The 54724-nt window shown below is 72.4% G+C and carries 54 protein-coding genes and 1 pseudogene (2 of these 55 running past the window's edge); 32 read left to right on the top strand and 23 right to left on the bottom strand.

What is annotated here, in order from left to right; translation table 11 throughout:
* A protein-coding gene (locus MFF13_RS14305) for a hypothetical protein (protein ID WP_238272413.1) crosses the window boundary here: on the top strand, nt 1-769 show its 3' portion. Its footprint begins 119 nt before the window's first position; only the last 769 of its 888 coding nucleotides appear in the window; its start codon lies beyond the left edge, outside the window; the stop codon is at nt 767-769.
* Between the two features lie 108 nt (nt 770-877).
* Here the strand turns inward: MFF13_RS14305 and MFF13_RS14310 are convergent, their stop codons facing one another.
* From MFF13_RS14310 to MFF13_RS14335, 6 genes are all read right to left on the bottom strand, one after another.
* A complete protein-coding gene (locus MFF13_RS14310; protein WP_238272414.1) occupies nt 878-2608 on the bottom strand; it encodes an HWE histidine kinase domain-containing protein in 1731 nt (576 codons plus the stop codon).
* Nucleotides 2609-2843: 235 nt separating this feature from the next.
* Complete coding sequence (trmB, locus tag MFF13_RS14315) at nt 2844-3560, bottom strand: tRNA (guanine(46)-N(7))-methyltransferase TrmB (RefSeq protein ID WP_147832273.1); 717 nt, start codon at nt 3558-3560, stop codon at nt 2844-2846.
* 83 nt (nt 3561-3643) lie between these two features.
* On the bottom strand, nt 3644-4822 hold the full coding sequence (metK, locus tag MFF13_RS14320; protein ID WP_147754273.1) for a methionine adenosyltransferase: 1179 nt from the start codon (nt 4820-4822) through the stop codon (nt 3644-3646).
* Between the two features lie 184 nt (nt 4823-5006).
* On the bottom strand, nt 5007-5411 hold the full coding sequence (locus MFF13_RS14325) for a helix-turn-helix domain-containing protein (protein WP_147765226.1): 405 nt from the start codon (nt 5409-5411) through the stop codon (nt 5007-5009).
* 235 nt (nt 5412-5646) lie between these two features.
* Nucleotides 5647-8013, bottom strand: coding sequence for a Tex family protein (locus MFF13_RS14330; RefSeq protein ID WP_147832271.1), 2367 nt, complete (start codon nt 8011-8013; stop codon nt 5647-5649).
* 113 nt (nt 8014-8126) lie between these two features.
* Nucleotides 8127-8657 carry a TspO/MBR family protein gene (locus MFF13_RS14335; RefSeq protein ID WP_238272415.1) on the bottom strand — a complete coding sequence of 177 codons (531 nt, stop codon included), beginning with the start codon at nt 8655-8657 and terminating at the stop codon, nt 8127-8129.
* Nucleotides 8658-9027: 370 nt separating this feature from the next.
* Here MFF13_RS14335 and MFF13_RS14340 point away from each other — a divergent pair, with 370 nt between their 5' ends.
* From MFF13_RS14340 to MFF13_RS14350, 3 genes are all read left to right on the top strand, one after another.
* On the top strand, nt 9028-10224 hold the full coding sequence (locus tag MFF13_RS14340; RefSeq protein ID WP_147765165.1) for a trans-sulfuration enzyme family protein: 1197 nt from the start codon (nt 9028-9030) through the stop codon (nt 10222-10224).
* 108 nt (nt 10225-10332) lie between these two features.
* On the top strand, nt 10333-10827 hold the full coding sequence (locus tag MFF13_RS14345) for a hypothetical protein (RefSeq protein WP_147754071.1): 495 nt from the start codon (nt 10333-10335) through the stop codon (nt 10825-10827).
* Nucleotides 10828-10835: 8 nt separating this feature from the next.
* Nucleotides 10836-11525, top strand: a complete 690-nt coding sequence (locus MFF13_RS14350; RefSeq protein ID WP_147765166.1) for a haloacid dehalogenase type II — start codon at nt 10836-10838, stop codon at nt 11523-11525.
* Nucleotides 11526-11561: 36 nt separating this feature from the next.
* Here the strand turns inward: MFF13_RS14350 and MFF13_RS14355 are convergent, their stop codons facing one another.
* From MFF13_RS14355 to MFF13_RS14370, 4 genes are all read right to left on the bottom strand, one after another.
* Nucleotides 11562-13319, bottom strand: a complete 1758-nt coding sequence (locus tag MFF13_RS14355; RefSeq protein WP_238272416.1) for a carbamoyltransferase family protein — start codon at nt 13317-13319, stop codon at nt 11562-11564.
* 44 nt (nt 13320-13363) lie between these two features.
* Complete coding sequence (locus MFF13_RS14360) at nt 13364-13567, bottom strand: hypothetical protein (RefSeq protein WP_147754068.1); 204 nt, start codon at nt 13565-13567, stop codon at nt 13364-13366.
* Between the two features lie 187 nt (nt 13568-13754).
* On the bottom strand, nt 13755-13988 hold the full coding sequence (locus MFF13_RS14365) for a hypothetical protein (protein ID WP_147765168.1): 234 nt from the start codon (nt 13986-13988) through the stop codon (nt 13755-13757).
* Between the two features lie 469 nt (nt 13989-14457).
* Nucleotides 14458-14961, bottom strand: coding sequence for a helix-turn-helix domain-containing protein (locus tag MFF13_RS14370; RefSeq protein WP_187273796.1), 504 nt, complete (start codon nt 14959-14961; stop codon nt 14458-14460).
* 218 nt (nt 14962-15179) lie between these two features.
* Here MFF13_RS14370 and MFF13_RS14375 point away from each other — a divergent pair, with 218 nt between their 5' ends.
* Nucleotides 15180-15377, top strand: a complete 198-nt coding sequence (locus tag MFF13_RS14375) for a hypothetical protein (RefSeq protein WP_238272417.1) — start codon at nt 15180-15182, stop codon at nt 15375-15377.
* A 303-nt stretch (nt 15378-15680) separates the two neighbouring features.
* On the opposite strand, the gene MFF13_RS14380 is transcribed toward MFF13_RS14375, so the two are convergent.
* Nucleotides 15681-16565: a TIGR01459 family HAD-type hydrolase gene (locus MFF13_RS14380; protein WP_147754064.1), complete on the bottom strand. Its 885-nt coding sequence runs from the start codon at nt 16563-16565 to the stop codon at nt 15681-15683.
* 113 nt (nt 16566-16678) lie between these two features.
* Between MFF13_RS14380 and MFF13_RS14385 the strand changes: the two genes are divergently transcribed.
* Together MFF13_RS14385 and MFF13_RS26665 are read left to right on the top strand one after the other, a co-directional pair.
* On the top strand, nt 16679-16942 hold the full coding sequence (locus MFF13_RS14385; RefSeq protein WP_147754063.1) for a UPF0175 family protein: 264 nt from the start codon (nt 16679-16681) through the stop codon (nt 16940-16942).
* Nucleotides 16943-17007: 65 nt separating this feature from the next.
* Nucleotides 17008-17214, top strand: a pseudogene (locus MFF13_RS26665) (DUF3368 domain-containing protein); the annotation flags it as partial.
* 217 nt (nt 17215-17431) lie between these two features.
* Here the strand turns inward: MFF13_RS26665 and MFF13_RS14395 are convergent.
* Nucleotides 17432-18922 carry an EAL domain-containing protein gene (locus MFF13_RS14395; protein ID WP_238272419.1) on the bottom strand — a complete coding sequence of 497 codons (1491 nt, stop codon included), beginning with the start codon at nt 18920-18922 and terminating at the stop codon, nt 17432-17434.
* 208 nt (nt 18923-19130) lie between these two features.
* On the opposite strand from MFF13_RS14395, the gene MFF13_RS14400 reads away from it, so the two are divergent.
* Entirely contained in the window at nt 19131-19349 is a 219-nt protein-coding gene (locus MFF13_RS14400; protein ID WP_147754650.1) for a heavy-metal-associated domain-containing protein, read from the top strand.
* Between the two features lie 250 nt (nt 19350-19599).
* Nucleotides 19600-21273 carry a formate--tetrahydrofolate ligase gene (locus MFF13_RS14405; RefSeq protein ID WP_147832386.1) on the top strand — a complete coding sequence of 558 codons (1674 nt, stop codon included), beginning with the start codon at nt 19600-19602 and terminating at the stop codon, nt 21271-21273.
* A gap of 52 nt (nt 21274-21325) precedes the next feature.
* Here MFF13_RS14405 and MFF13_RS14410 read toward each other — a convergent pair whose 3' ends face one another.
* Both MFF13_RS14410 and MFF13_RS14415 read right to left on the bottom strand, forming a co-directional pair.
* Nucleotides 21326-22096, bottom strand: coding sequence for a restriction endonuclease (locus tag MFF13_RS14410; protein WP_147832385.1), 771 nt, complete (start codon nt 22094-22096; stop codon nt 21326-21328).
* Between the two features lie 246 nt (nt 22097-22342).
* Nucleotides 22343-22846, bottom strand: a complete 504-nt coding sequence (locus MFF13_RS14415) for a Ros/MucR family transcriptional regulator (RefSeq protein WP_283205825.1) — start codon at nt 22844-22846, stop codon at nt 22343-22345.
* A gap of 590 nt (nt 22847-23436) precedes the next feature.
* On the opposite strand from MFF13_RS14415, the gene MFF13_RS14420 reads away from it, so the two are divergent.
* The 4 genes from MFF13_RS14420 (at nt 23437) to MFF13_RS14435 (ending at nt 28390) form a co-directional block, all read left to right on the top strand.
* Entirely contained in the window at nt 23437-26070 is a 2634-nt protein-coding gene (locus MFF13_RS14420; protein WP_147830962.1) for a bifunctional acetate--CoA ligase family protein/GNAT family N-acetyltransferase, read from the top strand.
* A 58-nt stretch (nt 26071-26128) separates the two neighbouring features.
* Complete coding sequence (locus tag MFF13_RS14425; RefSeq protein WP_147830984.1) at nt 26129-27043, top strand: LysR substrate-binding domain-containing protein; 915 nt, start codon at nt 26129-26131, stop codon at nt 27041-27043.
* A gap of 153 nt (nt 27044-27196) precedes the next feature.
* Nucleotides 27197-27952 (top strand): SDR family NAD(P)-dependent oxidoreductase, encoded by a 756-nt coding sequence (locus MFF13_RS14430; protein WP_147830963.1) that lies wholly within the window; start codon nt 27197-27199, stop codon nt 27950-27952.
* Between the two features lie 39 nt (nt 27953-27991).
* The gene (locus tag MFF13_RS14435) at nt 27992-28390 is read left to right on the top strand and encodes a (R)-mandelonitrile lyase (protein ID WP_147830964.1); all 399 of its coding nucleotides are present in this window, start codon (nt 27992-27994) and stop codon (nt 28388-28390) included.
* Nucleotides 28391-28475: 85 nt separating this feature from the next.
* Here the strand turns inward: MFF13_RS14435 and MFF13_RS14440 are convergent, their stop codons facing one another.
* The 3 genes from MFF13_RS14440 to MFF13_RS14450 all read right to left on the bottom strand — a co-directional run bounded on the left by MFF13_RS14440 (nt 28476) and on the right by MFF13_RS14450 (nt 31065).
* Nucleotides 28476-29009, bottom strand: coding sequence for a Dps family protein (locus MFF13_RS14440; RefSeq protein ID WP_147761606.1), 534 nt, complete (start codon nt 29007-29009; stop codon nt 28476-28478).
* A 176-nt stretch (nt 29010-29185) separates the two neighbouring features.
* Nucleotides 29186-30724 carry a L,D-transpeptidase family protein gene (locus MFF13_RS14445; RefSeq protein WP_238272440.1) on the bottom strand — a complete coding sequence of 513 codons (1539 nt, stop codon included), beginning with the start codon at nt 30722-30724 and terminating at the stop codon, nt 29186-29188.
* Between the two features lie 101 nt (nt 30725-30825).
* The gene (locus MFF13_RS14450; protein WP_147753201.1) at nt 30826-31065 is read right to left on the bottom strand and encodes a DUF6894 family protein; all 240 of its coding nucleotides are present in this window, start codon (nt 31063-31065) and stop codon (nt 30826-30828) included.
* A gap of 381 nt (nt 31066-31446) precedes the next feature.
* On the opposite strand from MFF13_RS14450, the gene MFF13_RS14455 reads away from it, so the two are divergent.
* Both MFF13_RS14455 and MFF13_RS14460 read left to right on the top strand, forming a co-directional pair.
* Nucleotides 31447-32526, top strand: coding sequence for an acyltransferase family protein (locus tag MFF13_RS14455; RefSeq protein ID WP_238272420.1), 1080 nt, complete (start codon nt 31447-31449; stop codon nt 32524-32526).
* Between the two features lie 62 nt (nt 32527-32588).
* Nucleotides 32589-32894, top strand: coding sequence for a hypothetical protein (locus tag MFF13_RS14460; RefSeq protein WP_147753202.1), 306 nt, complete (start codon nt 32589-32591; stop codon nt 32892-32894).
* 28 nt (nt 32895-32922) lie between these two features.
* Here the strand turns inward: MFF13_RS14460 and MFF13_RS14465 are convergent, their stop codons facing one another.
* On the bottom strand, nt 32923-33480 hold the full coding sequence (locus MFF13_RS14465) for a DUF4337 domain-containing protein (protein WP_147830966.1): 558 nt from the start codon (nt 33478-33480) through the stop codon (nt 32923-32925).
* A gap of 158 nt (nt 33481-33638) precedes the next feature.
* Between MFF13_RS14465 and MFF13_RS14470 the strand changes: the two genes are divergently transcribed.
* On the top strand, nt 33639-34196 hold the full coding sequence (locus tag MFF13_RS14470) for a DUF2059 domain-containing protein (RefSeq protein WP_147830967.1): 558 nt from the start codon (nt 33639-33641) through the stop codon (nt 34194-34196).
* Between the two features lie 67 nt (nt 34197-34263).
* On the opposite strand, the gene hemA is transcribed toward MFF13_RS14470, so the two are convergent.
* The gene (gene hemA, locus MFF13_RS14475; RefSeq protein WP_147830968.1) at nt 34264-35562 is read right to left on the bottom strand and encodes a 5-aminolevulinate synthase; all 1299 of its coding nucleotides are present in this window, start codon (nt 35560-35562) and stop codon (nt 34264-34266) included.
* 334 nt (nt 35563-35896) lie between these two features.
* On the opposite strand from hemA, the gene MFF13_RS14480 reads away from it, so the two are divergent.
* From MFF13_RS14480 to MFF13_RS14490, 3 genes are all read left to right on the top strand, one after another.
* Nucleotides 35897-36079, top strand: a complete 183-nt coding sequence (locus tag MFF13_RS14480; protein ID WP_147830969.1) for a hypothetical protein — start codon at nt 35897-35899, stop codon at nt 36077-36079.
* A 254-nt stretch (nt 36080-36333) separates the two neighbouring features.
* The gene (gene murA, locus MFF13_RS14485; protein ID WP_147830970.1) at nt 36334-37623 is read left to right on the top strand and encodes a UDP-N-acetylglucosamine 1-carboxyvinyltransferase; all 1290 of its coding nucleotides are present in this window, start codon (nt 36334-36336) and stop codon (nt 37621-37623) included.
* Nucleotides 37624-37906: 283 nt separating this feature from the next.
* Nucleotides 37907-40063: a methyl-accepting chemotaxis protein gene (locus MFF13_RS14490; protein WP_147830971.1), complete on the top strand. Its 2157-nt coding sequence runs from the start codon at nt 37907-37909 to the stop codon at nt 40061-40063.
* Between the two features lie 218 nt (nt 40064-40281).
* On the opposite strand, the gene MFF13_RS14495 is transcribed toward MFF13_RS14490, so the two are convergent.
* Nucleotides 40282-40620: a hypothetical protein gene (locus MFF13_RS14495; protein ID WP_147753209.1), complete on the bottom strand. Its 339-nt coding sequence runs from the start codon at nt 40618-40620 to the stop codon at nt 40282-40284.
* A gap of 283 nt (nt 40621-40903) precedes the next feature.
* On the opposite strand from MFF13_RS14495, the gene MFF13_RS14500 reads away from it, so the two are divergent.
* From MFF13_RS14500 to MFF13_RS14515, 4 genes are all read left to right on the top strand, one after another.
* Complete coding sequence (locus tag MFF13_RS14500) at nt 40904-41338, top strand: DUF2948 family protein (protein WP_147830991.1); 435 nt, start codon at nt 40904-40906, stop codon at nt 41336-41338.
* 38 nt (nt 41339-41376) lie between these two features.
* Complete coding sequence (gene hisD, locus MFF13_RS14505; protein ID WP_147830972.1) at nt 41377-42672, top strand: histidinol dehydrogenase; 1296 nt, start codon at nt 41377-41379, stop codon at nt 42670-42672.
* A gap of 13 nt (nt 42673-42685) precedes the next feature.
* Nucleotides 42686-43201: a UPF0262 family protein gene (locus tag MFF13_RS14510; RefSeq protein WP_147761706.1), complete on the top strand. Its 516-nt coding sequence runs from the start codon at nt 42686-42688 to the stop codon at nt 43199-43201.
* A gap of 152 nt (nt 43202-43353) precedes the next feature.
* Complete coding sequence (locus tag MFF13_RS14515) at nt 43354-43839, top strand: arsenate-mycothiol transferase ArsC (RefSeq protein WP_147753211.1); 486 nt, start codon at nt 43354-43356, stop codon at nt 43837-43839.
* A gap of 67 nt (nt 43840-43906) precedes the next feature.
* Here the strand turns inward: MFF13_RS14515 and MFF13_RS14520 are convergent, their stop codons facing one another.
* On the bottom strand, nt 43907-44770 hold the full coding sequence (locus MFF13_RS14520; protein WP_147830973.1) for a C40 family peptidase: 864 nt from the start codon (nt 44768-44770) through the stop codon (nt 43907-43909).
* Between the two features lie 268 nt (nt 44771-45038).
* Here MFF13_RS14520 and MFF13_RS14525 point away from each other — a divergent pair, with 268 nt between their 5' ends.
* Complete coding sequence (locus MFF13_RS14525; RefSeq protein WP_147761616.1) at nt 45039-45392, top strand: hypothetical protein; 354 nt, start codon at nt 45039-45041, stop codon at nt 45390-45392.
* A 31-nt stretch (nt 45393-45423) separates the two neighbouring features.
* Here MFF13_RS14525 and MFF13_RS14530 read toward each other — a convergent pair whose 3' ends face one another.
* Nucleotides 45424-46122 (bottom strand): SDR family oxidoreductase, encoded by a 699-nt coding sequence (locus MFF13_RS14530; RefSeq protein ID WP_147830974.1) that lies wholly within the window; start codon nt 46120-46122, stop codon nt 45424-45426.
* A gap of 250 nt (nt 46123-46372) precedes the next feature.
* On the opposite strand from MFF13_RS14530, the gene MFF13_RS14535 reads away from it, so the two are divergent.
* On the top strand, nt 46373-46936 hold the full coding sequence (locus tag MFF13_RS14535) for a DUF1993 domain-containing protein (RefSeq protein WP_147830975.1): 564 nt from the start codon (nt 46373-46375) through the stop codon (nt 46934-46936).
* Nucleotides 46937-46944: 8 nt separating this feature from the next.
* Here the strand turns inward: MFF13_RS14535 and MFF13_RS14540 are convergent, their stop codons facing one another.
* On the bottom strand, nt 46945-47658 hold the full coding sequence (locus MFF13_RS14540; protein WP_147830976.1) for an MgtC/SapB family protein: 714 nt from the start codon (nt 47656-47658) through the stop codon (nt 46945-46947).
* A gap of 225 nt (nt 47659-47883) precedes the next feature.
* Here MFF13_RS14540 and MFF13_RS14545 point away from each other — a divergent pair, with 225 nt between their 5' ends.
* The 7 genes from MFF13_RS14545 to MFF13_RS14575 form a co-directional block, all read left to right on the top strand.
* Nucleotides 47884-48882 carry an AAA family ATPase gene (locus MFF13_RS14545; protein WP_147753217.1) on the top strand — a complete coding sequence of 333 codons (999 nt, stop codon included), beginning with the start codon at nt 47884-47886 and terminating at the stop codon, nt 48880-48882.
* Between the two features lie 16 nt (nt 48883-48898).
* Entirely contained in the window at nt 48899-49831 is a 933-nt protein-coding gene (locus MFF13_RS14550) for a DUF58 domain-containing protein (protein ID WP_147830977.1), read from the top strand.
* Between the two features lie 69 nt (nt 49832-49900).
* On the top strand, nt 49901-50368 hold the full coding sequence (locus MFF13_RS14555) for a DUF4381 family protein (protein ID WP_147830978.1): 468 nt from the start codon (nt 49901-49903) through the stop codon (nt 50366-50368).
* On the top strand, nt 50365-51384 hold the full coding sequence (locus tag MFF13_RS14560) for a VWA domain-containing protein (RefSeq protein WP_147830979.1): 1020 nt from the start codon (nt 50365-50367) through the stop codon (nt 51382-51384). Before MFF13_RS14555 ends, MFF13_RS14560 begins: the two co-directional genes overlap by 4 nt.
* Before the next feature lie 286 nt (nt 51385-51670).
* Nucleotides 51671-52600 (top strand): VWA domain-containing protein, encoded by a 930-nt coding sequence (locus MFF13_RS14565; protein WP_147830980.1) that lies wholly within the window; start codon nt 51671-51673, stop codon nt 52598-52600.
* Nucleotides 52600-53520, top strand: a complete 921-nt coding sequence (locus MFF13_RS14570) for a tetratricopeptide repeat protein (RefSeq protein ID WP_147830982.1) — start codon at nt 52600-52602, stop codon at nt 53518-53520. Before MFF13_RS14565 ends, MFF13_RS14570 begins: the two co-directional genes overlap by 1 nt.
* An 83-nt stretch (nt 53521-53603) precedes the next feature.
* Nucleotides 53604-54724, top strand: partial view of a hypothetical protein gene (locus tag MFF13_RS14575; RefSeq protein ID WP_373322540.1) — the 5' portion only. 259 nt of this gene lie beyond the right edge of the window; the window shows 1121 of its 1380 coding nt (coding positions 1-1121); its start codon is at nt 53604-53606; its stop codon lies off the right edge, out of view.

Here is a 54724-nt window from a genome sequence, read left to right on the forward strand (position 1 = left end):
CACCGTCGCCTCGGCCGGGGCGGTGCTCTCCGGGCTCGCGGTGGTGGCCATGGGCCTGCGCCGGGTCGCCCACGCCTTCGACGCCCGCCGCATCGTCGACGCCGTCGGCACGATCCAGGACGGGGTGCGCCTGCCGCCGGCGGCGCCCGCGCCCCTCGTCGACCCGTTTCCGGCGGCGCCCGCCACGGCCGACCCGGCGCCGGGCCGCCCGACGCTGCCGAGCGTCGTGGACCCCGCCGTCGGCGCCGGCCTCCTCGGCGGCCAGACCCGCGCCGACCCGGCCTTCGCGGAAGCCTACGCCGAGCCGGCCATCCCCGAGCCCGTGCCGGCCGCGGCGCACGAAACTCATGAGCAAGAGACGCTTGAGCATGAGGTCGTCGAGCATGGCCCGATCGCGCATCCGCCAGCCGACGCGCAGGCGGAGCCGGAACTGCCGCTCCCCGGCCTGACCCCGCCGGAGCCCGAGGCAGCCCCGCCTGCGCCGCCGCCTCCGCCCGCCTCGCCCCCCGAGCCGGAGGACGACCTGTTCGCCCCGGCCGAGCCGGCCCTGCGCCCGAGCCTCGACGCCGAGCCCGCAAAGGCGGCCCCGGAGCCTGCGGCCCGCGAGGTGGTCGGCCGCTATGCGTCGGGCGGCAACACCTACGTGATGTACGCCGACGGCGCGATCGAAGCCGACACCCCGCAGGGCCGCTTCACCTTCGCCTCCCTCGACGAGCTGAAGGCCTTCGTCGAAGCCGGCGGCGAAGGCGGCAACCGCGGCGCGGCCTGAGGTAGGTCGCGGGCCACCCTCCCCCGCAGAGGAGGGAGGAAAGGGTGGCGACTGCGCCTACGCGACGCGTGAACCCGTAGTTCCGGCCGCAAGAGGGCGTCGAGCGGCTCAGCCCGGCGGGTCGAGACCGGGGTTGCGGACGGGGAGGGGGGCCAGCATCGTCAGGGCGAAGCCGTCCTGGGCGTAGAGGGTCTCGACCTCGGCTTGGACCTGCGTGGTGAGCACCCGCTGCAGCAGGCGCGAGCCGAAACCCTGGCGGCGGGGCGGCTCCACCGGCGGGCCGCCGCTTTCGCGCCAGGCGAAATGCAGCATCCCGGCGGAGCCGCCCGACAGGATGGTCCAGGCGACCGAGATCCGCCCGCGGCGGTTGGAAAGTGCGCCGTACTTCGCCGCGTTGGTGGTGAGCTCGTGGATCGCCATGCCGATCGGCACCGCGATCTCAGAGGGCAGCGCCGTGTCCGGCCCGTCCAGCGTGATGCGGCCGTCCAAGGCGCCGTCCCCCTCGCCGGCCTCGCCCTCCCGCGTCTGCGCCTCGGCGTAGGGGCGCAGCTCGCTGAGCAGCAGCGTGCGCAGGTCCGCGGTCTGCCAGGTCGCCTCGGTAAGTACCGAATGGGTGTGGGCGAGCGACTTGATGCGGCCGACGAAGGCTTCATAGAAGCTGTCGATGCTCGACGCCGTCCGCGCGGTCGAGCCGACGATCGCCTGCACCGTGGCCAGGGTGTTCTTCACCCGGTGGTGCAGCTCGCGGATCAGCAGCGCCTGGCGCTCCTCGGCGAGCCGCTGGTCGGTGACGTCGGCGACGAGGCCGATCAACCGCCGCGGCAGCCGGTTCGGGGCGTCGCGCTCGAAGCGGCCGGCGAGGTCGATGGTGCGCCACGCGCCGTCGCTGCGGCGGCGGATGCGGCCGGTGGTGTGCAGGATCGCGTCGTCGCGCAGGGCCTGCGAGATCGCCAGCCGCACGCTCGCCCGGTCGTCCGGGTGCAGCGTGTCGCGCAAGAACTCGGATTTGCCGATGGTGCCGTCCTCGGGCGCGTGCCCGAAGATCTCGAACATCCGCTCGTTCTCCCAGATCGCGTGGTCCTCGAGCATGTGCCACTCGAAGATCCCAAGCCTGGCGACCGTGGTGGCGACCCGCAGGCGCTGGTCGCGGGCGACCAGGCCGTCGCGCGCCTCGACCCGCGTGGTCACGTCCTGCACCACGCCGACCATGCCGGTGCGGCGCCCGTCGGCGGCGTGGACCGGGCGGCCGCGCACGGCGAGGACGACCTCGCGCCCATCCGCCTCCCGCGTCAGGCGGGTCTCGAAGCGGTAGGCGCCGTCGCGCGCCATCGCGTCCCGGACCACGGCCTGGAGGCGTTCGGGCTCGCCGGCGGAGAGGCCGGCGCGCAGGATGTCCCAGGTCGCGGAGTCGCCGGGGGGATGGCCGAGGATCTGCGCGGCACGGCGCGACAGCACGAGGCGCCCGGTGGCCTGCTCCCAGCGCCATTCGCCGAGACCCGCGGCGGCGAGGTCCTGGCGGTTCTCCTCGGAGCGCGCCGCCTCGTCGGCGTCGACGGCCTCGACCACGAGAACCGTGCCGCCGGCGCCGGAGCGGCGCACCCGCACCTCCACCGAGCCGCCGCCGGCATGGAGCCAGGGATGGATGCCATCGGCGATCCGGCCGCCGCCGACGAGGTCGGAGGCCGGCTTTCCCGACAGCGCACCAGGGGCGTGGCCGAGCAGGGCGCAGAGTGCGGGGTTGGCCTCAAGGATCTGCGCGCCATCCTCGGACAGCACGGCGAGCCCGATGGCCGCCGCCTCGAAGGCTGCGTGGCGCGGGTCGGCCGCCGGGCCGTGCAAGCCGCCTACCGGGCCGTGCAAGCCGCCTACTGGGCCGTGATCGTCCCTGTCGGTCACACCGTCCCCTCGAACGCGCGGTCGCGCCGTCTCGAAAAGCGTCGCCCCGGTGGGCACGCCCGTTGGGCGCCCCGGCTGGGCGAGAGCAAGATGGGGCCGGCGCCCAGCCGGGGCAAGCCGTCGGGCGCCCTCTGCGGCTTCGACAACAGCTTAGTTTGCCCGCCGCCCCGATTTTACCTTACGCGATGCGCTCGAATTCCAGGTAGGTCGGGCGGCGCCCGGCCACGATCGCCTTGGCCTCGTAGCGGGTACCGGGCCAGCCGGAATAGGGCTGCGTCCAGTCGGCGGCCTTGCGCGCCGTCCAGCGCAACGCGGGGCAGCGGGCGGTGCGCACCAGGGTCCAGCCGACGTAGTCGTCGATGTCGCTGGCGAAGCGGAACAGGCCGCCGGGACGCAGCACGCGGGCGATCTCGGCGAGCGATTCGTCCGAGACGAACCGGCGCTTGCGCTGGCGTCGCTTGGGCCAGGGATCGGGATAGAGCAGGTAGACCCGCGCGAGGCAGGCATCCGGCAGGGCCGCGAGCAGCGGCGACACGTCCTCGTCGCGGATGCGGACGTTGCGCAAGCCGCGCTCGTCGACGGCGCGCAGCAGCTTCGCGACGCCGTTGACGAAGGGCTCGGCGCCGACGATGCCGATGTCGGAATGGGCTTCGGCCTGAGCCGCCAGGTGCTCGCCTCCGCCGAACCCGATCTCGAGCCAGACCTCGGACGGACCGTCTGCGATGCCGGGAAACAGCGTCGCCGGATCGAGGCGGCCCTCGGCGGGCGGCGCGACGCGCAGGCGCGGCAGCAGCTCGGCAAGGCGCTGCTCCTGCAGCCCGCGCAGGCGCTTACCCTTGCGGCGGCCGAAGAAGGCCCGCTCGGGGGCGTCGGCCGGGGGGCTGGTTTCGGTCACGGCCGGGCTCGGGTGTTCGAAGAAGACGCGACGCGCTTTCCCTCCCCCGCAGAGGGGGAGGGAAGACCCGCGCGGTGGAAGCCTTACGCCAGGGCCGACTTCAGCTTCTCGGCGAGGTCCGTGCGCTCCCAGGAGAAGCCGCCGTCGGCATCCGGCGCGCGGCCGAAATGGCCGTAGGCCGAGGTGCGGGCGTAGATCGGCTTGTTCAGGCCGAGCGCGAGGCGGATGCCGCGGGGCGAGAGGTCGAGGGCGTCCATCAGCACGCCCTCCAGCTTGGCCTCGTCGACCTTGCCGGTGCCGTGCAGGTCCACGTAGATCGAGAGCGGCTTGGCCACGCCGATGGCGTAGGCGAGCTGGATCGTGGCGCGCGAGGCGAGGCCCGCCGCGACGACGTTCTTGGCGAGATACCGCGCCGCGTAGGCCGCCGAGCGATCGACCTTGGTCGGGTCCTTGCCCGAGAACGCGCCGCCGCCGTGAGGCGCCGCGCCGCCGTAGGTGTCGACGATGATCTTGCGGCCGGTGAGGCCGGCATCGCCGTCCGGGCCGCCAATGACGAACTTGCCGGTCGGGTTCACGTGCCAGACCGTGCCCTCGTTGATCCAACCCTCGGGCAAAGCCGCGCGGATGTAGGGCTCGACGATGGCGCGCACGTCGGCCGAATCGAGCGACTCGTCTAGGTGCTGGGTCGAGAGCACGATCTGCGTCGCCTCGACAGGGCGGCCGTTGGCGTAGCGCACCGTGACCTGGCTCTTGGCGTCGGGCCCGAGCTTGGCCGCATCCCCCTGCTTCGCCTTGCGGGCGTCAGCGAGGTCCTTGAGGATCTTGTGGGCGTAGAAGATCGGGGCCGGCATCAACTCCGGGGTCTCGTCGGCGGCGTAGCCGAACATGATCCCCTGGTCGCCCGCGCCCTCGTCCTTGTTGCCGGCCGCGTCCACGCCCTGGGCGATGTCGGCCGACTGGGCGTGCAGGTAGATCTGCACCTCGTTGTTCTTCCAGTGGAACCCGGCCTGCTCGTAGCCGATGTCCTTCACCGCCTCGCGGGAGAGTTCTTCCAGGTCCTTGAAGGTCACCGAGTCGGGGCCGCGGACCTCGCCGGCGATCACGACGCGGTTGGTCGTGGTCAGCGTCTCGACGCCGAGGCGGGCTTCGGGCATCGCGGCGATATAGGCATCCACCACGGTGTCGGAGATCCGGTCGCTCACCTTATCGGGGTGGCCCTCGGAGACGGACTCGCTGGTGAAGAGGAAGTCTGAACGCGGCATTGTCGGGGCACCCCGGTTGGCGGGTGCGCCTTCCTGAAATCGCGGCGCTTGACCCGGTCGTGAGGGCCGGGGTTCTGGCACCGGCTTCCCCCAGGGTCAAGGTGGAATGCCGATCGGATCCGCTATACCGCACGAAGCGGACGCTAGATCGGTACAGTGGTGCGCCGAAGCGGGATCGACGGCGTCAGCCGCTCAGCTTGCGCTCGAGGGCCTGGACCGCGGCGGCGAAGTCGCGGCGCGTGTCGGCCGAGCAGTTCTCGGCGACGTGGCGGGCGACCATCTCGGCCACGCTCTGCCAGCCGCCCTCGAGCGGGCGCTGCGGCGCGTCGGCGAAGCCCTCGACGGCGTGGTCCTCGTCGCGGGGCATGCCGCTGAAGAAGTGGTCGAGGGGCACGCCGGTCATGCGCGAGAAGATGTCGAGATGGATCGCGCTGATGCGATTGGTACCCTTCTCGTACTTCTGCAGCTGGGCCGCCGACATGCCGAAGCTCTGGGCGACGCGGCGCTGGGTCAGCGACGCCTTGCGCCGCTGCTCCGCGATGCGCTGCCCGACATAAACGTCCCGTTGATCCGTCTTCTGTCCAGCCATCACTCGTCTCGCGTGCGCGCCCCCAAGGGCCCGGAACATCGGTCGTCCACGACCTCGCCGTGCCTAAGCTTAACCGCCCCCGCAGGTCTTGTCACCTTCGTAACCGGTTGGATATTCAAAGGTATCCCCCGCGGCCCGGTCTTCGGCCGCCCGCGTCAGCAAGCCTGGACCGTACTGGTAAAAATTTCGTTGCCGTAGCAACGGTTTCGCTCGAGCAGGCGTGTGCACGGCGCCGTCAGCCATTGCCCCGCGGCCGCCCGCTCGTCGCCCGGCGCAGGGCCTCGGCAAGCGCGCCGCCCGGCTCGTCCGCCGGCGCTGCGGGCCGCGGCGCGGATTCGCGCGCCGGCCTACCTTGCTCTCGGCGCCCCTGATCCTGGCGCCCCTGCTCCTGGCGCGCCGGTTCCTGTCGCGCCGGTTCCTGTCGCGTCTGCCGCTGGCCGTCGTCCGAGCGCATGCTGAGGGCGATGCGCTTGCGGGCCGGGTCGACCTCCACGACGCGGACCTGCACCACGTCGCCGGGCTTCACCACCTCGCGCGGGTCCTTCACGAAGCGGTCGGCCAGCACGGAGATGTGAACCAGCCCGTCCTGATGCACGCCGACGTCGACGAAGGCGCCGAACGCGGCGACGTTGGTGACGACGCCTTCGAGCCGCATCCCGGGCTTCAGGTCCGAGATCTTTTCGACGCCGTCCTGGAAGGTCGCGGTGCGGAAGGCCGGACGCGGGTCGCGGCCGGGCTTCTCCAGCTCGGCGATGATGTCGGCGACGGTCGGCAGGCCGAAGGTCGCGTCCACGAACTTCTGCGGGTTCAGCGCCTTGAGCGCCGCGCCGTTGCCGATCAGCGCGTTGATCGGCTGGCCGGTGGCGGCCAAAATCTTCTTGACCACCGGGTAGGCCTCCGGGTGCACGCCCGAGGCGTCGAGCGGGTCGCTGCCGTCGCGAATGCGCAGGAACCCGGCGGCGAGCTCGTAGGCCTTGGGGCCGAGGCCCGCGACCTTGCGCAACGCGGCGCGCGAGCGGAACGGGCCGTTCGCGTCGCGATGCACGACGATGTTGGCGGCCACCCGCTCCGACAGCCCGGAAACGCGGGCGAGTAGCGGCGCGGAGGCCACGTTCACGTCGACGCCGACGCCGTTGACGCAATCCTCCACCACCGCATCGAGCGAGCGCGACAGCTTCCCTTCCGCGAGGTCGTGCTGGTACTGCCCGACGCCGATCGCCTTCGGCTCGATCTTCACCAGCTCGGCCAGCGGGTCCTGCAGCCGCCGCGCGATCGAGACCGCGCCGCGCAGGGTCACGTCAAGGTCCGGCAGCTCGGCGGAGGCGTAGGCCGAGGCCGAGTAGACCGAGGCGCCGGCCTCAGAGACCATCACCTTGGTCAGCTTCAGCTCCGGGTGCCGGGCCAGGAGCTCGGCCGCCAGCTTGTCGGTCTCGCGCGAGGCGGTGCCGTTGCCGATGGCGATCAGCTCGACCGCGTGGGCGCGGCAGAGCTTGGCCAGCGTCGCCAGCGCACCGGTCCAGTCGCGCCGCGGCTCGTGCGGGAAGACCGCGTCGGTGGCGACGACCTTGCCGGTGGCGTCGACCACCGCGACCTTCACGCCGCTGCGGAAGCCCGGATCGAGCCCAAGCGTCGGCCGCGCCCCGGCGGGCGCCGCGAGCAGCAGGTCGCGCAGGTTGCCGGCGAAGACCTGCACGGCGCCGGCCTCGGCCACCGCCCAGAGCCGGGCGCGGAGATCCGTGTCGATCGCCGGCTTCAGCTTCGTCCGCCAGGTCTTCCGCACCGTCTCGGCGAGGTAGCGGTCGCCGGGCCGCCCGCGATCCCCGATGCCGAAGGTCTTGGCGATCCGGGCCTCCTGCCAGGCCGGCTGGCCCGGGGGCGGCGTCTCGGCATCCGTGAGGTCGAGGTCGAGCACCTCCTCCTTCTCGCCGCGGAACAGCGCCAGGATGCGGTGCGAGGGCAGGCGGGTCAGCGGCTCCTCGAAGGAAAAGTAGTCGGCAAACTTCTGGCCGGCCTCGGCTTTGCCCTTGCGGACCGAGGCGTGCATCCGCCCGCGCCGCCAGCCATCCTCGCGCAAGCTACCGACGAGTTCGGCGTCCTCGCCGAAGCGCTCGATCAGGATCGCGCGTGCGCCCTCCAGCGTGGCGTCGGCATCGGGGAACCCGTCCTTGCCGGCAAACGCCTTCGCGGTCTGAACGGGGTCCCGCTCCGGCTGCGCAAGCAGGGCCTCGGCGAGCGGACCGAGCCCGGCCTCGCGAGCGATCTGAGCCTTGGTCCGGCGCTTGACCTTGAACGGCGCGTAGAGGTCTTCCAGCCGCGCCTTGGTCTCGGCCGTGGCGATCTTCTGCGCGAGCGCGGCATCGAGCTTGCCGAGGCCCTGGATCGCATCGCGGATGGCGCCGCGGCGCTCTTCCAGGTCGCGCAGGTAGGCCAAGCGCTCCTCCAGGGTGCGCAGCTGCGCGTCGTCGAGCCCGCCGGTCGCCTCCTTGCGGTAGCGGGCGACGAACGGCACCGTGGCGCCCCCGTCGAGCAGGTCCACCGCCGCCCGCACCTGCGCCTCGGCGACGCCGAGCTCGGTGGCGATGCGATGCGTGATGCCGATCATCCGGTCCGTGTCCTCGATGGCTGCGGGGCGCGGTGTCTAACCCGGATGGGGGAGGGGAGCCAGACGGGGGCGGGATCAGCGTGTTTTCCGGGAGCCCCCGCAGCGAGTCCCGGTCAGTTCAGCCGCCAGATCGCCGCGTTGAGCAGGCTCGCGAAGGCGACCCACGCGGCGTAGGGCACCAGCAGCCACGCCGCGATCCGGTCGACGCGCCAGCTCAGCTTGATCGTCCACAGCACCATCACGAGGAGGGCTAGCACCACCACGAGACCGGCTCCGAGGGCGTAACGCGTGAAGAACACCGGCGTCCAGGCGGCGTTGAGCGCGAGCTGCACGCCGAACGCCACGAGCGCCAGCCGCCAGCCCCCTTGCGCCGGCCCGGTGGCCGGTCGTGCGCCCAGCAGGCGCCAGAGCGAGACCACCATCATCACGTCGAGAATCGTCCAGGCGATCGGGAAGGCGGCGTTCGGCGGGTTGAAGGACGGCTTGACGAGGCCCGCATACCATCCCCCGATCTCGGACCCGGTCGCCAGCCCGCCGATCAGCGAGGTCGCCCCCACCGGCAGGATCGCGGCGGGCAGCCGCAGCCACCAGGGCAGGGTCGGCCGCGTCGGGACCTGCATCGGGGTGGCTTGGATGGGCGGCATACGGGGACCTCGTTGCGGATTCGGATCGCGATGTCGGTGTGGATCGTGTCAGGCGTGATGCCCCGACGCTAGGACGCGCGGCCGCCACACCCAGAACGCGCGGTCGCGGGAGATGGCAACTCCGATCGGCCCGACCCCTCGCCGTCATCCCGGGGCTGCGCAGCAAAGCCCGGGATTCAGTGCCGCCGACGGCTTCAGCTGAAGCACGACCTGCGGTTCTGGATTCCGGGCACGCCCTCGGCGACCCGGAATGACGGTGACAACCTCGCATAAGGCTTCGCGTCGAAACATCTGCCGTATCCCGGGACGTGGAGGCGCGCGGACACGCCAGCGATGACGCTGGCGGCGCGATGCGCTATCGGACGCCGCCATGACCCTGCCCGTCGACACCCAGCCCGAACCGGACGCTCCGCAGCCCCCCACCTGGTCGAAGCGCACGCTCGCCGCGCAGGCGATGGGGCACGTCGACCCGGTGACCCGCGCGGTGGTGGCGCCGCTGCACGTGTCGACCACCTTCATCCGCGACCCCGACAACGGCTATTCCTCCGGCTTCTCCTACGCGCGGCCCGACAACGCGACCGTGCGCGAGGCGGAGGCCGTGCTGGCGATGCTGGAGGAGGCGCCGGCCGCGATGCTGTTCGGCTCCGGCATGGCGGCGGCGACCGCGGTGTTCGGCGCGCTGGAGCCCGGCGACCACGTGGTCGCGCCGGCGGTGATGTACTGGGCGCTGAAGCGCTGGCTGCGTGAGGAGGCGCCGCGGCGGCGGCTCGACCTCGACTTCGTTGCCATGGACGACCTCGACGCCCTGCGGCGGGCGATGCGGCCGGGGCGGACGAAGCTCGTCTGGATCGAGACCCCCGGCAACCCGCTCTGGACGGTGACCGACATCGCCGCCGCGGCCGAGATCGCGCATGCGGCGGGTGCGCGGCTCGCGGTCGACTCCACCGTCGCCTCGCCGTTCCACACCCGGCCGCTGCGCCTCGGCGCCGACCTCGTCATGCATTCCGGCACCAAGATCCTGAACGGCCATTCCGACGTCGTCGCCGGCGTCCTAGCCACCGCCGCGCAGGACGCCGCCTGGACCCGGATCGGTTCGATCCGCGCCGGCGGCGGCGCGATCCTCGGGCCGTTCGAGGCCTACCTCCTGATGCGGAGCCTGCGCACTTTTCCCTTGCGTGCCGCCGCGCAATCCGCCGGCGCCCTCGACCTCGCTGCCCGCTTCGCCCAGCACCCGCACGTCGAGCGGGTGCTGTATCCGGGCCTGCCCGACGACCCGGGCCACGCGGTCGCCGCGCGGCAGATGGAGCAGGGGTTCGGGGCGATGCTGTCGATCCGGGTCGCCGGGGGCGAGGCGGCGGCGATCGCCACCGCCGCGCAGGTGCGCCTGTGGAAGCGGGCGACCTCGCTCGGCGGCGTCGAAAGCCTGATCGAGCACCGCGCCTCCGTCGAGGGGCCGGGCACCCCGTGCCCGCCCGACCTGCTGCGACTCTCCACCGGTCTCGAGGACCCGGACGACCTGTTCGCCGACCTCGCCGCGGCGCTGCGGGCCGCGCATCCGGGAGCGTGAGCGGCTCCCTGTGGAATCATTTCTGGTCCGGCGGGACCCCCGGGCCGGCTGCGCGTTGTGCCTGACACCTTCGGGGCGCGTTCCACGCCGAGAGATCAAGAGCGGACCATGACGACACGCATCCTTGCCGGCGCCGCGCTCACCGGGGCCCTGGCGCTCGCCCTCCTCGCCGCCCCGGCGGCCTCGACCCGGGCGCTCGCCGACACGGTGCCGAGCCTCGACATCACGAAGACCTGCCAGTCGGCGAGCCGCGCCAACAGCGGCGTCAGCGACCAGGCCAACGTCGACGGCTGCCTGCGCTCCGAGCGGGACGCGAAGAAGGAGGCCGAGCGCCGCTGGGGCGACTACACGCCCTCGGCCAAGCGCCAGTGCGAGGACCAGTACAAGGCCGGCGGCTACCCGTCCTACGTCGAGATGGTGACCTGCCTCGAGCTCGCCAGCGGCACCGTGCCGACCCAGCCGAATTCCGGTGGCACCGCCACAGGCGGCCCCGGCGCGCCGGGCGCCAAGGCGGCCCCGCAGGAATCGGGCAGCCGCAACCTCACCCGCGAGCCGGCCGCGAACCAGCGCACCAACCCGATAGAGGTGCTGGACAAGAAGTAGGGGCCCGGATGTCAGCCACTTCGAAACTCGGAAGTCCTCTGCTCGAAGGCCGCACGGCGGTGGTGTTCGACGCCTACGGCACGTTGTTCGACGTGCACTCGGCGGTGCAGCGCCACGCCGACGCGGTCGGGCCGGACGCCGCGCGTTTGTCTGAGCTGTGGCGGACCAAGCAGGTCGAGTACAGCTGGAACCTGTCGCTGATCGGGCGCTACGTCCCGTTCTGGCAGCTCACCGAGCGGGCGCTGGATTTCGCCCTGGCCAGCCACGCGAGCGTCGACCCTGCCCTACGCGACACGTTGCTCGACGCCTACCGCGACCTCGACGCCTACGCCGAAGTGCCGGGCGTGCTGGAGCGGCTGCGGGAGCGCGGTCTCACCACCGCGCTCCTCTCCAACGGCGACGCGGCCATGCTCGGCCGCTCGGTCGATGCCGCCGGCATCCGGCCGCACCTCGACACGGTGCTCTCGGTCGACGCAGCCCAGGTGTTCAAGACGCACCCGCGCGCCTACGCCGTCGTCGGCGAGGCGCTCGGCGTGAGCCCGGAGGCGGTGCTGTTCTGCTCTTCGAACCGCTGGGACGTGGCCGGCGCCACCGCCTTCGGCTTCGCCTGCGCCTGGATCAACCGCGGCGCCAAGCCCGACGAGTACGCCGACCTGGCGCCGGTGGCGGTGCTGACGGATCTCGAAGGGTTGTTCTGAAGGGGGGGCGGCGCCTCCGGCACCTCTACGAACCGCTCATTTCACCACGATCCAATCCTCCACCACCAGGGCGTCAAGGCCGGTGGTGTAGAACATCAGGATCGCGTCTTCCGCCGTGTGAAGGATCGGCTTGCCCATCACGTTGAAGCTGGTGTTGAGCAGGATCGGGACGTTCGTGATCTCGGCAAAGGCCGCGATCAGCGCGGCGTAGGCCGGGTTGCGCTCCGGCGTCACGCTCTGGAGCCGGCCGGTGCCGTCGGCGTGCACCACCGCCGGGACCTGGTCGCGCTTGGATTCGCGCCACACCAGGGTGCGCTCCATGTACGGGCTGTCGGCGTAGGCCTCGAACCAGTCGGGGCCGGCCTCGGCCAGGATCGAGGGCGCGAAGGGGCGGAAGGCCTCGCGGTACTTCACCTTGGCGTTGAGTGCGTCCTTGGCGCCCTCCGGCCGCGGGTCGGCGAGAATCGAGCGGTTGCCGAGCGAGCGCGGGCCGAACTCGGCCCGGCCCTGGACCCAGCCGACGAGGCCGCCGGCCGCCAGGATCTTCGCCGCCTCCCGCGTCGCCGCCGCGTGGCCGACGCGTCGCGCGCTTGGCTCCCACTCCGCCAGCCGCTCCATCGGCGCGGTCGAAACGTGCGAGCCGAGGTAGGGGGTGAGCGGGCGGGTCTCGGGCGCCGGCCCGGTCCAGTCCGGGTTGTCGGCGGCGTAGGCGAGCCAAGCCGCACCGATCGCGTTGCCGTCGTCGCCCGGCGCGGACGGGACGTGAAGCCGGCAAAATTCCGAACGTTCGAGCACCCGGCCGTTGTAGGACGAGTTGAGGCCGCAGCCGCCCGCGATCACCAGGTTCTCGTGCGGGCTCAGGACCCAGGCCTCGGCGACGAGGACGTCCATCAACTCCGAAAACACGTCCTGGCCGCTCTTGGCGAGATCGGCCCAGCCGGCCTCGCCGAGGTCGGCCGGGCGGCGGCTCAGGATCGTCGCGACGACATCGCGCACGGTGGCGTCGTCGGAGAACTTCAGGCGGCCGTTCTCGGCCGAGAACAGGCGGCGGAGCTGCGCGACGAGGCCCGGATCGGTGCGGCCGTAGGGCGCGAGCCCCATGATCTTCCATTCCTCGCCCTTGAGCTGGTCGAAGCCGGCCAGGTCCGTGACGAGCCCGTAGAGGAAGCCGACCGAGCCGCGACCGCGGTGGCGCCGCACCTCGGCGATGCGGCCCGTCTCCATCCGGTAGAGCGCCGCCGCCCCGGTCTCGCCCATGCCGTCGACGATCACCGCCGTCGCGTCCGAGAACGGGCTGCCCCACAGGGCGTAGGCCGCGTGGGTAAGGTGGTGGGGGAAGCGGTCCTGCCGCACGATCCGCGCCCGCGGGTCGCCGCCGCGGCTCCGCGTCTCCTGGTCGAGCGCCAGCAGGGTGCCGTAGCCGGCACGCGCCTGGGCGATCGCCATCTCGGCGACGAAGATGCGCTCGGCGCGCTCGGGCACGAACGAGCGGTTGAGCGTCGGCGGGTGCCGGCTCAAGGCGTCGAGGGTGAAGGCGCCGCCGCGGCCCTGCCCCTCCAGGAACTCGGTGAATTGCTGCCCCCAGGTCGAGGCGACGACGAGCTCGGAGCCCTGCGGCACGAATTCGGCGAGCAGCCCGACCATGCGGGTGGCCGGGTCGGGCTCGCAGTTCGGGGCGCGCTTGTATTGCAGGAACCGCTCGGCGCCCTCGGCGAAGAGGATGGTGCCGTCGGGCCCGATCAGCGCGAGCGCAGGGTCGTGGAAGGTGGTGGCGAGGCCGAGATAATACCGCATCGCCGACCGGGTTAACGCCGCGGCGCCCACCCGGCAACCGCCGCTCAGGCGCGGGGCGCCCGCTCCAGGCGGCGGGCGAGGCGGGTCGCGCCGTAGACCTCGCCGAGGCGCCGGCGGGCGGCGTGGATCGGGGGGGCGGTCCGCTCGGCGTGGGCGGCGGCGATCACCCGCAGGGTCGCGGCGACGGAGCGCTCCAGGCGCTGCTCGTCCTGCGCCGTCACGGCGCGAGCCTTCACGGTTTCGATCATCGGGATGCCCCTTCTGGTCCTGCCTTCGTCCGGGCGGCGACCGTCGGCGACAGCATCCGGGGCTGGCTGGGCCGCAAGATGGCAGCTTGGCCGTGGCACAGGCGAAAGCGATACCGGGTCGGCTCGAAGGCAGGTCCGAGCGTCGCGGGTCCCGCCGCGCCTGAGGACGCGGCGACCATCGAGGGGGCTAGGGCGTCGGGGGCGCCGACTGCGCACGCACGACCGCGCGGGCGACCTCGAGTACCGTCCGGCGGCCGGCGTCGCCCTCGATCGCGTCCCACAGGGTCAGCAGCTCCCGGGCCTCGGCGACCGGGCGGCCGTCGTCCTTGCCGTTCGCCAGGTCGTCGACGGTACACCGCAGGGCCGTCGCGATGCGCTTCAGCGTCTGAGCGGTGCGCTCGGACGGTGAGGTGTCGGTCATGCAGGGATCTCGATGCGGCATCGGCGTCACGGCGAGAGGCGGGAAGGGGCGGAGCGCGGGCGGCCGGCGGCGATCACGGCGCGGCGGCGTGCCCGCGTCTCGGCCCGCGTCCCTTTCTCCAGAGGATCGGGCCTACCGGCTTCGACGCGGACGTCGCGAAGCCCGCGGCACGCGTCGGCGGAAGGTGTCGTGGAGATGTCGAAGACGCGCATGACGGACGCCGAAGACTATCGTTTCGACGAAGGCGTGCCGATACTGGAAAATCGTTCGGTTCCGATAAAAAGCATTCGATCGGAAGCATAGGCCGGATCCAGATCTACGAAACGCTGCAGCCGTAATCAGATGTGTTGTTTGTCCGATTTTAAACTAGAAGTGTCAAATGTGCGCGATTTTTACACTTCTATTGCGCATTTTTCATATCGGCCGTGGAGCTCGGATCGCCGGTCTCACCGGAGGCTCATCCTGGGATTCAGGTCCGCCGGTCGGCGTCGCGCTGGGTCTCGGAGGGCGCGCGGCCGTACAACCGCCGGTATCGCTGCCCGAAATCGCTCATGTGGACGAAGACCCAGGGCACGGCGATCTCGGCGATCGAATGCATCGCGTTGTTGTCTGAGAGCAGATCTTGGTGGACCCTGCGCAGGCGGCTGTCGATGATGTACTGGACCGGCGTCTGCCCGACGGCCTGCCGGAACTTGTCCTGCAGCGAGCGGACGCTGAGGCCGGCCGCGGCGGCGATGTCGGCCAGCGTCAGCGGGGCGGACAGGTGCGCCTCGATGTAGTCGAGGGCCGCGCGGACCGTCCGGGCCGGCGCGTCCCGCGTCGCGTGCGGCACCGGCGTGTCGCGTTTCGGCCAGGCCGAGAGCAGCTGGTAGCTGAAGATCTCGCGGATCAAGGGAATGATCAGGTCGCCGTGTGGGTGCACGCCGGGGCTTTGCGCGTAGATCTGCCGTAGGGTGCAGAACAGGGCCTGCATGCCGGGGGCCGTCAGTTCGGCGACCGGGGCCGAGCGGCTGCAATCCGTCGCGGCTGCCGCCCGTGAGAGCTTCGTTGGCCGCCGCCAAGGCTTCGACGGAGATCGACGCGCTGAGGGCGCTGAAGCCGGCGGAGGCGCGGACCTCATGCAGGTCCTCGAATCCGACCAGCGTGGCGTGCGTCGGGGTGCCGAGGGCTTCGCCGGAGCGATCGCGATAGGTGATGCAGCCGTTCGTGACGAAGCGGATCGTCACCAGTTCGGCGTTGAACTTCGGTTTGGTGATGAAGCCGCTCGACGAAGTCGTCTCCCATAGGGAAAAGCTCGCGCTCTGGCTGCCGACGATCGTGATGTCGGGCATCACCGAGCGCATGATGTCGAAGTTGACCGCGATGCCGCCGCGATCGTTGAAGACCTGAAGCTGACGCGGCGATCCGAGGCGCGCGACGAAACGCTCCTGCGCACGCCACGCCGACGGGTCGCGCTGGGCCAGGCGCGTCATCGCGCAGGGCGTCCGGTCGACGGGCATGCGGCTCCGGCGACACCGGACGGCACGGCGGGCCCGATGCGGCGACGGGCGAACGATCGGAACGATGCGGCGTCGGACATCGCGGGCGGACCATCGGTTGCGGCGTCGGCGCCGGTCGGCCGGCACCGCGGATCATCGTTTAAGGGCAATCCGACGAAATTCCTAGGCGACGCCGATCGCCGAGACCTGCCGGCTACCAGGCGAGCCGTTCGATCACCGCGTCGGGCCGCACCGGCTGGCGCGAGAGCCAACCGGCGACGTCGCCGAGGCTGTGGTGGGCGGCCGTGACCCCGAGTTCCTCGGCATGGATCCCGCGGGCGACGAGCAGGCTGGCGATGCCGAAGCCATGCGCGCCGGCGATGTCGGTGCGGATCGCGTCGCCCACCGCCAGGACGCGGGCGGGGTCGGGCGCGGCGCCGTCGTCGAGGCCGGCGGCCATCGCCAAAGCCGCCTCGTAGACCGGCCGGTGCGGCTTGCCAGCATAGGTCACCGCCCCGCCGATCTCGGCATAGGCCTCGGCCAGCAGGCCGGCGCAGGGGATGAGCGAGCCGTCGCGCTCGACCACGAGGTCGGGGTTGGCGCAGATCATCGGTACGTCGCGGGCCTTCAGGGCGGCGAGCGTCGCGCGGTAATCCTCGGCCGTCTCGGTGGCGTCGTCGAACAGGCCGGTGTTGACCACGAGGTCGCAGGCCTCGGCCGGCACCAGCGTCAGGTCGAGCCCTTCGAAGATCGGGCCGTCGCGCTCGGGCCCGAGATGGTGGACCCGCGCGCCGGGCCGCTCGGCCAGCAGCGCCCGGGTCAGGTCGCCCGAGGTGAGGATCGCGTCGTAGGCGCCCCGCGGCACGCCGTAGCCGTCGAGGATGCGCTGCACGCCGGCCCAGGGGCGGGGTGCGTTGGAGACGAGCACGACCCGACGCGGGCGCGGCCCGAGCCGCTCGCGAAAGGCGATCAGCGCCGCGCCGGCGGCCGTGTGGGCGCGGGTGCCGTCGTGCAGCACGCCCCAGACGTCGCACAGGATCAGGTCGTAGGAATCCGCGATGCCGGACAGGCCGGACAGCGTCGGGATCGGATCGGGCATCGGCGGTCTCGGACGGATTTCTGGGGCGGTCGTCGGCCGGGTTAGGCGCCGTGGCCCGGGTTGGCAATCGCGGGCGCTTTGCGCGATCGGCGGTCCCGGCGTAGCCTCACGGGATGAACGTGACGGTGCCCATCCCCGACGACCTCGCCCGCCGCCTCGCGGCCGACGGCGGCGACCTCGGGCGCCGTGCGCTCGAGGCCTTCGCGGTCGAGGAGTTCCGCGCCGGCCGGCTGACCCAGGCCGAGCTCCGTGCCCTGCTCGGGTTCGGCACCCGCGCGGCGCTCGACGCCTTCCTCAAGGCCCGCGACGTGTTCGTCGCCTACGACGTGCCCGACCTCGACGCCGACCGCCGCGACCTCGACCGCCTCGGCCTTTAGATCCGTTGCGCGCCGTCGCAGATACCGGGCCGCTCCATTACCTCGTCCTGATCCGTCGGATCTCGGTGCTGCCGATCCTGCTGACCGGGGTCTCGATCCCCGAGACGGTGCGTCGGGAGTTGAGCCATCCCGAAGCGCCGGCCCTGGTGCGCGGCTGGATGTCGGCGCCTCCGCCCTGGCTCGCGATCGAGCCCGATCCGACCGGGTCGGACCCGTCGCTCGGGAGGCTGGATGCCGGCGAGCGCGAGGCGCTGCGCTTGGCCTCCGCTCTCTCGGCGGACCTGATCCTGATGGACGATCGCGCCGGCGTCGGTGCGGCGCGGTCCAGGGGGGGGCGCCGTCACCGGCACGCTCGGGATCATCGATTTGGCTGCGCGGCGCAGGCTTCTCTACGTGCGCGACGCCGTCGACCGGCTGCGGGCGACGAACTTCCGTTGCAGACCCACGCTCTTCGATGCCTTGATCGCCCGGCACCCCGAGCCCTGACGCTCAGCTCGCCCGGCGCAGGAACGCCCGGAACGGGCGGCGCTCGGGGGCCGGCTCGGGCGGGTCGTCCGGGGCAGGCGGCGCGGAGGGGACCGGCGGGGCCTGCGCGACGAGCACGTCGGCGCGCACCGGGCGCGGCAGCGCGAAGACCGGCCCTTGCCCGAACGGCACGTCGAGGTCGATCAGGTCGGGCACGTCGGATTCCGTGCCGACCTCCGTCGCGACCAGACGGATGCCGGCCCGCGCGAGCGCGGTGACCAGGTCCTCGATCGCGATGTCGGACAGGCTGCGCCGGGCGGGGCCGGGGCGCAGCAGCAGCTCGGCCGGCACCTTGACCTGGCCGACGCCGTAGCCGGCCAGCGCCGCCGCGTCGAAGCGCAGGTCGGTCGGCCGGTCGAGGGTGAAGCCGACCCGGCCCTTCAGCGCGGCGACGGCCCCGGCCTGCTCGGCGTCGAGGTTGCGCCAGCTCGCTTGCGGCAGGGCGACGACGAGGCGGCCGGCCAAGGCCGGCTCCGCCGCGACCAGCCGCGCGATCCCGCGCAGGAACCCGGGCTCGTAGAGCGAAAGCGGCGACAGGCCGTAGGCCACCGTGGCCTCGCTGCCGCGGCCGACGAGGTGGCGGGCGATGGTCGCGACCCGCTGCAGCATGCGCCGGTCGAGCTCGGTCGAGCGGCCGTGCCGCTCCAGCGCCGGCAGGAAGGCCTCGGGCGTCAGCACCACGCCGGCGAGCCTCAGACGCGCCAGGGCCTCGTAGGACGCGACCTTGCGCTGCGGCAGGGTCACCACCGGCTGGAGGTGGACTTCGAGCCCATCGCCGTCGAAGGCCGCGATCACCGCCTCGTCCTCGTTGGGGGCGTCGGCGGCGGCCTCGGAGGGAAACAGGGGGCGGGGCGGCTGGCGGGGCGGGAACAGCCGCGGCACCGGCATCGGCGCGGGCTCGGGCGCCGCCGGCACGGGGGGCGGCACCGGGGCGGCGGGTGGCTGCACCGCGGCTGGCGGCGGCGCGGCAGGTTGCGGCGCAGGGATGGGCGGCTCGAGGGCGGGCTGCGGCTTCGAGGCGGCGAGTGCGGCGGCCTGCTGCTTCAGGCGGGCGACCTCGCTGTCCTGCGTGCCGACCACGGCGGCGAGGTCGCGCACGATGCCGCTCAAGAGGCCGATCTCGACGGTGAGCTCCTCGACCTCGCGGGGCAGCCCGTCCTGCGCCGCGTCGGCCCGGCCGGCGGCCTCGGTGCGGAGCAGGCGTTTCGACAGTGTGTCGAGCTCGGCCGAGAGCTTGTCGCAGCGCGCCGCCAGCCCGCTCGCGCGGGCGTGGGCGACGAGGGCGCCCAACGCCGCAAACCCTGCGAGCGCGAGCGCGCCGGCCGTCGGCATCAGGGCCGCCAGCGGCGCGAGCACCACGAGGCCGAGCAGCCCCGTCGACCACAGGCCCGCATGCCGGCCGAATCTCCGGACTGTGGGTCGGTTCGCCACGCGTGCCTTCTTGCCTGGAATCATGTGAGGACCCGGCCTGCATCGCTTGCGGAGCCGAGCCTCCGTTTGTCGCCGAGGGGCCGCGGGGCCGCAAGCGCCGAGGTGCCCAAGCACGGCGGTTTTCCGCGAGTGTGACATCCCCTCGGCCGTCTCCGGGGCCCGCTTGCCACCCCCTTGCCGCACCCGGTCCGACGCCCGAGATCGGGGGCAGGCGAAGTGCTGGAGGAACGACATGGACGCGCAAGGCGAACTTCTGATGCGGGTCGAGGGCATGACCTGCGGCGGCTGCGAGGCCTCGGTGCGCCGGGTCGTGCAGCGGATCGATCCGGCGGCCGAGGTCGAGGTCGACCGGGCGCACGAGCGGGTCGCGATCCGCACCACCGCCCAGAGCCTCGTCCTCGCCGAGGCGCTGACCAAGGCCGGCTACACCGCCACCGGGATGACCGGCTGACGCGGCCTCCGCCCGATCAAGGCGTCCGCCCTGTCGGCAAGCCCGTGCGACGGCCCGCGCCGGCAAATCGAATTTGTCGGCACAACGAATAATTTCGACGCGCTTTTCGACCTCGACTGACGCAAAATGGCGGAATCGACCGGGCGTTGCGCTTGGTCTGGCGCCCGCCGCACGGCAAAAGCCGGCGGAACGGACGTCACGGACAAACCGGACGCCACACGAAGCCCTCGTGCCAAAGGTTGAGGAAACCATGCCCTCAGACATCGAGATCGCCCGCGCGGCGACGCTGAAGCCGATCGCGCAGGTCGCCGAGAAGCTCGGCATCCCCGACGACGCGCTCCACAATTACGGGAAGCACATCGCCAAGCTCGACCACGGCTTCATCGCCGGGCTGGAGGGGCGGCCCGAGGGCAAGCTGATCCTCGTCACCGCGATCTCCCCGACGCCGGCGGGGGAGGGCAAGACCACGACAACGGTGGGCCTCGGCGACGCGCTGAACCGCATCGGCCAGAAGACCATGATCTGCCTGCGCGAGCCCTCGCTCGGCCCCTGCTTCGGCATGAAGGGCGGGGCGGCCGGCGGCGGCAAGGCGCAGGTCGTGCCGATGGAGCAGATCAACCTGCACTTCACCGGCGACTTCCACGCCATCACCTCGGCCCACTCGCTCGCCGCGGCGCTCATCGACAACCACGTCTACTGGGCGAACGAGCTCAACATCGACGTGCGCCGCATCCACTGGCGCCGTGTCGTCGACATGAACGACCGCGCGCTGCGCGCCATCACTCAGTCCCTCGGCGGCGTCGCCAACGGCTTCCCGCGCGAGGACGGCTTCGACATCACCGTGGCCTCCGAGGTCATGGCGGTGTTCTGCCTCGCCAAGGACCTCGCCGACCTCGAGGAACGGCTGGGCCGCATCATCATCGCCGAGACCCGCGACCGCAAGCTCGTGACCCTCAAGGACGTGAAGGCCACCGGCGCGATGACCGTGCTGCTGAAGGACGCGCTGCAGCCGAACCTGGTGCAGACGCTGGAGGGCAACCCGGCGCTGATCCACGGCGGCCCGTTCGCCAACATCGCCCACGGCTGCAACTCGGTGATCGCCACCCGCGCCGGCCTCCGGCTCGCCGACTACACCGTGACGGAAGCCGGCTTCGGCGCCGACCTCGGTGCGGAGAAGTTCTTGGACATCAAGTGCCGGCAGGCGAGCTTGTCGCCGTCGGCCGTCGTCATCGTCGCGACGGTGCGCGCGCTGAAGATGCACGGCGGCGTCAACAAGAAGGACCTCGGGTCCGAGAACGTCGACGCCCTGGAGAAGGGTTTTGCCAACCTCGCCCGGCACGTCACCAACGTCCGCGGCTTCGGACTGCCGGTGGTGGTCGCGGTCAACCACTTCTATGCCGACACCGACGCCGAGCACGCCAAGCTCCGCGACCTCTGCCGCGAAAAGCTCGACGTCGAGGCGATCACCTGCAAGCACTGGGCGGAGGGCGGCGCCGGCGCCGAGGCCCTGGCCCACGCGGTGGTGAACCTGTCGCAGGGCGCGCCCAAGCCCATCACCTACACCTACGAGGCCGAGGCCAAGCTGTCGGACAAGGTCAAGGCGATCGCGACCAAGCTCTACGGCGCAGCCGACATCCAGATCGAGTCCAAGGCGGCGGGCAAGCTCGCCACCTTCGAAAAGGACGGCTACGGCCACCTGCCGGTCTGCATGGCCAAGACGCAGTACTCGTTCTCGACCGATCCGACCCTGATCGGCGCCCCCGACGGCCACGTGGTGGCGGTACGCGACGTGCGCCTCTCCGCCGGCGCCGGCTTCGTCGTGGTGATCTGCGGAGAGATTATGACCATGCCGGGCCTGCCGCGGGTGCCAGCCGCCGACACGATCCGGCTGGACGCGAACGGGCAGATCGACGGGCTGTTCTAGGCGGGGCTCGACGCGTTCTTCCCTCCCCCCTCTGCGGGGGAGGGAAGTGGCGTCACGCCTGCACGGAGCGGACGGCCCGGATCGGGCGCAATTCGTCGAGGTCGTCGTGATGCAGCAGCAGCACGCCGGTGGCGGCGGCGAGCTTGCGGGCGGCGGGGGTGAAGCCGGCGTTCGAGACCACGGCGGCCATGTCGCCCGACCAGTAGCGGGCGGCGGCGGTCGCCTCCTGCACGGCGGCGTTGCCGACCGGCCGGCCGTAGCGCTTGCACTGGACCACGAGGCGGGTCGCGCCCTGCTCGGCGACGATGTCGGCGCCCTGGTCGCCGCTCGCCGGCGTGGCGTGCGTGCGCCAGCCGCCGCGTTCCAGCCGCCCGGCGCAGAACCGCTCGTAGGGGATGCCGTCCTCCGGCGCCGCGTCCTCCTCGGGGAGGTCCACCGCGTCGGTCACCGCCTCGACGATCGCGTGGATCGTGTCGGGCCTCGCCTCGCACAGGTCGGCGAAGCCGCGGGCGGTCAGGTCCGGCACGAGGGTGCGCGCGACGAAGTAGTCGCGCTCGCGCAGCCAGCCGTCGAGGATGCGGTTGCCGTAGGCGTCGACGAAGCTTTCCTGCCGCCGGCGCAGGGCCAGCGTCCGGGCATGACGGCGCGCCACCTTGCGCACGCGGGCGCGGAAGCGCCCCGGCCGCCCGAGATGGCGCAGCAGGACGAGGCCGAGGCCTGCGCCCGAGGCCGCGATGCCGGCGCGCCCGTACCAGAGGGACAGGCCGCCGCCGACCACCGCGATCCAGAACAGGCGGGCGACGAGGCTGGGCTGGCCGGGCATGAACGACGCCTCACGCGGCCGGCCCCACCGGCCGGCTCCACGCCGACAGCCATCGCACCGGCCGATGCCCGATCCCTGAATCCGCCGGGCGGCGGCGTGGAAAAGCTGTGGATGTCCTCAGGCGGGGGCGAACGAACTGCGCATCATAGCCGGTGAAGCCGCCACCCTCCCCCGCAGAGGGGGGAGGGAAGAACGCGCGGACAGTTTGGCCCAACGCGCGGGTCCAAAAACCCGGATGCCGGCCGATCAGGCCTCGACGGTTTTGCGGCTGCGGCGCGCGGCCGGTGCGGGGGCGGCCGGGGCGGGCGCGGCTTCGGGGGCGGCGGCCTTGCCGCGGGTCTTTCGGCGCTGCTGGCCGAGGCCCATCGTCTTGGCGAGTTCCGAGCGGGCGGCGGCGTAGTTCGGCGCCACCATCGGATAGTCGGCCGCGAGGTTCCACTTGGCGCGGTACGCGTCGGGGGTCATGTCGTAGCGCGTGCGCAGGTGGCGCTTGAGCGACTTGAACTTCTTGCCGTCCTCCAGGCAGACGATGAAGTCGGGCGTGACCGAGCGCTTGATCGACACGGCCGGCGTCGGCGGCTCGACCTTCTCGGCGACGCGACCGTTCCCGAGCTGGGCCAGCGTCGCGTGGACCGAGACGATCAGCCCGTTCAATTCCGGGACCGGGACGGAATTCTTGCTGACGAAGGCCGACACGATCTCCGCTGCCAGCGCGATGTAATCCGGCTCCATGCCGTTGTCGTTCATCATCGATCGTTTCCCCGGTCCGACTTCTTTCGACATGTCCGGCGTCGGCGCGACCCGAGAAGTGGGCAATTCTCAGCTGACGCCAGCTTGTCCAGGCAAGGCGGTTATGATGTCGAACATCCCGACGCAATACGCAAGGTCTGTTTCCGTTCGATTAGACTTGATCGAATGGTATGTAACATGAAAAATCGAGTGTAGCGCGGTGGCCGGAGTGCAGTCGGTCCCCGCGCCGCACCGGTGTCCAGGGGCGCATGCCCTGGTCTAGGCGGCCGGACCCTGGGCGAGCCTCGGTATTAGCCATCGCGTCGCGGTTGCAGACACCCCAATACCCTCGCCCGCGAACCCGAAAACTTCGTTGTGGCGGCAACGATTTTGCGGTCGATTATCGCTGGAAAGCGACTCGCAGGACCCGTCCCGAGGCCACGCCCGAGAAGAGGCTTGCCCTGGCGCGGCCGGCCCTATTTGAAGAAGCTCGCGGCGCCGACCTCGGCCTGCCCGCCGGATGCGCGCGGGCGATGCGGCCCGCAGGATGCCGGAGGATCGGCCGCGACCGCCCGCCGCCGGGCGCCCGACCACCCGCACGGAGGCCCCGCGTGAGCACCTACCGCTTCGAGGCCCTGCTCACCCCGCGCTCGGTCGCCGTGGTCGGGGCGGGCGCCCGCGCCGGCTCACTCGGGCGCGCGGTGTTCGACAAGATCCGAGCCGGCGGCTTCGCTGGGCCGGTCCATCCGGTCCACCCGCAGGACGCGGAAGCCGACGGCGTCCCGTGCGTCGCGCGGATCGCGGATCTAGCCTCAGTGCCCGACCTCGCCGTGGTGGCGAGCCCGCCCGAAAGCATCCCCGGGATCGTCGCGGAGGCCGGACGTGTCGGCGTGCAGGCCGCGATCCTGCTCACCGCCGGCCTCGGTACCGGGCCGGACGACCCCGGCCCGCGCGCGGCGCGGATCGCCCGCGCGCACGGCCTGCGCCTGCTCGGCCCCGACAGCGCGGGTCTCGCCGTGCCCGGCCACCGGCTCGACGCCAGCCTGCTCGCCCGCGCGCCGGCGGCGGGCGACCTCGCCCTGGTCTCGCAATCGGGCACGGTCGCCGGGGCGATCGTCGAGTGGGGCGCCCGGCACGGGGCCGGGTTCTCGGCGGTGATGGCGCTCGGCAGCGCCTGCGACGTCGACGTCGCCGACTGCCTCGACCACTTCGCCAACTGCCTGCGCACCCGGGCGATCCTGCTGTGCCTCGACGGGGTGTCGGACGCCCGGCGCTTCATGTCGGCGGCGCGTGCCGCCGCGCGCACCAAGCCGGTGGTTGTCCTGCGCGCCGGCCGCCACGCCCGCGACGGGCGCGACCCCGAGACCCATACCGGCGCCCTGGCCCGGCCCGACGCGGTCTACGCCGCCGCGTTCCGACGGGCGGGCCTGCTCGCGGTGGAGGACCTCGACGCGATGTTCTCGGCCGCCGAGACGCTGTCCCACCAGCGCCCGTTCGCGGGCAAGCGCCTCGCGATCCTCACCAACGGCCGCGGCATCGGCCTGCTCGCCGCCGACCGGCTCGCCGACCGCGGCGGCGTCCCGGCGGACGGGCCGGCGGTGGACCTCGGCATCACCGCCGACGGGCCGGCCTACGCCGCGGCCCTGGCGCCGATGCTGGCCGACCACGCCGGCGACGCGGTGCTCTCGGTCCACGTCCCAACCGCCCGCTCGGACGCCGCCGCGGTGGCGCAGGCGATCGCCGACACGGTGACGCAAACGCGCCGCGGGCAGGGGCGGAAAAAACCGGTCTTCGCGGTGTCCCACGGGGAGGAGGCCGCCGCGATCCTGGCGGGCGCCGGCATCCCGCACTTCTCCACCGAGTCCGAGGCGATCGAAGGCTTCCTCCATCTCGTGCGCTACCGCGAGGCGCAGGACGACCTGATGCGCACGCCCGGCTCCCTGCCGCGCGACTTCTCGCCCGACACGGAGGCCGCCGAGGCGATCGTCGCCGCAGCCCTGCGGCAAGGGGCGGCGTGGCTCGACCCCGTCGCGGTCGCCGGGCTGCTCGCCGCCTACGGCATCGAGACCGTGCCGCTGACGCTCGCCCCCGACATCGACGCGGCGGCGGCCGCCGCCTGGACGATCATCGCGGCCGGCGGGTCGGTGGCGCTGAAGGTCGTCTCGCCGGACGTGGTGCACAAGTCCGACATCGGCGGGGTGCACCTCGACCTCACCAGCGAGCAGGACGTCCGCGACGCCGCGCGCAAGATCCTGGTGCGCGCCCGGCGCGAGCGGCCCGACGCCCGCGTCACGGGTTTCGCCGTGCAGCCGATGGTGCGCAAGGGCCAGCGCCGCGAGCTGATCGCCGGGCTGGCCGAGGACTCGGTCTTCGGCCCCGTGGTGGTGTTCGGCCGCGGCGGAACGGCGGTGGAGGTGATCGACGACCGGGCGCTGGGCCTGCCGCCCCTCGACTTGGCGCTGGCCGACGACCTGATCGGCCGCACCCGCGTCGCCCGCCGGCTCGCCGCCTACCGCGACGTGCCGGCGGTGGACCGCGGCGCCATCGCCCTGACGCTGGTGAAGCTCGCCCAACTCGCCGCCGACCTGCCCGACGTGCGCGAGCTCGACATCAACCCGCTGCTCGCCGACGCGAACGGCGTCGTGGCGCTGGACGCCCGCGTGCGCCTGCGCGCCAGTCCCCGCCGGGCCGGCGGCCATCCGCGCTTCGCGATCCGCCCCTACCCGGCCGAATGGATGCGGACGCTGACGCTGAAGGGCCGGACGGTCGACGTGCGCCCGGTGCGGCCCGAGGACGAGCCGCTGTTCCAGGCGTTCTTCGCCACCATCGACCCGGAAGACGTGCGCCTGCGCTTCTTCGCCCCCGTGCGCGACTTCAGCCACGCCTTCCTCGCCCGCCTGACCCAGCTCGACTACGCCCGCGCCATCGCCTTCGTGGCCCTGGACGCGGGCGAGGAGGGCGCCAAGCGCATGCTCGGCGCGGTGCGCCTGCACGCCAACGCCGACGGCACCAGCGGCGAGTACGCGATCCTCGTCCGTTCCGAGGCCCGCGGCACCGGCCTGGCCCTCGCCCTGATGCGGCTGATGCTCGACTGGGCGGCCTCCGAGGGCATCGGCACCGTCGAGGGCACGGTGCTGGCCGAGAACCGCGCGATGCTCGCCGTCTGCCGCCGCCTGGGGTTTTCGCAAAGCCGCGACCCGGAGGACATGGGGGTGGTGAAGGTGCGGCTCGCGTTGCAAGGGTGAGGCCGCCCGCATCGAAAGGAGTCGTGTGCGGCCGCGCGATGTGAGCCTGCTCGCCCCCATGCGGATCAACCGGACCGACCTCGCCGACCTCGGCACGTTCCTCGCCATCGCACGCCATCTCAGCTTTCGGCGGGCCGGGCTGGAGCTCGGCGTCAGCGCCTCGGCGCTGAGCCACGCGCTCAAGCAGATGGAGGCGCGCCTCGGCGTGCGGCTGGTCAACCGCACGAGCCGGAGCGTCACCCTGACCGCGGCCGGCGCAGACCTCCTCGCATCCCTGGACCAGCCCTTCGCGGCGCTCGGGTCGGCCCTCGACGGGCTCGATCGCCACCGGGCGCCGGGCGACGCCGTCGGACGGATTCGCCTCAACGTGCTCGAGCATGCGAGCACCTTGCTGCTCGCCCCCGTGCTGCCCGAGTTCGGCGCGCGCCATCCCCAGGTCGAGGTCGAGGTCCGGGTGTCCAACGACCTGGTCGACGTGGTGGAAGCCGGCGCCGACGCCGGCATCCGCTACGGCGGCACCGTGCCCCAGGACATGATCGCGCAACGCCTGTCGGCCGACCTGCGCTGGGTGGTCGTCGGCGCGCCCGCCTACCTGGACCGGCGCGGGACGCCCGATCATCCGCGCGACCTCGGCGAGCATCGCTGCCTGCGCATCCGGCTGGGCGACGACAGCCTCTACCGATGGGAGTTCGAGCGGGCGAGTGAGACGCTCGCCCTCGACGTGCCCGGCGCGGTGACCCTCGACAACACGCAGCTGGCGCTGGCCCTCGCGGCGGGCGGCGGCGGGCTCGCCTACCTCCCCGAGGCCTGCGCCGCGCCGTTCGTCACCGCCGGAACGCTGCGCATCGTGCTGGCGGAGTGGGCTCCGATGGGACCGGGCTTCCACGTCTACTATCCCGGCCCCCGCCAGGTGCCGGCCGGCCTGCGGCTGCTGATCGACCTGATCCGCACGCTGAGGCCCCTCGGCCTGTAGGCGTCCGCCCGTCCGGCGCGTTGTCGCCTTGGCGTTGAGTTCCGCTCATCGCTCCGTTGAGGCGCGGACGGCTGATCGCGGCAGCGCGGGACGCCTAGCTTCGGCCGACCGGCAAGCCCACCCGCTCGCCCCCCTCAGCCGAAAGCCGTCGCCATGCCGAGCCCACAGCGTTTCACCGGAAAGGTCGCCTTCGTCACCGGCGCCGCCAGCGGCATCGGCCGCGCCGCCGCGCTCGCCTTCGCGCGCGAGGGCGCCGAAGTCGCGATCGCGGATCGGGACGAAGCGGCGCTGGAGCAGGTGCGGGCCGAGATGGCGGGGACGGGCGCCGCGGTGCTGCCGATCCGCTGCGACGTGTCCCGGCCCGCCGCGGTGGAGGCGGCGGTCGCCGGCACGGTCGCGCGGTTCGGGCGACTCGACTGCGCCTTCAACAACGCGGGCGTCGAGAACCGGGCGGCGCCCGTCCACGCGATCGAACTCGACGAATGGGACCGGATCCTCGACATCAACCTGCGCGGCACCTTCGTGTGCATGAAGCACGAGATCGCTCAGATGCTGCGCCAGGGCGGCGGCGTGGTCGTCAACACCTCCTCCGGCGCCGGCGTCAGGGGCGTCGCGGGAGGCGCGAGCTACGCCGCCTCGAAGCACGCCATGATCGGCCTGACCAAGTCCGCCGCGCTCGACTACGCCAAGGCGAACATCCGGGTGAACGCGATCCTGCCGGGCAACATCGCGACGCCGATGATGGACCGCTTCACCGGCGGCGACATCCAGAAGGCGATCGACCGGGAGCCGGTCGGGCGCCTCGGCAAGCCCGAGGAGATCGCCGAGGCCGTGCTGTGGATGAGCTCCGACCTCGGCGCGTTCGTGACCGGCGCCGCGATCGCGGTTGACGGCGGGTGGTCTCTCTGAGGCCCAACGGACCTCGATGGTCTGACGAAGGAGCGACGAATGGAAATCAAACGCAGCGGATCTCAGCCGTCCGGCCGGGGACCCGACGACTGGTTCACCGGTACCGTGCGGATCGACCCGCTCTTCACCGCCCCGGACCCTGCCCGCGTCTCCGGCGCGAGCGTGACGTTCGAACCCGGTGCTCGCACCGCCTGGCACACGCACCCGCTGGGCCAAACGCTGGTCGTCACCTTCGGCCGGGGCTGGGTGCAGCGCGAGGGCGGGCCGTTCGAGGAGATCGCGCCGGGCGACGTCGTCTGGTTCGAGCCGGGCGAGCGGCATTGGCACGGCGCGACGGCGACGAGCGCAATGACACACATCGCAATCCAGGAACGGCAGGACGGCGAAGCGGTGAAGTGGATGGAACCAGTGTCAGACGCCGGGTACCAGCGCGGGTGAACCTCCTAGGCCGCGGAAGGCCTAACGAAAAAGGCCCCGCTTCCTCTCGGGAAGCGGGGCCTCGTCTCACGTCAGGCGAAATGGCTTAGTGGCCGCCGTCGGTGGCGTTGCGGGTCGACTCGTAGAGGAACCAGGTGCGCTCCTCGGATTGGTTGATCCACTCCTCGAGGAGCGAGGTGGTCGAGACGTCGTTGGCCTCGTCCGTCACCTCGTGCAGCTCGCGCATGTTGGCGGTGAGCGCCTTGTTGTCGTCGCGCAGCTCCTTGAGCATGTCGAGCGGCGAGACGTACTCGGCGTCGTTGTCGGCGACCCGGGTCAGGGTCTTGGCTTGGCCGAGCGACTTCAGCGCGAAGCCGCCGATCTTGCGGGCGCGCTCGGCCACGTCGTCGACGATCGCGAAGATCTGCTCGGCCTGTTCGTCGAGCAGGAGGTGGTAGTCGCGAAAGTTCGGGCCGCTCATGTGCCAGTGGAAGTTCTTGGTCTTGATGTAGAGCGCGAACAGATCCGAGGTCAGGACCGCGAGGCCCTCGGCGATCTTCTTGGTGTCGGCCGGATCGAGGTCGGTCGGGGTGTTGAGGCGGTCGCTCTCGATGCGGGTGATGGGCTTGGCCTTCGCCATGGGGTGGCTCCGTTCTCGTTCGGTTGGGGGCGAACGCCGCGCAGCCGTGCCGACGGCTCCGGCGTTCCTCACCCGGCAGAATGAACGGTGGCGGCGATTGTTCCGGGGCCGGTCCGGGGCGCGGGGCAGGGGTGCCGCCCACGCACAGGCTGGAACCGTTCCAACTCTCTCCGCGGTCAGTTCGGTATCGTGCCGGGCGGCCGCGGGGCCGGCCCGTCGCCGAGCTGCGTCGCCGGCAGGCGCGGGACGGGCCGCGCCGAAGCGGGTGCGAGGGTCCTGGTGGCGACCGCGGGCTTCAGGTCGGCGGCCACCGGCGGGCGCTGTTCGGGCTTGGCGGGGCGGATCGCCGCGCGCGGCGCGACCGTGCCGGTGGTGGCCGGCTCGGTCGCCGCCGAGGGCACCGGGCCGCCGGGGGTGTCGAGCCCGTAGATGTCGTCGCGGAAGTGCACGCGCCCGTCCGGCGTGGCGTAGCCGGTGAGGTAGACGAAGGTCACCGGCACCGGCTTCACCAGCTTGAGGTCGCGGCGCTCGCCGTCGGCGATGGCGGTCTCGATCTCGATCGGCCCCCAGGCCGAGCCCGGCCCGTTCGGCCCCTCGACGCCCGAGAGCAGCCAGCCGACGAGCTCCTTCACCCCGCCGACGCGGACGCAGCCGTGGCTGTGGAAGCGGACGTTGCGGGCGAACAGCGACTTCGAGGGCGTATCGTGCATGTAGACTGCGAAGCGGTTCGGCATGTCGATCCGCACCTGCCCGAGCGAGTTGTCGAAGCCGGAATCCTGGCGCAGCGTGTAGTTGACCGCCTTCTCGGTGTTCCAGTTCACTGCCGTCGGATCGACCTCGACGTTGCCGGGGCCGAGGATGCGGATGTGGTTCTTGGCCAGATATCCCGGCTCCTTGCGCATCCGCGGGATGATCTCGTTCTTCACCACCGAGACCGGCACCGTCCAGGTCGGGTTGAAGTTGATGTCGGTGATCCGCGTCTCGACGCTGGGCGTCGCCTTGTCGGGCTTGCCGACCACGGCGACGTAGCGGCGCGCGACCTGGCCGCCCTCAACCGCCTCGACGGTGGCCGCCGGGATGTTGACGACGACGTAGCGCTCGCCGAACGGGAACTTCGAGCCCATCAGCCGGGCCGCCGAAGCCGCGAGCTGGCGCTGGCGGACGGAGGCCGGCACGTTGAGCGCGGCGATCGTCAGCCGGCCCACCAGCCCCGATTCCGGCAGGCCGTGGCGGGCCTGGAACGCGGTCACCGCCGCGATCAGCGGCGGATCGAGCCGGTCGCTCGGGGGCGCGTCGGCGGGCAGGTCGCCGGTGAGGGTCAGGTGATGGCGCAGGCCTGGGATCGCCGGGTTCGACGCGCCCGGCTTGAACACCGTGGTCTCGGGTACCGGCGCCCAGCCGCCCGCGTCGGCGAAGGCCTGGTACAGGTCGGCGGCGCGCAGGGTCTCGGTGAAGGTCTTCTGCGTCAGCGTCGGCCGCGGGTCGGCGGAGACGGTGGCGTAGACCAGCTCCGGCTCGGGCTTGCGCTTGGCCGGCTCGCGCGCGGCAGCCTCCGGCGCAGGAGCCGCCACCGGTGCCGCCTGCGGCAGGGCGGGCACGGGTTGCGCCGTCGCGGGGCTCGCAGCCGGCGGCGCGCTTTGGGCGGTGGCCGTGCTCAGCGCGGCGGCGAGCGCCAGGGGCGACAGGCCCGCGCGCAGGAAGGCGGCAGAGAACATCACGCAACCCCGTCTCGGCCCCGCGACCGGGCGGTTCCGGGCCGGATCATGCGGGGGCGATGGTTACCGATCCCTTGTGCCCGGCTCAGGCCGGCGCCGGTTCACCGCAGCAGCCAGGTGCCGACGAAGGCGAGGGCGGCCGAGTACACGGCGTAGCCGTCCTCGTCCGTCACCACCACGGTGATGGTCTGGCGCTCGCCGTCGGTCGGGATCTCGTTGACGGCGATGGCGGGCAGCAGGCGCTTGGCCTCGAGGGCGGCGGCCTGCACGTCGTCGCAGTGGGTGCCGACGTCGTCGCGCTGGTGGAAGCCGTCGTGGATGTCGAAGAAGTACCGGGGCACGGGCTCATCACGCGTCGAAGGCGGGAGCGCATCCGTCTCTCATGCGCGGAGCGCCGAAGGTCAGGGCCGCGATGCCCGGATCGTAGACCTCTCGCCCGCGCCGGCAACCGCGCGAGTGTCGCATGCGGGGCGGGGCCTCGCGGACATCGGCGATCTGGATTTGCGCGCTCCAGCATTCGAGCCGACACGAGCTTTGGCGCCCGAGAGATACGCTTCTTCCCTCCCCCCCGCAGAGGGGGAGATAATCGTCGCACCACTCCGGTGCCGGCGCGGATAGTGAGGACGAAAAATTTGCGGTTTCGTGTTTCGGTGTCCGGCGATCGTCCGGAATCCGCAAGGAGCTGCGCCATCCCGAGCCCCACCGCCCCGGTCCCGCCGGCGATGCCCTACCTGCCGCAGCTCGACGGGGTGCGGGCGCTGGCGATCGGCATCGTCTACGTCGCCCATTGCGGGCTCAGCCACGTCGTGCCGGGGGGCTTCGGCGTCACGGTGTTCTTCTTCCTGTCGGGCTACCTCATCACCACCCTGCTGCGGATCGAGCGGGGGGTGAGCGGGACGGTGTCGCTGAAGGCGTTCTACCTGCGCCGGGCCTTGCGCATCCTGCCGCCGATGTACCTGGCGCTGGCGTTCTCCGGCCTGCTCTACGGGCTCGGCCTGCTCGACTGGATGCGCGTCGACGCGGTGGCGGTGCTGGGGCAGGCGACGTTCCTGACGAACTACCCCGACCTCCTCGGCACCGAGCAGGTGCTGCCGGTGCCGCTGTGGAGCCTCGCGATCGAGGAGCACTTCTACCTGCTGTTTCCGCTGGCCTACCTGCTGTGGCTCGGGCGCCTGTCGCCGCGTCGGGCGGCCCTGGCATGCCTGGCACTGTGCGGCGGCGTGCTGGCCATCCGCTGCCTCAACGTGTGGCGGCTCGCCGATTACAGCCTGAACTACTCCTGGACCCACACCCGCATCGACGCGATCCTGTTCGGCTGCTGCCTCGGCCTGTGGAACAACCCGGTGATCCCGGCCGACCGCGCCTGGCGGCCGAAACCCCGGCACGTGGCGGCGGCGGGCGCGGTGATCCTCGCCACCCTCGCGGTGCGGAACCCCGCCTTCCGCGAGACCCTGCGCTACACGCTGCAGAGCGCGGCGCTGTTCGTGCCGTTCTCGGCCGCCTTGCAGGGCCGCGGATGGGTGGTGCGGGCGCTCGGCTCCGCGCCGATGCGCCGGCTCGGGCTCTACTCCTATAGCTTCTACCTCCTGCACCCGACGATGATCGCGCTGCTGCTGCACCTGCGGCCGGGCTTGGGGTCCCTCGTACTGATCGTCGCCGGCCTCGTGCCGACCCTGGCCCTGTGCGCGCTGATGCAGGCCTGGGTGGAGCGCCCCTGCGCCCGGCTGCGGCGGCGCCTGCTCGACCCGTCCGGCCGGCCGCCGGAACCGAGCCTCGCCGACCCGGAGCGGCGGGCGGCCTGAACCGCGACGCATGAACCGTAGGACATGGGCGACGTTGCTCCGGGACCCCAAAGGAGCCGCCGATGCGCCGCCTGATCTTGAGCTGCCTGCCGACCTGTCTGCTCCTCGCCGCCGGCCCCGCCGAGGCCCAGCGCGTCGACACCACGACGCTCACCTGCGCCCAGGCCCGCGGCGCCGTCGCCCGCGCCGGCGGCATCGTGCTCGGCACCGGCGGCCCGACCTACGACCGCTTCGTGCGCGACCGCAGCTTCTGCGAGGCGACGGAGGTCACGCGCACCGCCACCGCGCCGACGCGCACCGACCCGAAATGCTTCGTCGGCTACACGTGCATCGAGCCGGGCTACGACGACTGGTTCGGAGACCGCTGACCCGCAGCCCGTCTCACTGCAGCCCGTCTCAATGGAAGAACGGCAGGGCGTGCGGGGCGAGGTAGCCGAAGGCGAGCAGCACCGCGCCGGCTGCGCCGAGCAGGCCGCCGGCGAAGACCAGGGCCACGATGCCGGTGATTACCTCGGCCGAGGCCAGCACGATGCCGATCTGGAAGGCGGCCGAGGCGAGTTCGTAATGGTGGTAGCGCAGCAGCGAGAGGTCGCGGTGCGCTTGCGCGGTCTTGGCCTTCTCGGCGAGCTCCTTGCGGCCCTCGCCGGTGGCGGGCTCGGAATCCCAGCGCGCCATGGTCTTGGCCCACTCGGCGCGCTTGGCCGCGATCGCCTCCTGGTTCGGCCCCGGCGGCACCAGGGCCACCGCTTCGTCGGCGGTCTTCAGCACCGTGGCGCGGATGGTCCGCGCCTGGAAGAACGCCCACTGGTTGGCCGCCTCGACGTTCGCGCCGATCGCGTCGGTCTGCGCCGCCTTGCCCAGCGTCTCGCTGAAGGCGAGGAACAGCGCCAGCACCGAGATCAGCAGCGCGACGCGCTTGTTCGACCCACCACCCGCTCCGTGACCACCCGACATCCGCCCAAAGCTCCCCGTTGATTCGTGCGGGCGCAGTCACAGCCCATCCGGCCTGCGGATGCAACGCGGCCGAGCTTCTAGGCCGATCCCCCGGCACCGCTTAAGGTCCGGCGCGGCCCGATTCGCGGCCCCCGATCGTCGTTTCCGGAGGACGCGTGATGCGCATCGCTACCCTCACCCCCGTGACCCTCGCCGTCTTGACCCTCGCCCTCGGATTGACCGGGCCCGTCCGCGCCCAGGCGCCGGCGCCGGCGAAGCTGGTGCCCCAGGTCACCCTCGATCCGGCGCGGCTGGCGGCGGCGAAGGCGGTCGTCGCCCGCGCCCAGGGCGACCGCGACACCACGCTTCAGGCGATGACGGCGCCGATGACCGCGATGGTCCAGCAGATGGGGCTCAAGCAGCCCGATCGGGCCAAGGTCATGGTGCAGGAGGTGATCATGCCGATCCTGTCGGCGCATTACGACGAGCTGCTCAACCTTCAGGCGATCTCGTTCGCGGCGGTGCTGTCGAAGGAAGACCTGGAGGCGATCGCCGCGTTCTACGACACGCCGGCCGGCCGCAACATGGCCAAGGCGCAGCCGCAGCTGGCCCAGGCCCAGCTGTCGGGCATGCAGCACTGGATCGGCAGCCTGGCCGGCGAGATGCAGACGAAGCTCCAGGCCACCGCCGAAGCTCATGGCTGGGCGCCGGGCGGAAACCGGCCGAAGCCGAACTGAGCCCCAGGCTCTTTGCGCGGCGCGCCGCCCGCTCCGCGCGGGGGCGCCTGCTCCGCGCGGGCGGTGCCTACTCGGCGGCCTGCGCGAACACCGTGCCGGCGCGCGGCAGGTCGAGGGTGTCCCAGGTCTCGACCAGCGCCGCGGTCAGCGTGGCGATGCGGGCGTCGTCGTGGAACGGCGAGGGGGTGATGCGCAGACGCTCGGTGCCGCGCGGCACCGTCGGGTAGTTGATCGGCTGGATGTAGATGGCGTGGCGCTCGAGCAGGTGGTCGGCCGCCGCCTTGCACAGCTCGGCGTCGCCGACCATCACCGGCACGATGTGGGTCTCGGTGGCGAGCACCGGCAGGCCGGCTTCCTCCAGCGCACGCTTGGTCGCGGCGGCCTGGCGCTGGTGCGCCTCGCGCTCCCCGTTCGAGCGCTTGAGGTAGCGCACCGAGGCCCGCGCCGCGGCCGCGATCGCCGGCGGGATCGCCGTGGTGAAGATGAAGCCCGGGGCGAAGCTCCGCACCGCGTCGCAGAGGGCGGCCGAGCCGGTGATGTAACCGCCGACGCACCCGAACCCCTTGGCGAGCGTGCCCTCGATCACGTCGACGCGGTGCATCACGCCCTGGCGCTCGGCCATGCCGCCGCCGCGCGGCCCGTAGAGGCCGACCGCGTGGACCTCGTCGAGGTAGGTCATCGCGCCGTATTTTTCGGCGAGGTCGCAGATCGCGCCGATCGGCGCCACGTCCCCGTCCATCGAGTAGACGCTCTCGAAGGCGATCAGCACGTTGCGGCCGGCGGCCGCGATCAGCAGCTCTTCCAGGTGCGCGACGTCGTTGTGGCGGAAGATCCGCTTCTCGCAGCCTGCGTGGCGCACGCCCTCGATCATCGAGTTGTGGTTGAACGCGTCCGACAGGATCAGGCAGTCCGGGATCAGCTTGGCGATCGTCGAGATGCCGGCCTGGTTCGAGACGTAGCCCGAGGTGAAGACGAGGCCGGCCTCCTTGCCGTGCAGGTCGGCGAGCTCGCGCTCGAGGTCGACCAGCGGCGAGTTGTTGCCGGCGATGTTGCGGGTGCCGCCGGCGCCGACGCCGCAGCGCCGCGCCGTGTCGGTGAGCGCGGCCACCACCTCCGGGTGCTGGCCCATGCCGAGGTAGTCGTTCGAGCACCACACGGTGATCTCGGAGGTCGCCCCGTCGGGCCGCCGCCAGTTCGCGATCGGGAAGCGCCCGGCGATCCGCTCGATGTCGGCGAAGACCCGGTAGCGGCGCTCGCCGTGCAGGCGCGCCAGCGCGCCCTGGAAATGCGCCTCGTAGTCGTTGCCGCGAACCGGACCCTGCGCGTGCGCGTGGGCTGGGGAGGAGGCAGGCCGGGTCTCGGGCATGGATATCCTTGGGGCTGGCCGGCGTCGGACGCGAGGTCGTCGCGGCTGGCCTTGTTCGGATGCCGAGGGCGCGCCTGCGGACCCTGAGAGGCCCGGCGCACCCGATCGCGCATCGGGTGAATGAGGAATCCGGCGGCCTCGCGTGGCGCCGCCGGACAGGAAGATACAGCCGGATCTAGAATCGGTTCAAGGTGACGAGGCGTCATCCCTGCCTTGCAGGGCGTCGGGGTGCGTCCGGCCCCGCCGCGTGTGCGGATTGTGAGGTGCCCGACGACGACTTAGGAGTCCAAGGCGACGATGGGTCGCGAGGACCGGAACGACGTCGCTTGAAGCCATGACGACGAAGAACGACGAAGCCCGCGCCGAGCGCTTGAAGGCGGCGCTCCGCGAAAACCTGCGGCGGCGGAAGGGGCAGGTCCGCGGCCGCGGCGAGGCGGCGGAGCGCGACGACTCGGCTGCGGACGCTGCGCAGCCGGACGAACCGGACGGGCCGGCTTCCGAGGCGCCGTCAACCTGACGACAGGTCGCCGAGCCGCGCAACGATCGCGTCCGGACGCCGACCGCGCCCGCGTCGCGGCAGCGGACGGATCCACACCCGTCGACGTCCTGCGAGCCGCCCGGCATGCAACCCCGGACCGGCCAGCGCGTGCATCGGTCCCCTTTCGGACAAAACTCGCCTATAGGCTGCGCGCAAGCATGGGCGGCGAGCGCCCTGAGGGGCAAGGCCGGCGGCGCGCGGAACGAGGCGCGGCGCGTGAGGATCACGAGACCATGGACCGCATCCACATCACCGGCGGCGTGCCGCTCAACGGCACGATCCCGATCTCGGGGGCGAAGAACGCCGCCCTGCCGCTGATGATCGCGAGCCTGCTCACCGGCGACACCCTGGAACTCGCCAACGTTCCGCGGCTCGCCGACATCGCCGCGCTGACCCGCATCCTCGGCAACCACGGCGTCGACCACATGGTGGTCGGCAAGCGCCCGGGGCAGACCACCGAGACCGGCCAGACCATCCGGCTCACGGCGTCGAACGTCATCGACACAACGGCGCCCTACGAGCTGGTCTCGACCATGCGCGCGAGCTTCTGGGTGGTCGCGCCGCTGCTCGCCCGCTTCGGCGAGGCCAAGGTCTCGCTGCCGGGCGGCTGCGCCATCGGTACCCGGCCCGTGGACCTCCTGATCATGGCGCTGGAAAAGCTCGGCGCGCAGATCGAGATCGATGCCGGCTACGTCGTCGCGCGTACGAAAAACGGCCTGCGCGGCGCCGAGATCGACTTCCCGAAGGTCACCGTCGGCGGCACCCACGTGGCGCTGATGGCGGCCTCGCTCGCCTACGGCACCACGGTGATCTCCAACGCCGCCCGCGAGCCGGAGGTGGTGGATCTGGCCGACTGCCTGATCAAGATGGGCGCCCGCATCCAGGGCGCCGGCACGCCCCGCATCGTGATCGAGGGCGTCGCCCGCATGAACGGCGCCCGCCACGAGGTGCTGCCCGACCGGATCGAGACCGGCACCTACGCCATGGCGGTGGCGATGACCGGCGGCGACGTGGTGCTGGAGAACACCCGCGCCGACCTGCTGCACTCGGCCCTCGACATCCTCTCGACCACCGGCGCCGAGATCACCCAGGTTCCCGGCGGTATTCGCGTCCGGCGCAACGGCGCCGGGATCGCGGCGGTGGACGTGACCACCGACCCGTTCCCGGGCTTCCCCACCGACCTGCAGGCGCAGTTCATGGCGCTGATGACGCTGGCCAACGGCCAGTCGCAGATCCGCGAGACCATCTTCGAAAACCGCTTCATGCACGTGCAGGAGCTGGCCCGCCTCGGCGCGAAGATCCGCCTCGAGGGGGATCTGGCCATCGTCGAGGGCGTGGAGCGCCTCAAGGGCGCGCCCGTGATGGCGACGGACCTGCGCGCCTCGGTGTCGCTGGTGATCGCGGGGCTGGCGGCCGAGGGCGAGACCCAGATCAACCGGGTCTACCACCTCGACCGTGGCTTCGAGGCCCTGGAGGCCAAGCTCGCCCGCTGCGGCGCGCGGATTGAGCGCGTGCGGGCCTGAGGCCCGAAAGCCCGAGCTTCGGCCGGGCCGCAATCGGAGCGGTGCGGGGCCGGCCGATCGCGGGCAGTGCCGGTTGGGCGTGCTTCTGAATTTGCGAGACGAGAATCGATCGACGTCAATCGGTTTCACGAGCCGTCAAGAAAGAAGGCAGATTTTATTCTTATCATCATCGTGCGTCAGGCGTATTGCTTGGACGATAAGCTTCGGTCTCCGGCAAGAAATTTTAACGCATACCTGCGACAAGATCTGGCTCAAGCTCTTCGAGCATCTTCGAGACGGATCGATGTCGGTATTCTCACGCCTCGAGGCACGCCTGCCCGCCATGACCATCGGGCTCGCTCTCCTGAGCGCCACGGCGATGGGCGGGTACAGTTGGTACTCGGCCCGGGCCGGGTTGGTGGATGCGGCACGCGAGCGGCTGCAACTCGCCGCCGACGCGCGGCGCGATGGGGTCGAGCTGGTCGCCGACCGCATGCAGGCCGACTTCCTCACGGTGGCGGCGCACCCGCAGGTGGTGTCGAACGTCGCCGACCTGATCGAGACGCTCGATCCCGCGAAGCCCGACTATGCCGGCCTCCTCGCCGCCTTCCGGGCGCCCGAGACGGCCGCGGCCCGCATCGCGCTCGACGGCACCGCGACCAACACGATGTACGGGCGGCGGCACGCGAAGGTGCAGGAGGTCGGCCGCAAGCTTCTGGCGCAGGCGGGCTACGCCGACCTGCTGGTGCTCGATGAGGGCGGGCGCGTCGTCTACACCACCACCAAGGGCGAGGACTTCGCCCGTCCGGTCTCCGATCCGGCGCTGCGGGGAACGGGGCTCGCGCGGCTGTTCGAGCGTCTCAGGGCGGCCGATCCCGAAGCCGCCCTGTTCGAGGACTTCGCGGCCTATCCGGTCGACGCCGGGCCATCCGCCTTCATCGGCCGCGCGGTGACGAAGCGCGCCAACGTCGCCATGGGCACGGCGCAGGCGGCCGAGCGCATCGGCTACGTCGTGATGCGGGTCGGGCCGGCCCTGTTCGACCGCACCCTGTCGAAGCGCACCGGCCTCGGCGAGACCGGGCAGATGCTCTCGGCCGGCGCCGACGGCCTGCTGCGCACCCAGCCGCCGCTCAACCCGGACGCGAAGGCCGGCAGCCCCCTGGGCGCGCTCGGGATCGCCCCGAGCCGCCTCACGGAGGGGCGGCCGTTCGACTTCGAGGCCCCGCAAGGCCGGCGCCTGGCGGCGTCCTCCGTCGTCTCGGTGCTCGGGGCGCCCTGGACGGTGATCGCCGAGCAGAGCTTCGGCGAGGCGATCGGCGCCGTCTCGACCCTGTCGCGCACGCTTGCCCTGGTCGGGCTCGGGGTGCTCGCCGGCACCGCCGTCCTCGGCCTGCTGCTGGCCCGATCGATCGTGCGGCCGCTCGGCGCGCTCACCGCGGCGCTCAAGGCCCTGGCCGCCCGGCAGGCGCTGGAGCAGGTGCCCGGCAGCACCCGGCGCGACGAGATCGGCGACATCGCCCGGGCCGTGGTGACCATCCGCGACGTCTCCCTCGAGGAGGCCGCGGCGCAGTTGAAGACGACCGAGGCCACCCGCTTGCGCGAGGAGCAGGCGCGCCGCGCCCTCCTGCGCGACCTCGCCGAACGCTTCGAGCGCTCGGTCGGCGGCATCGTCGCGCGGGTCGCCGGCTCGGTGGCCGGGCTGCAGGCCGCCTCGGGCGGCATGCGCGACGCGGTCGAGGGCACCTCGCAACGGTCGAGCAGCGTCGCGACCACCGCCAACGAGACCGCCCAGAACGTCAACACCGTCGCCGCGGCGGCCGAGGAGCTCGGGGCCACGGTCCAGGAGATCGGGCGGCAGGTCGAGCAGGCGGCGGAGATGTCGGACGGCGCGGTGCGCGAGGCGACGCGGACGCAGGCCGCCATGGACGCGCTGGCCGCGGCCGCGACCCGGATCGGCGACGTCGTCGGCCTGGTCTCGACCATCGCCGGCCAGACCAACCTGCTGGCGCTCAACGCCACGATCGAGGCGGCGCGCGCCGGGGAGGCGGGCCGCGGCTTCGCGGTGGTGGCGGCGGAGGTGAAGGACCTGGCTTCGCAGACGGCGCGGGCAACGGGTGAGATCGGCCAGCAGATCGCCTCGATCCAGGCAGCCGCGGGCGAAGCCTCCGAGGCGATCCATGCGATCGCCGGGCGGATCGAGGCGATGAACCGGGTGTCGACCAGCATCGCCGCCGCGGTGGAGGAGCAGGGCGTCACGACCCAGGAGATCGTGCGCAACATGGGCGAGGCTTCGGCCGGGACCAGCGCGATGACGGCGGACATCGCCGCGGTCGCCAGCGCCGCGAACGCAGCCGGCAGCGAGGTCGCGGCGGTGCTGCTCGCCTCGAACGCGCTGGCCGGCCAATCGGAGGAACTGCGCGCCGAGGTCGGCAGCTTCCTGGCGGGCGTCCGCGCCGCCTGAGCGGCGCGGGTCGTTCGGCGGCTCGGCCCTGGGGGCCGGCGCGCTCCCGACCGAAGGCGGGGATCGGGGAGGGATCATGCTCTCCGAGCTCGCCGAGGACAGCAGCTCGCCCAGGACGCTCGCACCAGCCCGCGCGGTTCGCGGCGCCGAGGGCCTAAAACACGAAGGGCCGCCCGACCCGATGGCTGGACGGCCCCCGCAAGGCGGGATCGCGGCGATCAGCGGCCGATGGCGCCGCGCTTGAAGCCGAAGCCCGGGACCTCGCAGCCGCAGGACGAGTTGAACGGCGCCGGGCGGGTCACGCAGTTGCCGCGGGCGGTGACGCAGATGCTGCCGCCGCGGCCGCCGCCGCGGAAGTCGTCGCGGTCGCGGCGGCGCTCGTAGCGGTCCTCCTCGTAGTCGCGACGGCGCGGGCGGTCTTCGTCGTAGCCGCGGTCGAACCGGCGCGGGCCGCCGTACTCGTTGCCGTAATACTGGGCGCTGGCCCCGGTCGCGCCGAGGGTCGTCCCGAGGGTCAGGGCGGCGATGGCCGCGAGGGTGTAGCGCTTGATGGTCATGGGATGTGTCCGTCTCCGGTCCGAGATCGACGTGGGGTCTACGATTGGCTGCCTGAACGGCGGCTGAGGCCGGCGCAACAGCTGTCTGCGCCCCGGCCTCGACGCTCAACGCGCCAGACTGCGCATCGGCCGTCCCGATCCTCCGGTATGGTGGATGCGAGGCACCGGACACCATCCGCCGCGGCCCGTGCGACCCGGCCGCGGTTGCCGGAAGCGGCCGGCCTCGCTACTGACGCGGGCGAAAATGTTTCCCGTGAAACCCTCTCCGGAGCGGCCCGCCGACATGGAGCTTCTCAAGCTCGCCGCCCTCGACGCCGAGGACCTCACCGTGATCTCGGCGCACCTGCAGGATGCGGTGCTGAACGTCGCCGACCTCACGTTCCTAGCCGCCGAGCACCGCTTCGTGCTCGCGCTGCGCCGGTTCGATTGGCAGAGCCCGGAGACGCCGCGGCGACGGCTCGCCGGCCTGCATTTCGAGCGCGTGCTCGGGGTCCGCACCCGCGGCCTGACGCCGGGGGACGCGCCCTTGAGCCTGCTCGCGATCACCTTCGAGGAGACCGAGGCGCCCTCGGGCCTGGTCACGCTGCTGTTCTCGGGCCAGGCCGCGATCCGCCTCGAGGTCGAGTGCATCGAGGTGCGGATGAAGGACCTCGGCCCGGTCTGGGAGGCCGAGAGCCGCCCGGGCCACGCGGCGCCCGCGCCCGGCCCGTCGGCTTGAGCCGTCGCGCCCCACACCATCAAGAGAAGCACGCGCCGATGATCCGCCTCGATAGCAGCGACCCGACCTTCGCGGAGGATTTCGCCCGGCTGCTCACGGTCAAGCGCGAGATCTCGGAGGACGTGGACGAGACCGTGCGCGGCATCATCGCCGGCGTGGTGAAGGGCGGCGACACCGCGCTCGTCGACTACACCCGTCAATTCGACCGGCTCGGCGAGGGCTTCACCGCGTCCGCCTTGCGGGTCACCGAGGATGAGATCGCCGCGGCGCTCCAGGCCTGCCCACCCGAGGCGCTGGAGGCTTTGCGCTTCGCCGCTGCCCGGATCGAGGCGTTCCATGCGGGCCAAGTCCCCGGCGACCGGATGGAGACCGACGCCCTTGGCGTCACCTCGGGCTGGCGCTGGACCGCGCTGGAATCGGTGGGGCTCTACGTGCCCGGCGGCACGGCGAGCTACCCGTCCTCGGTGCTGATGAACGCGATCCCAGCGCGCGTCGCCGGCGTGCCGCGGATCGTCATGGTCGTGCCGATGCCCGACGGGCAGTCGAACCCGTTGGTGCTCGCCGCCGCGCACCTGTCGGGCGTGCACGAGGTCTACCGCGTCGGCGGGGCGCAGGCGGTGGCTGCGCTGGCTTACGGCACCGAGACGATCGCCCCGGTCGCCAAGGTCGTCGGCCCCGGCAACGCCTACGTCGCGGCGGCCAAGCGCCGGGTGTTCGGGCAGGTCGGCATCGACATGATCGCCGGCCCCTCCGAGGTGCTGATCCTGGCAGACGGCCACGCCAACCCCGATTGGATCGCCGCCGACCTTCTGGCCCAGGCCGAGCACGATGTGGCGGCCCAGTCGATCCTGATCACCGACAGCGCGGAACTCGCCGAGGCCGTGGAGGCCGCCGTCGAGCGGGCGCTGACCACCCTGCCGCGCCAGGAGATCGCGCGGGCGAGCTGGCGCGACTACGGCGCGATCGTCCGGGTGAGGCACTTCGACGAGGCGGTGCCCCTGGTCGATCGCCTCGCGCCCGAGCACCTGGAGATCGAGACGCAGGACGCCGAGGCGCTGTCCAAGAAGATCCGCAACGCCGGGGCGATCTTCCTCGGCTCCCACACGCCCGAGGCCATCGGCGACTACGTCGGCGGCCCCAACCACGTGCTGCCGACGGCGCGCTCTGCGCGGTTCTCCTCGGGCCTCGGCGTCCTCGACTTCATGAAGCGCACCACGATCCTCGCCTGCACGCCGGAGAGCTTGCGGGCGCTCGGCCCCGCGGCGATAACGCTGGGCCGGTCGGAGGGCCTCGAGGGGCATGCCCGCTCCGTCGCGATCCGGCTGAACCTGTAGGGGCATGCGCACGATGTCGGAGGCCAAGGGGACTGAGACGCAGGCTGAGAAGCCGGCCGGCAAGGGCACGGACCGCCTGGTCTCGGTGGCGCTCGACGAGGACTCGATCGGCCGCGGCAACCCGGACCAGGAGCACGAGCGCGCCATCGCGATCTTCGACATCATCGAGGACAACCACTTCGCCATCCCCGGTCGCACCGGCCCCTACGCGCTCCACCTCGGGCTCGTGGAGAACAAGCTCTCCTTCGCGATCCAGTCGCCGTCGGGCGAGCCGGTGATGACCCACCTGCTGTCGCTGACGCCTTTCCGCCGGGTGATCCGCGACTACGAGATGATCTGCGAGAGCTACTACAACGCCATCCGCACCGCCTCGCCGACGCAGATCGAGGCGATCGACATGGGCCGGCGCGGCCTGCACAACGAGGCCTCGGAGACCTTGAAGGAGCGGCTCTCCGGCAAGGTCGACCTCGACCACGACACCGCGCGGCGGCTGTTCACCCTGATCTTCGCCTTGCACTGGAAGGGCTGAGGTGGCGTTGCGCCGCCCCGAGCGCGCTCCGCCGAAGTGGGCACCGGTTCGGCGTCAGAGCGCGCGGCATCGCGGAGTCCCGGCATCGCTTCCGATCGCGACGCGATCGGAAGCGATGCCGGGTCCGCACCGACGCTGAAAGCCCACGCGCGATGGACGTCCTCGTCCCGCCTCAGCCCGGCGACCTCGTCGTGCCGCGCAAGCGCCGGGTGCAATCGGTGCTGTTCATGTGCAACTTCAACGCCGTGCGCTCCCCCGCGGCGGAGGTGATCGCGCGCCACTACTTCGGCAAGTCGGTCTACGTGCAATCGGCCGGCGTGCGCTCGGGCGAGCCGGTCGACCCGTTCATGGTCGCGGCGCTGGACGAGATCGGCATCGACGCCAAGAAGCACCGGCCGCGCACCGTCGAGGAGCTCGACGAGTGGGAGGGGCTGAACTTCGACCTGATCGTGACGCTCGCCCCCGAGGCCCACCACAAGGCGCTGGCCCTCACCCATACGCTCGCCGCCGACGTCGAGTACTGGCAGACGGCCGACCCGACCATCCTCCAGGACGCCTCGCGCGACCAACGCATGGACGCCTATCGCGACGTCCGCGACGGGCTGACCTACCGGATCAAGATGCGGCTGAAGGGGTAGGGGACACGGGGCGCTGGTTTTCTTCCCTCCTCGCAGAAGGGGGAGGGGGACGCGGCTCCGCGTGCCCTCAGGCCTCGATCCGGCGCATCCCCGTCACCGCGCCATAGCTGTTGGCCTCGATCCGCGCGGCCGCCTGGCGCAGGGGCTCGATCGCCACCGCCATGTGGTGGCCGTTGGCGTGGAGCAGCGTGTCGGCGTCGAGCATCAGGCCGGTATGGCCGCGCCAGTCGACGAAGTCGCCGCGGCGTAAGCCCTCGAAGGCGAGCGGCAGGGGCCGGCCGACGGCGCGGGCCTGCTGGTCGGCATCGCGCGGGCAGGGGAGGCCGGCAAGATCCAGGCAGAGCTGGACCAGGCCCGAGCAGTCAAGGCCGAGGCTGGTGCGCCCGCCCCAGAGGTATGGGGTGCCGACGAGCCGTTCGGCGGTGCCGGCATAGTCCGGCGTCGTCCGGTCGAGCGGCGCGCAATGGGCCGAAAACACGAAGGCGTCGCCGACCCGCACGAAGTCGCCCTCCGTCCCCGCGACCGCGATCCGCGCGCCGAGGCTCAGATGGCCGAGCGCCGGGCGCTTCATGTCGGGGGCGGGGTAGAGGAAGCTGCGCAGCGCCGTCACCCGGTGGGTCGGGGCCGGGTCGGCCGGGCCGAGGCTCGCCGCGGGCAGGTAGCCGACATAGCCGTCGCGCACGAGCTGGACCCAGGCGAACCCGTCGCGAACCTCGTACAAGGTCACCGCGTCGCCCATCACCGCCTCCGTCTCGAGGCCGGCTTCCGCACGCGGCGTCCGGCGCAAGGGGGCCGCCGGGATCACGACCTGCCGTGGCTCGCCGGCGACGAAGCGTGCCGCCTCAACTGTGCCGCGTAGGCGGATGTCGGCGAGATCCGGCCGAGCCGGCGTTGTCCGCGGGTCGTGGGTCAGGGTTTCGCTACGCGACATGACGGCTCGGGTTTTCAGGCGGTTCGAGCTTGCATGATCGGCTTCCGCCGTGACCGAACCACGCCTGCGCCGATCGCCCATGCTGCGCCATTTCGACGCAGTACCGTGACGCGCGAGGTGGCAATTGCATCATGAATGCGCTGACGCCGTCGAAGACAGATGAGCGGCCTGCCTGTCCATTCGGCACCCTCGGTCCATGCGGGGGCCGACCGCGCCGGCCGCGTTTTGATGCAGTGCACAATGGCCTCGAATCGGGTAGGGTCCGAGGATGACGAGCGCGAGCCCAGCCGTGAAGAAGTCGAAGAAGAGCTTTGCCGACCTGCCGCCGATCCGGGTCCGCCGCGAGCCGCCGACCATCGTCGAGGCGGTGATCGCCGCGCAGGACCTGTCCGACGACCTGGAGCAGCAGATCGAGATCGCCGCCGGGCTGATCGGCCTGCCCGCGGACGAGGTCCGCCCGCACGTCGTGGCGGCGGTGAAGGCCAAGCCGGAGCGGATGCCGGAGCGCATCATCGCCCAGGCCGGCCCGAGCCGCGCGCCCCGTACCGTCATCGTCGAGCGCCGCACCCGGCCGCCGGTGATCGTCGAGCGCCGCGGCCGCCCCCTCGACCCGCGGCGCTGAGGTCGCCCGCGGATCGCGTCCAGGTTCGGTGCTACCAGGCGAGGGTCTCGCCGCGGTAGTCGAGGTACATTGTGCCGGGCTGGCCGAGCCGGGCCTCGATCACGTCGGCCATGCCGCCGACGCTGGTCGCCACGTCGATGTCCGCCTCGGCGCCCCCCATCTCGGTCCGCACCCAGCCCGGGTGCATCAGAACCACGCTCAAGGCCTCCGCCTGGTGGCGGATCGCGAAGCTACGCACCAAGGTGTTCAGCGCCGCCTTGCTGGCGCGGTAGTTCTCCCAGCCGCCCGAGGTGTTGAGCCCGACGCTGCCGAGGATCGAACTCATGAACACCAGGCTGCCGCCGGGTGCGAGGCGGTCGCGGAAGGTCTCCGCGAAGCGCACTGGGCTGATCGCGTTGGTGAGGTAGACCTGCGCCGCGACCTGCCGCGGCACCGCGTGCAGCGGATCGTGCGCTTGCGTCGCGACGCCGGCGACCACGAACACCAGATCGAAGGTCTGCGATGCGAGCCGATCGTGCAGGCCTGAGACCGCCGCGTCGTCGTCGATGTCGGCGGTCTCGATCGTCAACGCCTCGGATTTCAGGGCGGCGAGCCCCGGCGATGCGTTGCGCTGGGTCGCGGTGACGCGCCAGCCGCGCGCCAGGAAGGTCTCGACGAGCCCGAGACCGAGGCCGCGCGAGGCCCCGACGATGAGCGCGTTCTTGGCCGACGGATGGTTGGCTGCTGCCATGGGATGTCTCCGTGGGGACCGGGTCCGAGGTACGACCTGTGCCGAGAGAATTGGCGTCGTTGCGGCCGGGCGACAGACCCCGGTGCAGCGGCAGCGTGTGCCGGCGCACCGATTCCGGGGCGCGGTTCCAGGTCGAGCCCGCATCGCGAGGGACTCCAAGCGGCGAGCAATTTGCTGCAGATCTCCTGGTTCGTATGTGAGGGCACCGGCTCGAATCGCGTGAGCGGGCCGCTCGATGCCGGAGAGAGCCATGACCCTGCAAGATGTCCTCGTCCCGACCTACCTTCAGATGCTGGAGGCGCTGTCGGCCTGGCTCGGCAAAGCCGAGACGCAGCAGCCGGAGGGCGCCGAGACGCTGCCTGCAGAGCGCTTGGCAAACGACATGTTCCCGCTGTCGACGCAGGTCCGTTTCGCCTGCGTGCAGGCTCATGAAGGCGTCGCCCGATTGCGCGGCGAGCCGCTTCCGCCGGCGGTCGAAGTCCTGATCGACGAGGGTCGGAACGCGGGCGACCGTCCCGGCTCGATCGCGGAGGCGCGGGAGAGGATCGCCGAAACGGTGGAGGCCGTGCGGGGCGCCGCCGTTGCCATGCCGACCATCGACCCGGCGACGCCGATCGCCCACACGCTGCCGCAGGGCTTGGTGTTCGACCTCACGGCCGAGCAGTACGTGCGCGACTGGGCGCTGCCGCAGTTCTATTTTCACGTGATGGCGGCCTACGCGATCCTGCGCGCAAGCGGCGTCGAGCTCGGCAAGGCCGATTACGTCGCCCACATGTTCGCGTATCTGCGCCCGGGCACGCCGCCCGCCCCATAGGCGCCCGCTCAATCCCCCGTCTGCACCGCCCAGGTGGCGTGGCGGATGCCGGGTTGGGTCGCCAGCGCCGCCACCACCGCGTCGAGGTCCTTGGCCGCCACCGCGCTGGCGATGAGGGTCGCGACCACGTCCACCGCCGCGTCGCCGCGCTCCTCCACCGCGACGCCGCCGACCGGGTAGCCCGCCGCCTCGAGCCGCTCGACCAGCATGTCCTGCGCCGGGCCGGCCGCACCGGGGGCGGTGGTGACCTGGACCTCGTAGGTCGCCTCCGTGGCACTCTCGTCGATCGGGAAGCGGTTGATCGCGTTGACGAGCGGGCGCAGCAGGGTGTTGCAGGCCAGGACGGCGACGGCGACGAACAGCGCCTCCAGCGGCAGGTCGGCCCCGGCGAAGGCGCCGACTGCGGCCGAGCACCACAGGGTCGCTGCCGTGTTGAGGCCGCGGACGTTCATGCCCTCCTTCATGATCACGCCGGCGCCGAGGAAGCCGATGCCGGAGATCACGTAGGCGACGGTGCGGGTGGCGCCCTCGGCCCCCGTCAGCCGCATGCCGAGGTCGACGAAGGCGGCGGCCCCCACCGCCACCAGCACCGCCGTGCGCAGGCCGGCGGTGCGCTGGCGGTACTGACGCTCGGCGCCGATCAGGGTGCCGAGCACGAAGGCGACGACCAGGCTGATCGCCGAGTTGACCGGTTCGGGGAGGGGCGTGGGCAGAAGGACCATCCGGTCTCCTAGACGGACGCGCATGACGCTTCCGTGACGATCTCCGCTACCACCGCAGGTCGCGGCGGGATTGACGGGTGCCCCGGGCAGCGGGCACACCGGCCTTGCTCATGGATCGCTCAAGAATCCAGGTGCCGCGGCCACGTCCGCGGCGTTCGACGAGGAGACTTGCAGGATGAAGGCTCACCTACAGTCGGCCGGGCTTTTCCGCGCATGAGCGGTGGCATGAGCGGTGCCGCTCTCGCTGAGCGCCCCGGCGCCGTCTCCGATCCGTTGCGGGCCCGCATCCTCGAACTTCGCGCCGGTTTGGAGCACGGGCTCATCGGCTGCGAGGGCTTGGTCGAGCGCCTGATGATCGGGCTGCTCACCGGCGGCCACCTGCTGATCGAGGGCGCGCCGGGGCTCGCCAAGACCCGTGCCGTCAAGCGGCTCGCCGACGGGCTCGACGGCTCCTTCGCCCGCATCCAGTGCACGCCCGACCTGATGCCGGCGGATCTGACCGGCACCACGGTGTGGCGGCAGGACGCCGGCACCTTCGAGTTCCTGCCCGGCCCCCTGTTCCACTCGCTGATCCTCGTGGACGAGGTGAACCGCGCGCCGCCGAAGGTGCAGTCGGCCCTGCTCGAGGCGATGGCGGAGGGCCAGATCACCGTCTCGGGCACGACCCATCCCCTCGCCGACCCGTTCATGGTGGTGGCGACCCAGAACCCGATCGAGCATGCGGGCACCTTCCCGCTGCCCGAGGCGCAGCTCGACCGCTTCCTGCTCCACGTCGTCGTCGGCATGCCGGACGAGGCCTCCGAGCGGAAGATCCTCGACCTCGTCGAGGGCGAGCTCAACCACCACGGCGAGGCGATGCCGGTGAAGCTCTCGGTCACCGAGGTGCTGGCCGCGCGCGAGGCCGCGCTGAAGACCTACGTCTCGCCGGCCCTGAAGGACTACCTCGTGCGCATCGTCGCCGCGACGCGCACCGATTCCGCCGCGCCCGAGCTTCGCGCCGCGATCGAGCATCCGGCCTCGCCCCGCGGCACCCTGGCGCTGATGGTGGCCGGCAAGGCGCGGGCCTACCTCCACGGCCGCGACCACGTCATCCCCGAGGACGTGGCGGATCTCGCCGCCGACGCGCTCTCCCACCGCATCGGCCTGACCTGGCGCGCCGCCGCCGAAGGCCTCACCACCCGCGGCATCGTCGCCGGGCTGGTGCAGCGGGTGCGGGCGCTCTGAGGGTGCGGGCACCCGCATGACCGCCTCAGCCGCCCCCGAGGCGAACCCGGCCTTCCACCTCTCCGGCGAGGCCCTGATGGGCCTGCGCCACCTCGCCCGCCGCGGTGTCACGCCGGCGACGCGGACGCTGGCGGGGCTGCCCGGCGGCATCGTCACCCGGCGGCGCGGGCGCGGGTCGGAGCCCGACGACGTGCGGCTGTGGTCGGAGGGCGACGACCGGCGCCACATCGACCGAAACGCCACCGCGCGCACCGGCATCCTGCACGTGCGCACCCACCACGACGAGCGCGACCGCGCCGTGGTGCTGCTCGCCGACTTCCGGCCCTCGATGCTGTTCGGCACCCGCCGGGCGCTGCGCTCGGTCGCGGCGGCCGAAGCGCTGGCGCTGCTCGGCTGGCGCGTGGTCGGCGACGGCGGCCGCGTCGGCCTCGTGGTCGCGAGCGGCGACGCGCCGACCGCGTTGCGCCCGGCCGGCGGCGAGCGCGCGATGACGGCGATCACCGGCGCCCTCGCGTCGGCCCACGCCCGCGCGCTCGCGCTGCCAGCGGCCGACGACCCGCCCCTCGACGCGCTGCTGACGCTCGCCCGCAGCCTGCTGCCGTCGGGCGGCCACCTCGTCATCGCCTCGGCGCTCGACAGCCCCGGCGACGACTTCGACCGCCTGCTGACGCTGCTCGCCGAACGCCTCTCGATCCGCCTGATCCTGGTGAGCGACGCCTTCGAGCGGACCCGCCCGCCGGGCTTCTATCCCTTCGCCCTGCCCGACGGCCGCCGCGGCACGGTGCAGGCCGCCCGCCAGCCCACGCGCGAGCCGGCCCCCGGGCGGGTCCCCGCCGACGAGCGCTTGGCCGACTACGCCCGCCGCGGCATCGAAGGCCTGCGCCTCGACGTCGAGGCCGGCCCGGAGGCCTACGCCCCGCTGATGGAACGGCTCGATGCGGTTTTGTGAAGCCGCTGGCATTTCCCTCCCACCCCCGCAGAGGGGGGAGTGGATGCGCACGCCCGTGTGCGGAAAACCATGACCCCCGCCGACGCACTGCCCACCCTCGACGCCCTGCGTGGGCTTCACCTGCCGAACCAGGCGGCGGGGGCGATCTCCGGCGAGGTCGTCGTCGCGAGCCTCGCGGGATTCGCCGCCGCGCTGCTCGTCGGGCTGGTGCGCTATCTTCGTGTCCGCGCCCGCGCCACTCTGCGCCGGGCGGCGTTGCGCGACTTGTCAGCCGCACGAAGCCTCGATCCGGACGCGCGCCTCGTGGCACAGGCCCGGCTGCTGCGCCGCCTCGCCCGCACCCTGCACGGCGAGGCGGCCGCCGCGGCGCAAGGGACGGCGTGGGCGCAGAGGCTCGACGGGCTGTTTTCCACCACCTTTTTCACGGCGGGCGCCGGGCGCACCCTCGTCGAGGGGCTCTACCGCCGCGGCGACCGGCCGGACCCGGCCGCCCTCGACGCCGAGCTCGGGCGCCTGATCGGGCGGATCCGCGGATGAGCCTGCTCCCGGCCTGGGTCACGGCGCTCGCCTCCGCGTTCGATTGGGCCGCGCCGCTGGCGCTGCTGCTCCTGCCGCTGCCGCTGCTGGTTCAGCGCTTCGTCCCGGCGGAAGCCGCGGGCGGCAGCGGCGCGTTGCGCGTCCCGGCCTCGCTGGTGGCGCAGGCGGAGGCCGGCGCCGACGTCGCCGCCCGTGGCCGGCGCCGGACCTGGGCGATCTGGACCCTGTGGGCGGCGCTCGTCGTGGCGCTCGCCGGTCCGCGCCTCGTCCTGCCGGCGACGGCGCTGCCGGCCTCGGGCCGCGAGATCATGCTCGCCATGGACTTGTCCGGCTCGATGGAGCGGCGCGACTTCTCCCTCGACGGCGAGACCGTGAACCGACTCGTCGCGGTCAAGCGCGTCGGCGCCGACTTCATCCGACGCCGCGCCGGCGACCGCATCGGCCTGGTGATCTTCGCCGACCAGGCCTTCGTGGCCGCCGGGCTCACCTTCGACACCGCAAGCGTGGCGCGGGCCCTGGAGGAGGCGACCATCGGCCTCGTCGGCCGTTCCACCGGCATCGGCGACGGCCTCGGGCTAGCGCTGCGCCGGCTCGACCCCAAGGATTCCGGCGGCGAGGGGCAACCGGTCGCGTCCTCGAAGGCGGTGATCCTGCTCTCCGACGGCGCCAACAACGCCGGCCAGACCACGCCGAAGGACGTGGCGGCGCTGGCGAAGGAACTCGGGATCAAGGTCTACACGATCGCGCTCGGTCCCCGCGACATGGCCGACGCCGACGGCGAGCAGGACGTGGTCGACACCGAGACGCTCCGCGAGATGGCCGAGATCACCGGCGGCAAGGCCTTCCGGGTGAAGACCACCGACGACCTCGTCGCGGTCGCCGACGCCATCGACACCCTGGAGGGGGGCCGTGCCAAGGCCCCCCCGGTGCCTCTGCGCCGCGACCTCTGGCCCTGGCCCGCGGCGCTGGCCTTCGCCTGCGCCGGGCTGCTGCTGGCCTCCCGGAGGCGGGGATGAAGCGTCTTCGTTCTAGTCTTTTCGAGCGGGCGCGAGACTTCGGCGCGACCAATACCGCGCATCCCCTCTCCCCGCCTGCGGGGAGAGGGCCGTGCCGACCTCGTCGTCGGCGCGGCGAGGCGGCAGCCGAAGGTGAGGGGGTGCTTCCGGACGCCCGCCTTCGGAAACGCCCCCTCACCGCCGCTTCGGCTTCGCCTGCGCTTCCCGCAGGCACGACGAGGTGCCTGCGGGCCTCTCCCCGCCTGCGGGGAGAGGGGGGCCCTCTCCACCGAGGGAGCGTTCGGCGATGACCCTCTTCGACGCCTACGCGCTCCTACGGCCCTGGTGGCTGCTGGCGATTCCCGTGATCGCCGTGCTGGCCTTCCGGGCCGCCGCTCGCGCGGCGCCGCTCGGCGATTGGGCGCGGGCGGTCGACCCGGCGCTGATGGCGCTGATGGTCCGGCGCGGCGCCGTGCTCGGCGGCCGGCGGCAGGCGAACCTCGCGGCCGCCACCGCCGCGGGGGTCGTCGCGCTGGCGCTCACGGGACCCGCCGTCGAGCGCAAGGACGCGACGACCTTCCGCAACCTCGACGCGACGGTGATCGTCGCCGACCTGTCGCGCTCGGTCGCCGAGGGCGGCGGGCTCAAGGACCTGCGCCAGACCGCGCAAGGCGTGGCCGAGGCCGCCGGCACCCGGGCGGTGGCGCTGGTGATCTATGCCGGCGACGCCTACGTCGCGACCGGGCCGACCACCGACCGCGACAGCTTCGGCACCACCCTGTTCGCGCTGGACGCCGACACGGTGCCCGACCGCGGCAGCCACCCGGAGCGTGGGCTGGCCCTGGCGCGGCGTACCCTGGAGGAGGCGGGGGCGCTGGCCGCCGACGTGGTGCTGATCACCGACGGCGACGGCATCGGCGACGCGGCGTTGCGCGAGGCGGAGGCGATGCGGGCCAAGGGCTGGCGCGTCCAGGGGCTGTTCGTGCCGGCGCACAAGACATTGCCGCCCGGCGCGCCGAAGACCGACCGGGCGGCCCTCGACCGGCTGGTCTCGGCCGGCGGCGGGGTCGCGGCCGACCTGTCTGCGCCGGCCCCCGTGCTCGACGCGGTCGGCGCCGGCACGGCCCAGCACCTGGCCGCGGGCGGCTACGCGGTGCTCGCCTTCGCCGACCTCGGCCGCTGGCTGCTGCTGCTGGCGCTGGTGCCGGCGCTGATCCTGTTCCGGAGGAGTGCGTGATGGCAGCCCGCGCGCTCGGCCGCCTGCCTGTCTCTCCCACCCTTTCAACCGCCCTCTCGCGCGGCTGGCGGCGCTGGGCGCGGATCGTCGGGATCGCGGCGGCCGGCGCCGGCATCCTGGCGCTGCTGCTGGTCTCGCAGCCGCGCACCGGCCTCGGCCGCCTGCTGATGGGGGTCGGACTGCCCTCAGTGGCGCTCGCGATCCTCGACGACCCGGCCTGGCGCGGGCCGGCGCTCTACGAGGCCGGGCGCTACGACGAGGCCGCGGTCTTGTTCCGCAACGGCGGCCGGCGCAATTCGTACAACCTCGGCAACGCGCTCGCCCGGATGGGCGACTATGCCGGCGCGATCGAGGCCTACGACGCGGCGCTGCAGTTCAACCCGCGCGACGCCGACGCGCAGGCCAACCGCTCGCTGCTCGCCAAGCTCGTCGCCGAGGCGATCGACCGCAAGGGCGGCGGCACCGCCAACGGCTCGGCGCAGTACGGCGCCCGCTACAACAACACCGCCAACCAGGAGAAGGACGACACCATACAGGCCAATTCGAGCGGCGAGGGCCTAGCCGGCAACAAGGAGGCGAGCTCGTCCGCCTCGATTCCCGGCAACAGCAAGGTCGCGCGCCGGGGCCAGGCCGAGCAGCAGACCGTCGAATCCGGCCGCGGCGAGGCCCGCGGCTCGGCCGGCGACGCCGCCGGGCGCGGCCGCACCGGCGGCGGCTCGGCGATGGTGGCCGAGGCCCCCGAGAAGGAGGTGCGCCGCGTCACCAAGAGCTTCGAGGCCCACGAGATCCGCCCCGACCGCCTCTGGCTCCAGACCCTGCCGGACGACCCCGGCCGCTACCTCAAGCTCCGCATCAAGGCCGAGCAGACCCGCCGCATCGAAGCCGGCACGAGCATGCCCGCCGGGAGCAACCCATGGTGACGGCTTTGGACGCGACGAGCCCGATCCCGAGGGATGCTCAGGAGACGCCGCGCGGCTCCTTCTCCCATGGGAAGAGGGGTGGGATGAGGGGCGTGACCTCTCCGGCACGTTCTCGTCCCTCACCCCGACCCTCTCCCGCCCGGGAGAGGGGGCCCGCGCCCGCTCCGGCGGCGTTCCGTCATCACGCCCGCGGGTGGATCGGTGCGCTGCTCGCGCTCCTGTTCGTCACCCAGCCCGCCCGCGCCGAGGTCGAGCCCGGCGACCTCACCCTCACGGTGACCCCTGAGCTGAACGGCAACGCCGCGCCCTTCGTGCGCGAGATGGTGCTGCTCAAGATCCACGGGGTCTACAAGCAGCAGATCCTGCTTGAGGAGGTGATCCAGCCGACGCTGGCCAACTTCAGCTGGAGCCAGCTCGGCCGCGACCGCTGGAGCAAGACCAAGCTGAAGGACGGCCAGAGCGCCATCGCCTTCGACCGGGTGATCGCGGTGTTCCCGCACCATGCCGGCGACTTCACCATCGAGCCGTTCGACCACCGCCTGACGATCAACGACAACGGCGACCGCCGCGTCGTCGACGTGCGCTCCGGCCCGATCGCCCTGCCGGTCGCGACCTGGACCAAGGAGGGCGGCGGGCCGGACGCCAAGGAGCCGTGGTGGCTGCCGGCGAAGGACGTGACGATCACCGATTCCTGGTCGCCCGACCCGGAGACGGTGAAGCTCGGCGACACCACACGGCGCATCGTGACGGTGGAGGCGCAGGGGATGGTCGCGGAAGGGCTGCCGCCGCGCCCAGTGATGCGCACCCGCGGCATCCTCACCTTCGCCGGCCCGGTCACCCGCGAGACCCTGATCACCCCCGCCGGGCCGGTGGCGCGCGCCACCTACCAGTGGGACGTGAAGGCCGGCGTGCCCGAGATCATCCCGCTCGACGCGATCGTGATCCCATGGTTCGACACGGTCTCGCGCACGATGCGCGAGGCCGAGATTCCCGCCCGCCAGATCGGCGGCGGCCTGCCCGACCGGGAGGGCGACCTCGCGCCTCCGCTCGCCGCTGCGCCGTGGGTCGCGGCCGCCGCCGCGCTCGCCGCCTTCGGCCTCGGGCTGGCGCTGATCGGGTTCGGGACGGGCGCCGGCGCGCTGCGCCTGCCGCGCGGCACCCGGGCGGCCCTGCGCCGCGCGGCCGGCACGGGCGACGCCGTGGG

Source organism: Methylobacterium cerastii, from assembly GCF_022179125.1.
GTDB classification, from domain to species: domain Bacteria; phylum Pseudomonadota; class Alphaproteobacteria; order Rhizobiales; family Beijerinckiaceae; genus Methylobacterium; species Methylobacterium cerastii.

Bases quoted from the DNA above. Each gene is read 5' to 3' on its own strand.
- MFF13_RS14430 (WP_147830963.1), top strand. From the start codon at position 27,197: ATGCCGAGCCCACAGCGTTTCACCGGAAAGGTCGCCTTCGTCACCGGC.
- MFF13_RS14360 (WP_147754068.1), bottom strand. From the start codon at position 13,567: ATGATCGAAACCGTGAAGGCTCGCGCCGTGACGGCGCAGGACGAGCAG.
- MFF13_RS14425 (WP_147830984.1), top strand. From the start codon at position 26,129: ATGCGGATCAACCGGACCGACCTCGCCGACCTCGGCACGTTCCTCGCC.
- MFF13_RS14455 (WP_238272420.1), top strand. From the start codon at position 31,447: ATGCCCTACCTGCCGCAGCTCGACGGGGTGCGGGCGCTGGCGATCGGC.
- MFF13_RS14405 (WP_147832386.1), top strand. From the start codon at position 19,600: ATGCCCTCAGACATCGAGATCGCCCGCGCGGCGACGCTGAAGCCGATC.
- MFF13_RS14465 (WP_147830966.1), bottom strand. From the start codon at position 33,480: ATGTCGGGTGGTCACGGAGCGGGTGGTGGGTCGAACAAGCGCGTCGCG.
- MFF13_RS14520 (WP_147830973.1), bottom strand. From the start codon at position 44,770: ATGTCGCGTAGCGAAACCCTGACCCACGACCCGCGGACAACGCCGGCT.
- murA (WP_147830970.1), top strand. From the start codon at position 36,334: ATGGACCGCATCCACATCACCGGCGGCGTGCCGCTCAACGGCACGATC.
- MFF13_RS14385 (WP_147754063.1), top strand. From the start codon at position 16,679: ATGAACGTGACGGTGCCCATCCCCGACGACCTCGCCCGCCGCCTCGCG.
- MFF13_RS14515 (WP_147753211.1), top strand. From the start codon at position 43,354: ATGGACGTCCTCGTCCCGCCTCAGCCCGGCGACCTCGTCGTGCCGCGC.
- MFF13_RS14500 (WP_147830991.1), top strand. From the start codon at position 40,904: ATGGAGCTTCTCAAGCTCGCCGCCCTCGACGCCGAGGACCTCACCGTG.
- MFF13_RS14460 (WP_147753202.1), top strand. From the start codon at position 32,589: ATGCGCCGCCTGATCTTGAGCTGCCTGCCGACCTGTCTGCTCCTCGCC.
- MFF13_RS14415 (WP_283205825.1), bottom strand. From the start codon at position 22,846: ATGATGAACGACAACGGCATGGAGCCGGATTACATCGCGCTGGCAGCG.
- MFF13_RS14410 (WP_147832385.1), bottom strand. From the start codon at position 22,096: ATGCCCGGCCAGCCCAGCCTCGTCGCCCGCCTGTTCTGGATCGCGGTG.
- MFF13_RS14565 (WP_147830980.1), top strand. From the start codon at position 51,671: ATGACCCTCTTCGACGCCTACGCGCTCCTACGGCCCTGGTGGCTGCTG.
- MFF13_RS14440 (WP_147761606.1), bottom strand. From the start codon at position 29,009: ATGGCGAAGGCCAAGCCCATCACCCGCATCGAGAGCGACCGCCTCAAC.
- MFF13_RS14510 (WP_147761706.1), top strand. From the start codon at position 42,686: ATGTCGGAGGCCAAGGGGACTGAGACGCAGGCTGAGAAGCCGGCCGGC.
- MFF13_RS14380 (WP_147754064.1), bottom strand. From the start codon at position 16,565: ATGCCCGATCCGATCCCGACGCTGTCCGGCCTGTCCGGCATCGCGGAT.
- MFF13_RS14555 (WP_147830978.1), top strand. From the start codon at position 49,901: ATGACCCCCGCCGACGCACTGCCCACCCTCGACGCCCTGCGTGGGCTT.
- MFF13_RS14525 (WP_147761616.1), top strand. From the start codon at position 45,039: ATGACGAGCGCGAGCCCAGCCGTGAAGAAGTCGAAGAAGAGCTTTGCC.
- MFF13_RS14540 (WP_147830976.1), bottom strand. From the start codon at position 47,658: ATGGTCCTTCTGCCCACGCCCCTCCCCGAACCGGTCAACTCGGCGATC.
- MFF13_RS14350 (WP_147765166.1), top strand. From the start codon at position 10,836: ATGTCAGCCACTTCGAAACTCGGAAGTCCTCTGCTCGAAGGCCGCACG.
- MFF13_RS14535 (WP_147830975.1), top strand. From the start codon at position 46,373: ATGACCCTGCAAGATGTCCTCGTCCCGACCTACCTTCAGATGCTGGAG.
- MFF13_RS14345 (WP_147754071.1), top strand. From the start codon at position 10,333: ATGACGACACGCATCCTTGCCGGCGCCGCGCTCACCGGGGCCCTGGCG.
- MFF13_RS14325 (WP_147765226.1), bottom strand. From the start codon at position 5,411: ATGGCTGGACAGAAGACGGATCAACGGGACGTTTATGTCGGGCAGCGC.
- MFF13_RS14550 (WP_147830977.1), top strand. From the start codon at position 48,899: ATGACCGCCTCAGCCGCCCCCGAGGCGAACCCGGCCTTCCACCTCTCC.
- metK (WP_147754273.1), bottom strand. From the start codon at position 4,822: ATGCCGCGTTCAGACTTCCTCTTCACCAGCGAGTCCGTCTCCGAGGGC.
- MFF13_RS14435 (WP_147830964.1), top strand. From the start codon at position 27,992: ATGGAAATCAAACGCAGCGGATCTCAGCCGTCCGGCCGGGGACCCGAC.
- MFF13_RS14570 (WP_147830982.1), top strand. From the start codon at position 52,600: ATGGCAGCCCGCGCGCTCGGCCGCCTGCCTGTCTCTCCCACCCTTTCA.
- MFF13_RS14545 (WP_147753217.1), top strand. From the start codon at position 47,884: ATGAGCGGTGCCGCTCTCGCTGAGCGCCCCGGCGCCGTCTCCGATCCG.
- MFF13_RS14530 (WP_147830974.1), bottom strand. From the start codon at position 46,122: ATGGCAGCAGCCAACCATCCGTCGGCCAAGAACGCGCTCATCGTCGGG.
- MFF13_RS14395 (WP_238272419.1), bottom strand. From the start codon at position 18,922: ATGATTCCAGGCAAGAAGGCACGCGTGGCGAACCGACCCACAGTCCGG.
- MFF13_RS14370 (WP_187273796.1), bottom strand. From the start codon at position 14,961: ATGCAGGCCCTGTTCTGCACCCTACGGCAGATCTACGCGCAAAGCCCC.
- MFF13_RS14365 (WP_147765168.1), bottom strand. From the start codon at position 13,988: ATGACCGACACCTCACCGTCCGAGCGCACCGCTCAGACGCTGAAGCGC.
- MFF13_RS14340 (WP_147765165.1), top strand. From the start codon at position 9,028: ATGACCCTGCCCGTCGACACCCAGCCCGAACCGGACGCTCCGCAGCCC.
- MFF13_RS14335 (WP_238272415.1), bottom strand. From the start codon at position 8,657: ATGCCGCCCATCCAAGCCACCCCGATGCAGGTCCCGACGCGGCCGACC.
- MFF13_RS14355 (WP_238272416.1), bottom strand. From the start codon at position 13,319: ATGCGGTATTATCTCGGCCTCGCCACCACCTTCCACGACCCTGCGCTC.
- MFF13_RS14490 (WP_147830971.1), top strand. From the start codon at position 37,907: ATGTCGGTATTCTCACGCCTCGAGGCACGCCTGCCCGCCATGACCATC.
- MFF13_RS14560 (WP_147830979.1), top strand. From the start codon at position 50,365: ATGAGCCTGCTCCCGGCCTGGGTCACGGCGCTCGCCTCCGCGTTCGAT.
- MFF13_RS14330 (WP_147832271.1), bottom strand. From the start codon at position 8,013: ATGATCGGCATCACGCATCGCATCGCCACCGAGCTCGGCGTCGCCGAG.
- MFF13_RS14470 (WP_147830967.1), top strand. From the start codon at position 33,639: ATGCGCATCGCTACCCTCACCCCCGTGACCCTCGCCGTCTTGACCCTC.
- MFF13_RS14400 (WP_147754650.1), top strand. From the start codon at position 19,131: ATGGACGCGCAAGGCGAACTTCTGATGCGGGTCGAGGGCATGACCTGC.
- MFF13_RS14480 (WP_147830969.1), top strand. From the start codon at position 35,897: ATGACGACGAAGAACGACGAAGCCCGCGCCGAGCGCTTGAAGGCGGCG.
- hemA (WP_147830968.1), bottom strand. From the start codon at position 35,562: ATGCCCGAGACCCGGCCTGCCTCCTCCCCAGCCCACGCGCACGCGCAG.
- MFF13_RS14495 (WP_147753209.1), bottom strand. From the start codon at position 40,620: ATGACCATCAAGCGCTACACCCTCGCGGCCATCGCCGCCCTGACCCTC.
- hisD (WP_147830972.1), top strand. From the start codon at position 41,377: ATGATCCGCCTCGATAGCAGCGACCCGACCTTCGCGGAGGATTTCGCC.
- MFF13_RS14445 (WP_238272440.1), bottom strand. From the start codon at position 30,724: ATGTTCTCTGCCGCCTTCCTGCGCGCGGGCCTGTCGCCCCTGGCGCTC.